Origin of the sequence: Streptomyces sp. NPDC002896, from assembly GCF_040295225.1 — a bacterium.
In the GTDB taxonomy this organism is placed as follows: Bacteria; Actinomycetota; Actinomycetes; order Streptomycetales; family Streptomycetaceae; genus Streptomyces.
Genome location: NZ_JBEOVA010000044.1, coordinates 1 through 56,047, shown reverse-complemented (window position 1 = coordinate 56,047; position 56,047 = coordinate 1). Strand labels below are relative to the sequence as shown.

Annotated in this window: 56 protein-coding genes and 2 pseudogenes; 42 read left to right on the top strand and 16 right to left on the bottom strand. The window is 69.2% G+C overall.

Annotation, left to right across the window (positions count from 1 at the left end; translation table 11 throughout):
* Window positions 1-773: 773 nt before the first annotated feature.
* The 3 genes from ABT009_RS42080 (at window position 774) to ABT009_RS42070 (ending at window position 3,067) form a co-directional block, all read left to right on the top strand.
* A complete protein-coding gene (locus tag ABT009_RS42080) occupies window positions 774-1,145 on the top strand; it encodes a hypothetical protein (protein ID WP_351307038.1) in 372 nt (123 codons plus the stop codon).
* A gap of 69 nt (window positions 1,146-1,214) precedes the next feature.
* Window positions 1,215-1,769, top strand: a complete 555-nt coding sequence (locus ABT009_RS42075; RefSeq protein WP_351307037.1) for a hypothetical protein — start codon at window positions 1,215-1,217, stop codon at window positions 1,767-1,769.
* A 233-nt stretch (window positions 1,770-2,002) separates the two neighbouring features.
* The gene (locus ABT009_RS42070) at window positions 2,003-3,067 is read left to right on the top strand and encodes a DUF932 domain-containing protein (protein WP_351307035.1); all 1,065 of its coding nucleotides are present in this window, start codon (window positions 2,003-2,005) and stop codon (window positions 3,065-3,067) included.
* A gap of 251 nt (window positions 3,068-3,318) precedes the next feature.
* Here ABT009_RS42070 and ABT009_RS42065 read toward each other — a convergent pair whose 3' ends face one another.
* Entirely contained in the window at window positions 3,319-3,372 is a 54-nt protein-coding gene (locus ABT009_RS42065; protein ID WP_351307042.1) for a cytochrome b6-f complex subunit PetN, read from the bottom strand.
* A gap of 2 nt (window positions 3,373-3,374) precedes the next feature.
* Between ABT009_RS42065 and ABT009_RS42060 the strand changes: the two genes are divergently transcribed.
* The 3 genes from ABT009_RS42060 (at window position 3,375) to ABT009_RS42050 (ending at window position 5,233) form a co-directional block, all read left to right on the top strand.
* A complete protein-coding gene (locus tag ABT009_RS42060; RefSeq protein ID WP_351307033.1) occupies window positions 3,375-3,584 on the top strand; it encodes a hypothetical protein in 210 nt (69 codons plus the stop codon).
* A 153-nt stretch (window positions 3,585-3,737) separates the two neighbouring features.
* On the top strand, window positions 3,738-4,529 hold the full coding sequence (locus tag ABT009_RS42055) for a hypothetical protein (RefSeq protein WP_351307031.1): 792 nt from the start codon (window positions 3,738-3,740) through the stop codon (window positions 4,527-4,529).
* 455 nt (window positions 4,530-4,984) lie between these two features.
* Window positions 4,985-5,233 carry a hypothetical protein gene (locus ABT009_RS42050; protein WP_351307030.1) on the top strand — a complete coding sequence of 83 codons (249 nt, stop codon included), beginning with the start codon at window positions 4,985-4,987 and terminating at the stop codon, window positions 5,231-5,233.
* A 246-nt stretch (window positions 5,234-5,479) separates the two neighbouring features.
* On the opposite strand, the gene ABT009_RS42045 is transcribed toward ABT009_RS42050, so the two are convergent.
* Together ABT009_RS42045 and ABT009_RS42040 are read right to left on the bottom strand one after the other, a co-directional pair.
* Window positions 5,480-5,791, bottom strand: a complete 312-nt coding sequence (locus ABT009_RS42045; protein ID WP_351307028.1) for a methyltransferase domain-containing protein — start codon at window positions 5,789-5,791, stop codon at window positions 5,480-5,482.
* Window positions 5,792-6,108: 317 nt separating this feature from the next.
* On the bottom strand, window positions 6,109-6,801 hold the full coding sequence (locus ABT009_RS42040; RefSeq protein WP_351307027.1) for a hypothetical protein: 693 nt from the start codon (window positions 6,799-6,801) through the stop codon (window positions 6,109-6,111).
* Between the two features lie 303 nt (window positions 6,802-7,104).
* On the opposite strand from ABT009_RS42040, the gene ABT009_RS42035 reads away from it, so the two are divergent.
* Window positions 7,105-7,446: a hypothetical protein gene (locus tag ABT009_RS42035; protein ID WP_351307025.1), complete on the top strand. Its 342-nt coding sequence runs from the start codon at window positions 7,105-7,107 to the stop codon at window positions 7,444-7,446.
* Window positions 7,447-7,565: 119 nt separating this feature from the next.
* A complete protein-coding gene (locus ABT009_RS42030; protein WP_351307023.1) occupies window positions 7,566-8,261 on the top strand; it encodes a hypothetical protein in 696 nt (231 codons plus the stop codon).
* A 613-nt stretch (window positions 8,262-8,874) separates the two neighbouring features.
* On the opposite strand, the gene ABT009_RS42025 is transcribed toward ABT009_RS42030, so the two are convergent.
* Together ABT009_RS42025 and ABT009_RS42020 are read right to left on the bottom strand one after the other, a co-directional pair.
* Window positions 8,875-9,606 (bottom strand): 5-formyltetrahydrofolate cyclo-ligase, encoded by a 732-nt coding sequence (locus ABT009_RS42025; protein WP_351307021.1) that lies wholly within the window; start codon window positions 9,604-9,606, stop codon window positions 8,875-8,877.
* A gap of 21 nt (window positions 9,607-9,627) precedes the next feature.
* Window positions 9,628-10,794 carry a helix-turn-helix transcriptional regulator gene (locus tag ABT009_RS42020; protein WP_351307019.1) on the bottom strand — a complete coding sequence of 389 codons (1,167 nt, stop codon included), beginning with the start codon at window positions 10,792-10,794 and terminating at the stop codon, window positions 9,628-9,630.
* A gap of 189 nt (window positions 10,795-10,983) precedes the next feature.
* On the opposite strand from ABT009_RS42020, the gene ABT009_RS42015 reads away from it, so the two are divergent.
* Together ABT009_RS42015 and ABT009_RS42010 are read left to right on the top strand one after the other, a co-directional pair.
* Window positions 10,984-11,412 carry an ATP-binding protein gene (locus ABT009_RS42015; RefSeq protein WP_351307018.1) on the top strand — a complete coding sequence of 143 codons (429 nt, stop codon included), beginning with the start codon at window positions 10,984-10,986 and terminating at the stop codon, window positions 11,410-11,412.
* Window positions 11,413-11,416: 4 nt separating this feature from the next.
* Entirely contained in the window at window positions 11,417-11,992 is a 576-nt protein-coding gene (locus tag ABT009_RS42010) for a hypothetical protein (RefSeq protein WP_351307016.1), read from the top strand.
* Window positions 11,993-12,139: 147 nt separating this feature from the next.
* Here the strand turns inward: ABT009_RS42010 and ABT009_RS42005 are convergent, their stop codons facing one another.
* The gene (locus ABT009_RS42005) at window positions 12,140-12,610 is read right to left on the bottom strand and encodes a DUF6247 family protein (RefSeq protein ID WP_351307015.1); all 471 of its coding nucleotides are present in this window, start codon (window positions 12,608-12,610) and stop codon (window positions 12,140-12,142) included.
* A gap of 114 nt (window positions 12,611-12,724) precedes the next feature.
* Between ABT009_RS42005 and ABT009_RS42000 the strand changes: the two genes are divergently transcribed.
* The gene (locus ABT009_RS42000; protein ID WP_351307013.1) at window positions 12,725-12,964 is read left to right on the top strand and encodes a DUF8825 domain-containing protein; all 240 of its coding nucleotides are present in this window, start codon (window positions 12,725-12,727) and stop codon (window positions 12,962-12,964) included.
* A complete protein-coding gene (locus ABT009_RS41995; protein ID WP_351307012.1) occupies window positions 12,961-13,176 on the top strand; it encodes a LexA family protein in 216 nt (71 codons plus the stop codon). The genes ABT009_RS42000 and ABT009_RS41995 overlap by 4 nt, the downstream gene beginning before the upstream one ends.
* Window positions 13,177-13,288: 112 nt before the next feature.
* Here the strand turns inward: ABT009_RS41995 and ABT009_RS41990 are convergent, their stop codons facing one another.
* Window positions 13,289-14,644, bottom strand: a complete 1,356-nt coding sequence (locus tag ABT009_RS41990; RefSeq protein WP_351307010.1) for a hypothetical protein — start codon at window positions 14,642-14,644, stop codon at window positions 13,289-13,291.
* A 787-nt stretch (window positions 14,645-15,431) separates the two neighbouring features.
* Between ABT009_RS41990 and ABT009_RS41985 the strand changes: the two genes are divergently transcribed.
* Entirely contained in the window at window positions 15,432-15,575 is a 144-nt protein-coding gene (locus ABT009_RS41985) for a hypothetical protein (protein WP_351307008.1), read from the top strand.
* A gap of 792 nt (window positions 15,576-16,367) precedes the next feature.
* On the opposite strand, the gene ABT009_RS41980 is transcribed toward ABT009_RS41985, so the two are convergent.
* Complete coding sequence (locus ABT009_RS41980; protein ID WP_351307007.1) at window positions 16,368-17,804, bottom strand: helix-turn-helix domain-containing protein; 1,437 nt, start codon at window positions 17,802-17,804, stop codon at window positions 16,368-16,370.
* Between the two features lie 130 nt (window positions 17,805-17,934).
* Between ABT009_RS41980 and ABT009_RS41975 the strand changes: the two genes are divergently transcribed.
* Window positions 17,935-18,129 carry a hypothetical protein gene (locus tag ABT009_RS41975; RefSeq protein ID WP_351307005.1) on the top strand — a complete coding sequence of 65 codons (195 nt, stop codon included), beginning with the start codon at window positions 17,935-17,937 and terminating at the stop codon, window positions 18,127-18,129.
* Window positions 18,130-18,204: 75 nt separating this feature from the next.
* Here the strand turns inward: ABT009_RS41975 and ABT009_RS41970 are convergent, their stop codons facing one another.
* Window positions 18,205-19,254, bottom strand: a complete 1,050-nt coding sequence (locus ABT009_RS41970) for a site-specific integrase (protein WP_351307003.1) — start codon at window positions 19,252-19,254, stop codon at window positions 18,205-18,207.
* A gap of 46 nt (window positions 19,255-19,300) precedes the next feature.
* On the opposite strand from ABT009_RS41970, the gene ABT009_RS41965 reads away from it, so the two are divergent.
* Window positions 19,301-19,492: a hypothetical protein gene (locus ABT009_RS41965; protein ID WP_351307001.1), complete on the top strand. Its 192-nt coding sequence runs from the start codon at window positions 19,301-19,303 to the stop codon at window positions 19,490-19,492.
* Window positions 19,493-19,690: 198 nt separating this feature from the next.
* Here ABT009_RS41965 and ABT009_RS41960 read toward each other — a convergent pair whose 3' ends face one another.
* Both ABT009_RS41960 and ABT009_RS41955 read right to left on the bottom strand, forming a co-directional pair.
* Entirely contained in the window at window positions 19,691-20,944 is a 1,254-nt protein-coding gene (locus tag ABT009_RS41960) for a beta-ketoacyl-[acyl-carrier-protein] synthase family protein (RefSeq protein ID WP_351307000.1), read from the bottom strand.
* A 42-nt stretch (window positions 20,945-20,986) separates the two neighbouring features.
* On the bottom strand, window positions 20,987-21,457 hold the full coding sequence (locus ABT009_RS41955; protein WP_351306998.1) for a hypothetical protein: 471 nt from the start codon (window positions 21,455-21,457) through the stop codon (window positions 20,987-20,989).
* Here ABT009_RS41955 and ABT009_RS41950 point away from each other — a divergent pair, their 5' ends adjacent.
* Window positions 21,458-21,808 (top strand): hypothetical protein, encoded by a 351-nt coding sequence (locus tag ABT009_RS41950; protein WP_351306996.1) that lies wholly within the window; start codon window positions 21,458-21,460, stop codon window positions 21,806-21,808.
* A gap of 111 nt (window positions 21,809-21,919) precedes the next feature.
* Here the strand turns inward: ABT009_RS41950 and ABT009_RS41945 are convergent.
* Window positions 21,920-22,150: pseudogene (locus ABT009_RS41945) on the bottom strand (hypothetical protein); the annotation flags it as partial.
* A 321-nt stretch (window positions 22,151-22,471) separates the two neighbouring features.
* On the opposite strand from ABT009_RS41945, the gene ABT009_RS41940 reads away from it, so the two are divergent.
* Together ABT009_RS41940 and ABT009_RS41935 are read left to right on the top strand one after the other, a co-directional pair.
* A complete protein-coding gene (locus ABT009_RS41940; protein WP_351306994.1) occupies window positions 22,472-23,332 on the top strand; it encodes an excalibur calcium-binding domain-containing protein in 861 nt (286 codons plus the stop codon).
* 85 nt (window positions 23,333-23,417) lie between these two features.
* Complete coding sequence (locus tag ABT009_RS41935; RefSeq protein ID WP_351306992.1) at window positions 23,418-24,380, top strand: PH domain-containing protein; 963 nt, start codon at window positions 23,418-23,420, stop codon at window positions 24,378-24,380.
* A 379-nt stretch (window positions 24,381-24,759) separates the two neighbouring features.
* Here the strand turns inward: ABT009_RS41935 and ABT009_RS41930 are convergent, their stop codons facing one another.
* Window positions 24,760-25,881: a hypothetical protein gene (locus ABT009_RS41930; RefSeq protein WP_351306991.1), complete on the bottom strand. Its 1,122-nt coding sequence runs from the start codon at window positions 25,879-25,881 to the stop codon at window positions 24,760-24,762.
* 716 nt (window positions 25,882-26,597) lie between these two features.
* Here ABT009_RS41930 and ABT009_RS41925 point away from each other — a divergent pair.
* The 23 genes from ABT009_RS41925 to ABT009_RS41815 all read left to right on the top strand — a co-directional run bounded on the left by ABT009_RS41925 (window position 26,598) and on the right by ABT009_RS41815 (window position 53,690).
* Window positions 26,598-27,533: a conjugal transfer protein gene (locus ABT009_RS41925; RefSeq protein ID WP_351306989.1), complete on the top strand. Its 936-nt coding sequence runs from the start codon at window positions 26,598-26,600 to the stop codon at window positions 27,531-27,533.
* Window positions 27,530-27,871 carry a hypothetical protein gene (locus ABT009_RS41920; RefSeq protein ID WP_351306987.1) on the top strand — a complete coding sequence of 114 codons (342 nt, stop codon included), beginning with the start codon at window positions 27,530-27,532 and terminating at the stop codon, window positions 27,869-27,871. The genes ABT009_RS41925 and ABT009_RS41920 overlap by 4 nt, the downstream gene beginning before the upstream one ends.
* Entirely contained in the window at window positions 27,868-28,434 is a 567-nt protein-coding gene (locus ABT009_RS41915) for a hypothetical protein (RefSeq protein ID WP_351306986.1), read from the top strand. The genes ABT009_RS41920 and ABT009_RS41915 overlap by 4 nt, the downstream gene beginning before the upstream one ends.
* The gene (locus tag ABT009_RS41910; protein WP_351306985.1) at window positions 28,431-31,115 is read left to right on the top strand and encodes an ATP-binding protein; all 2,685 of its coding nucleotides are present in this window, start codon (window positions 28,431-28,433) and stop codon (window positions 31,113-31,115) included. The genes ABT009_RS41915 and ABT009_RS41910 overlap by 4 nt, the downstream gene beginning before the upstream one ends.
* Window positions 31,112-31,465 (top strand): hypothetical protein, encoded by a 354-nt coding sequence (locus ABT009_RS41905; RefSeq protein ID WP_351306984.1) that lies wholly within the window; start codon window positions 31,112-31,114, stop codon window positions 31,463-31,465. Before ABT009_RS41910 ends, ABT009_RS41905 begins: the two co-directional genes overlap by 4 nt.
* Complete coding sequence (locus tag ABT009_RS41900; RefSeq protein WP_351306982.1) at window positions 31,466-34,234, top strand: hypothetical protein; 2,769 nt, start codon at window positions 31,466-31,468, stop codon at window positions 34,232-34,234.
* A 38-nt stretch (window positions 34,235-34,272) separates the two neighbouring features.
* The gene (locus ABT009_RS41895) at window positions 34,273-35,382 is read left to right on the top strand and encodes a C40 family peptidase (RefSeq protein ID WP_351306980.1); all 1,110 of its coding nucleotides are present in this window, start codon (window positions 34,273-34,275) and stop codon (window positions 35,380-35,382) included.
* Window positions 35,379-36,029 (top strand): hypothetical protein, encoded by a 651-nt coding sequence (locus ABT009_RS41890; RefSeq protein ID WP_351306978.1) that lies wholly within the window; start codon window positions 35,379-35,381, stop codon window positions 36,027-36,029. Before ABT009_RS41895 ends, ABT009_RS41890 begins: the two co-directional genes overlap by 4 nt.
* Entirely contained in the window at window positions 36,005-38,626 is a 2,622-nt protein-coding gene (locus ABT009_RS41885; RefSeq protein ID WP_351306977.1) for an ATP/GTP-binding protein, read from the top strand. The genes ABT009_RS41890 and ABT009_RS41885 overlap by 25 nt, the downstream gene beginning before the upstream one ends.
* Window positions 38,623-39,546 carry a replication-relaxation family protein gene (locus ABT009_RS41880; protein ID WP_351306975.1) on the top strand — a complete coding sequence of 308 codons (924 nt, stop codon included), beginning with the start codon at window positions 38,623-38,625 and terminating at the stop codon, window positions 39,544-39,546. Before ABT009_RS41885 ends, ABT009_RS41880 begins: the two co-directional genes overlap by 4 nt.
* Before the next feature lie 744 nt (window positions 39,547-40,290).
* A complete protein-coding gene (locus ABT009_RS41875; RefSeq protein WP_351306973.1) occupies window positions 40,291-40,794 on the top strand; it encodes a hypothetical protein in 504 nt (167 codons plus the stop codon).
* Window positions 40,795-40,907: 113 nt separating this feature from the next.
* Window positions 40,908-41,762 (top strand): ATP/GTP-binding protein, encoded by an 855-nt coding sequence (locus tag ABT009_RS41870; RefSeq protein ID WP_351306971.1) that lies wholly within the window; start codon window positions 40,908-40,910, stop codon window positions 41,760-41,762.
* A gap of 40 nt (window positions 41,763-41,802) precedes the next feature.
* Entirely contained in the window at window positions 41,803-42,489 is a 687-nt protein-coding gene (locus ABT009_RS41865) for an SAF domain-containing protein (protein WP_351306969.1), read from the top strand.
* A 2-nt stretch (window positions 42,490-42,491) separates the two neighbouring features.
* The gene (locus ABT009_RS41860; protein ID WP_351306967.1) at window positions 42,492-43,364 is read left to right on the top strand and encodes a MinD/ParA family ATP-binding protein; all 873 of its coding nucleotides are present in this window, start codon (window positions 42,492-42,494) and stop codon (window positions 43,362-43,364) included.
* Window positions 43,357-44,922: a TadA family conjugal transfer-associated ATPase gene (locus tag ABT009_RS41855; RefSeq protein ID WP_351306965.1), complete on the top strand. Its 1,566-nt coding sequence runs from the start codon at window positions 43,357-43,359 to the stop codon at window positions 44,920-44,922. Before ABT009_RS41860 ends, ABT009_RS41855 begins: the two co-directional genes overlap by 8 nt.
* A 49-nt stretch (window positions 44,923-44,971) precedes the next feature.
* Entirely contained in the window at window positions 44,972-45,889 is a 918-nt protein-coding gene (locus ABT009_RS41850; protein WP_351306963.1) for a type II secretion system F family protein, read from the top strand.
* The gene (locus ABT009_RS41845) at window positions 45,886-46,779 is read left to right on the top strand and encodes a type II secretion system F family protein (protein WP_351306962.1); all 894 of its coding nucleotides are present in this window, start codon (window positions 45,886-45,888) and stop codon (window positions 46,777-46,779) included. Before ABT009_RS41850 ends, ABT009_RS41845 begins: the two co-directional genes overlap by 4 nt.
* Window positions 46,780-46,804: 25 nt before the next feature.
* Entirely contained in the window at window positions 46,805-46,993 is a 189-nt protein-coding gene (locus ABT009_RS41840) for a hypothetical protein (RefSeq protein ID WP_351306960.1), read from the top strand.
* A 57-nt stretch (window positions 46,994-47,050) separates the two neighbouring features.
* Window positions 47,051-47,470 carry a TadE family protein gene (locus ABT009_RS41835; protein ID WP_351306958.1) on the top strand — a complete coding sequence of 140 codons (420 nt, stop codon included), beginning with the start codon at window positions 47,051-47,053 and terminating at the stop codon, window positions 47,468-47,470.
* The gene (locus ABT009_RS41830) at window positions 47,467-47,913 is read left to right on the top strand and encodes a TadE/TadG family type IV pilus assembly protein (RefSeq protein ID WP_351306956.1); all 447 of its coding nucleotides are present in this window, start codon (window positions 47,467-47,469) and stop codon (window positions 47,911-47,913) included. The genes ABT009_RS41835 and ABT009_RS41830 overlap by 4 nt, the downstream gene beginning before the upstream one ends.
* A gap of 11 nt (window positions 47,914-47,924) precedes the next feature.
* Complete coding sequence (locus tag ABT009_RS41825; RefSeq protein WP_351306954.1) at window positions 47,925-48,362, top strand: TadE/TadG family type IV pilus assembly protein; 438 nt, start codon at window positions 47,925-47,927, stop codon at window positions 48,360-48,362.
* Window positions 48,363-48,371: 9 nt separating this feature from the next.
* Window positions 48,372-51,914, top strand: a complete 3,543-nt coding sequence (locus ABT009_RS41820; RefSeq protein WP_351306952.1) for a hypothetical protein — start codon at window positions 48,372-48,374, stop codon at window positions 51,912-51,914.
* A 141-nt stretch (window positions 51,915-52,055) separates the two neighbouring features.
* Entirely contained in the window at window positions 52,056-53,690 is a 1,635-nt protein-coding gene (locus ABT009_RS41815; protein ID WP_351307040.1) for a DUF2637 domain-containing protein, read from the top strand.
* Window positions 53,691-53,692: 2 nt separating this feature from the next.
* Here ABT009_RS41815 and ABT009_RS41810 read toward each other — a convergent pair whose 3' ends face one another.
* Window positions 53,693-54,289, bottom strand: a complete 597-nt coding sequence (locus ABT009_RS41810; protein ID WP_351306950.1) for a hypothetical protein — start codon at window positions 54,287-54,289, stop codon at window positions 53,693-53,695.
* Window positions 54,290-54,312: 23 nt separating this feature from the next.
* On the opposite strand from ABT009_RS41810, the pseudogene ABT009_RS41805 reads away from it, so the two are divergent.
* A pseudogene (locus ABT009_RS41805) lies at window positions 54,313-54,693 on the top strand (tyrosine-type recombinase/integrase); the annotation flags it as partial.
* 119 nt (window positions 54,694-54,812) lie between these two features.
* Here the strand turns inward: ABT009_RS41805 and ABT009_RS41800 are convergent.
* Window positions 54,813-55,616, bottom strand: a complete 804-nt coding sequence (locus ABT009_RS41800; RefSeq protein WP_351306948.1) for a hypothetical protein — start codon at window positions 55,614-55,616, stop codon at window positions 54,813-54,815.
* Window positions 55,616-55,891 (bottom strand): GIY-YIG nuclease family protein, encoded by a 276-nt coding sequence (locus tag ABT009_RS41795; RefSeq protein WP_259294546.1) that lies wholly within the window; start codon window positions 55,889-55,891, stop codon window positions 55,616-55,618. Before ABT009_RS41795 ends, ABT009_RS41800 begins: the two co-directional genes overlap by 1 nt.
* Window positions 55,892-56,047 lie beyond the last annotated feature (156 nt).

Here is a 56,047-nt window from a genome sequence, read left to right as displayed (position 1 = left end):
CGCGGTTCGCTCCGCGAACACGACGCGCCGCCGCTACGCGGCGGGCAATTCCCTTGCTCCGCAATGGAATTGATTTGTCGTCACTCCGTGACGAGGGCTCGAATCGCTCCGCGATTCGAGCCGCAGGAATTCGCTCCGCGAATTCCTGAAAAGCGCAGCAAGGGGGCAGCCTCTCCCGCATCCTGACAATCACTCAAACCTTCCCTTTTTATTTGCTCCGTAATTTTCTCACCTCTAAGGGGATTTCACCAACTCGCCTGTTGCACATAATGCTTCTAATTTCTCGTTACTTTCGCTCTATTTTCTTGAAGGGTTCGTGCGAGTACGCCCGTCGCACTCTCAAGGACAGCCTGTGGCCAAGGCCGCGCCCAGCGTGGACGATCGCCGCTGAACGCGTTCGGGCGCGCCAGCGCCCCGAGCGCGGCGGCGCCGCCGACGCGCAACAGGAACACGGCCCGCCCGATCCCCGAGACCGCCGCGCCGCCCACGCTTCCCCACCCCTTCCCCTACTTCCTCCAACGGGACGGGGCAGAGCGGCAGCAGAGGGGATGTCAGCAAGCCGACCATGCCCAAACAGGCCTGTGAGCTGGGGTGACGAGAAAGCCGGCCGTCAGGGCGCGCAACACCTACCGCAACCCCCAGCACAACAGGTGGTGCAACATCCACCGCAACACGTGGTGCAACAGGTCTTCCGCCCAAGGCCAACACACACTATTATTTGAAGTCCGGGGTAGGCGACCCCGGGAAACGCAGTGATCAACGAAGGGGAAGACGTGGAAATCCAGATCTCTGGCGGAATCGTTCGCCGAGTACGCGGCGGCCAGGGCGCCCCCATGACCGGCCTAGCGATTCAGGCCCGCACGATCGCGAACTTCCTGCCGCTGATCTGCGAGCGGGCGGGAGCGAACATCGTCCACAACGCCGACGCCAACTACACCGGAATTCGATTTGATACCAAGGTCGGCCCGGTGGTTCTGGAAATTCCGTCGGGTGACCGTCCTTACCGGATCGTTCACGAACTGATCGAGCCGGACGAGAAGGGCCGCACCGAGGTGGAGATGCGGCGCATTTCGCAGATCTACAAGCCGCAGGGGATCGCGCACATCACGGCCGAATTCCTCAGGACGCGGGGATTCCTGAAGTAATCCGCCCGGGGGTGCCCCGCTGGGTGCGCCCCCGTTTCACCCGGCAGCAGCAATACGAGAAGGGGAGTCATGGAGAGCACGCGGATTGTCGAGCAGGCCGAGGAGACCGGGGCGCCGCTCACCAACGCAGAGCGGGAGCAGGCGAGTTACGCGCTGTGGGAGTTGGCGCGCAGCGAGGCGGACCCGGATGCGCTGAGGGTGCCGCGCGAGCAGTTGGAGTTGGTCCGTCCGTTCTTCGAACTGGGGTGGGCGCTGGGTGTGCGGACCGGTCACTCCGGCCCGGCCCTGGCAGATGTGCCGGTGGACCGCACCACGGTCGCGCGTGCATTCGTCCTGCTGATGTCCGAGCGGGTGGCCGATGCACTCGTGATCGCCGTCGCGCGGAGTCTGGACCCGCAGCACGCTGGACCGGTGCTGTGGCAGAAGGTCCAGTACCACGGAAGTGTGATGAGCCGTCATGGGTCGTATTGGGTGAGCGCGATTCACGCGTACGCCGACCCGTTCGGGGAGGCTCCGGAGCTGCGTTACGACCTGTGCGATCTGGCCGCGCCGGGGCACGTGGCCAAGGTGACCAACGTGCGGCGGCAGAGTCTGACGGCGTTTCCCGTACACCGCACGTTTTAAGTGTGCAGGTCAGGGGTGGGTTCACACATCCCTGACTCACACTATTATTGTAGTTGTCCGGGGGTGGTGGCCCCGCCCCCGGATCCGCAGAGATCAACAACGAAGGGGAACACACCGCATGACTCAGCAATTCGCCGAGCGCGCCAACCAACGTCGCCCCCACCGGCGCCCGCAACGCCGACCTCTCGGACCTGGTCCGCATTCTGGAGGACCAGCAGCGCCGGAAACTGGACGTGATCGCCCCCGCGTCCGCGCTGCGCTTCCGTGAGGGCAACGTGCACGTCGAGGGCGTGGAGTCCCTCATCACCGACGACGGCGTGACGGACGTCGACGGCATCTACCGCCCCACCGCCGTAGCCGACGAGGGGATCTCCGACAAGCTCCGCATCCCGCTCGCCTACCTGCGCCGCATGCGCGCCGAGAACGTCCCGCTGCTGGACGAGAACGTCAACGCGTGGCTGCGCGAGGAGCCGGAGCGCCGGTTCATGCTGCGCGCGTTCCGGGGCGAGAACGCTCCCGGCATGCCGCCCGCCGAGGGCGTTGCCCGCGCGCTGCTGAGCGACAGCTACAAGCTGATGGACAACTTCGACATGCTGTTGGCCGCCCTGGACGGGGTGCGGCAGTCCGGCCACCCCACACGCGTGACCGGCTGCGACCTGACCGACCGGCGCATGTACGTGCGGGTGGAGTCCGAGGCCGTCGCCGTCCAGGCCCGTGCGCTGCTGCGCGGTTACCGATCCCCGTTCGACGGGCGCAGCGGTGACGAACTGCCGATGATCTCGGCCGGTTTCGTCATCACCAACAGCGAGGTTGGCTCCGGGGCGTACACCATCACCCCGCGCGCGGTGATCCAGGTGTGCCGCAACGGCATGACCATGGCCAAGGACGTCATGCGCGCCGTGCACCTCGGCGGAAAGCAAGGCGAGGGCGTCATCTCGTGGTCCGGGCAGACGCAGCGCAAGACGCTGGAGCTCATCACCTCCAAGACGGCCGACGCCGTGCGCACCTTCCTGTCCCGCGAGTACATCGAGGCGAAAGTGTCGGGGATGGAGGCAGCCGCCGGTAAGGAGCTCGCCGAGCCGACGAAGACGATCGAGCACGTCACCAAGACGCTCAGCATCGCAGTCGAAGCCAAAGACATGATCCTTACCCACTTCGTGCGGGGCGGTCAGATGACGGCCGGAGGCATCATGCAGGCCATCACCTCGACCGCGCAGACCCTGACCGACGCCGACCAGGCCGCCGCCCTGGAAGCGCTCGCGGTACCCGCCCTCACGGCCGCCGCCGCGCACGGCTGACAGGCCCACGTGCGGGCCGGGGGTCTCCCCGGCCCGCACGGGGCGGGCCCCACGGCCCGCAGGCGCGGAGCGCTCCCCTACCCCGCCAGGGGCGCGGAGCGCGCCCGCCCGCCCCCTGCCGCTACGCGGGGGCGGGCGCGCCAGAAAGACCGTCTGCGAGACCCGATGCGGTGCGCACCACGGAACGCACGCCCACCGCCCCGCCGGCCTCGTTCCACCGCCGCCAAGGAGCGAAGCGCCATGCCCACTCCCTACCCCGCGCCGGTTCTGCCCCAGCTCACCAACGACAGCGACGAGGAGAACACCCGTGGGTGACAAGCCCGCCGTCACGCCCGACGGCTACTGCACGAACACTGAGCCGGTCCCCGGCAACACGCGCACCGTGAACGCCCACGCGGCGGGACCGAAGTTCTTCCGGATGCACGGCCGCCGCTACGCCCAATGCCCGTGCGGCCGCGAAACGTCCCTCACCGAGCGGGGCAACCTCCGCCGCCACAAGCCGCCCAAGGAGGCGTAGCTCACCGCCGCCGTTCCCGCCGCCCAGCAAGGGAACTTCCCGGGCCAGCGCGCCACTGGGCCGAAGCCCTGCCGCCCCGATGTTGCCCTCCCCTTCGGCGGGCGCGGGGCGGCGGGCCCGTCCATCCAGCCGAGCCCCGAGGAGCCGCAGCCCATGACCAGCCCGCACCTGATCGTTGACACGCCTTCCGGTATCGGGCGCGCCACAGCCGGCCCGCGCGGGGCCGACGCCGTGGTGTACACGCTTGCCGGGGCGATGCGCGGCGTCGCCGGCACCCACCACCCCCGCCACTGGGACCGGTTCACCGTCCTGCGCGCCAGTCTCGGCCCCGTCGACGCCGTCCAGGCCACCGCCCCCGACGAGATGCTTCCGCGGCTCGCGCGCAGCACCGCTGGCTACCGCCCCCTCTGGTGGGACGCTCACCGCCCTTCCGTGTCGCTCAGCCCGCTGGAGTCCACCGCCGGACACGCCCCCTCGGAGAAGACAGCAGCGACGCTCACCGCCGTGCTGCGCGCCTGCGCCGACCATGTCGCGCAGCGCACCGATCTGCCCTCGCTCCTGGACGCCGCACGCCAGCGTGAGATCCCTGCGCTGCTGCGCTTCCTGGAGTGGTCGGCTCATAACACCCGCGCCAAGGCCGCCCGCTACGGCCAGGGGGCCGCAGCCGCGCCCCGGGCGCAGCGGCTCGTTTTGGCTGCTTGGTGGACCGCTGCCCGCTGGTTCGCCGCCCATCCGCACGCTGTGCTGCTGGCCCTGCTGGTCGACTTCCCCAACTCGCTGGCACGCCGAGCCGACTCGATGACGTGGTGGGCCCAGTACTGCCTGACCGCCGCCGGGGAAGAACGCGGGCGCGCCGAGCGGGCCCAGGCTGAAGCCGCCTTCCTGCGCGCCCAGCAACGACCCCACCGGCACACCCGATGCCCAGCTCTTGTTAGCGCCGACTGACAACGAGCTCGCTGTCAACCGCACGTCAGGGGCGGGTTCCCCGCCAGCAAATACACACTATTATGGACGCTGTGAGAGGGGGCACGCATCCCCCGCTCGGCCCCCTCTCGCACCCTGCACTGACGGCCGAAGGAGCTGCCTTGCCCAAGGACGGCGCTTCGCCGGGCTCGCGAGACCGCTGCCCACCGCCCGCGAAGCGGAACGGACGTCAGCGTTAACGAGGCCGTCGCCTACAACCGCAGCGGCTGCGCACTGCCGATGCCCGACGACCACCTCGACGACGCCGTACGCGCGCTCGACTTCCCCTACTCGGCGCCGGCCCGGAGACCCGCGCCATCCGCGCCGCCGTCGCCCACCTGGAAGCCAGCTACGCAATCACGGTCACCAATTGACCGCTAGCCCGCCCAGACCCGCGGGCCGCCCGCCCGGGGCGGCCCGCCGCGGAAGGAGACCTGGTGTTCCTGGTCGTACCCGACCCCGCTCACGGCCTTGTGGCCGCCCCTGAATCAAGCCTCGCCCTCACACCCGACAGCGAGCGGCTGCTCAGCATCGAGGGGTTCGCCTGGAACGGCGAGATCGAAGCCTTCACCCGACAGTGCGACAACATCCCTGCGGCCGTGGACCGCACCTCCGCCCTACTGCGCGAACTGGGCCACTACGTGCTCGCCTCCTGGACGCCACTGCCGCACGCGAAGGCGACCTGACAGGCACCGCCCCCTCCAGCAGGCACCGCCCTGCCACGCCGAGCCACACACACCGCCCCCAGGAGAAGGAGCCCGTCATGCGGGAGCGCTACACATGCGCCGATTGTGCCGCCCGGTGCTGATAGCGCGACCTGACATCGAGGCCGGCACCATGATGCGTCCGGCGGCGAGCCCGAGAGGAAGCCCCGCCCGTCCGCCACGGGGAACAGCGGACGGACGGGCAGCTGAAGAGCTGTTGTCCCGCGGTCACGCCCAGGTGAGGCGTTGCCCGTCGGGGCCGATGTGCAGCCGCATGCGGTCGGTCGGTGGTCGACCGGCCGCATGCCACTGCATGAGACGTTCCGTGATCTGATCCCACAGCCGCGCCGATCCGCCCTGCCGGACCATCCACTGCCCGCCGTCTTGGAAGGCCACGGCCCAGGCCCCAGCGTCCACGTCGATCACGACGTGTTCCGCTCGGACGTCCCGTTCAAGCGTGAGCCGCTGGACATGCGGCACGGCGAACTGCACAACGAACCGGGCCGACCAATCGTCGAGCACGTCGCCGCCGAGTGCCATCGGCTGCGCGTCGCCCTCGCCGAGGTCAGACAGCCCATACCCGGCCCACCATCCGTCTCCGACGGCCAGTTCACCTTCTTCACCGGCGCCTGCCCGCCGGAGGAATCCGCAGAAGGGGCGGCACGGTGAAGGCCCCGGCCGAGGACGTGGCGGAGATTCCGACGGCGTCGGACCGGTGCCAGCGGTGACGGGAGCGCAAGCACTCCGGTCACCGACCTGTTCTCGCACCTGCTCCGGCACGCCTCCGCGACCCACAACTACGGTGTTTCTCCTCATCTGTTCCTTCTTATTTGCCTTTCGACGGATGTCGCGGATGCTCAGCGGAGGATATTGACGGCGCGGGCCACCACGAGCCCCGCGGTGACCAATGAGATGGCGGACTGCATGAGCATGAGCAGCTTCGCCCATCGCGACATGGGCATCGTGTCCGTGGGGCTGAAGGCCGTGGCGTTGGTGTAAGAGACGTACAGGTAGTCGAAGAACGCGGGCTCCCAGTCCCTGTCGGCCAGTTCCGGTGCCTGCATCTGCGGGAAGAGGAAGTCCGGCCGGGGCTGGTGGGCGTGCGCGCGGGCCACCGGGCCACCGCGGTCGAACTCCCAGTACCACAGGGCGAAGACCACGACGTTCGTGCCCCAAATCGTGGCCGCGAGGAACAGCAGCAGGCCCGCGGAGCCGCCCTCGGTGCCCGCGATCAGACCACGGATGAGCAGGACCAGCGACCACGCGTTGCCCAGGCTCGCCACCGCCGCCAAAGCCAGGGATGCGGCCCGGAGCGGTACCGACGCCCGATTGATCCTCGCCGGATTGCTCACGACGAGGACAGCGAGGAAGACCCCCTCCAAGGCCGGTAGAAGCCAGTGCGGGTGGACGGTCAGCCGCCCCGGCTCCACCAGTTGCATGCCGATGATCAGCGCGATCACCAAGGCCGCCGGCCACCGGTACTCCCCTTCGGTCGGCCGCCGCCATGCGGGAACTTCGGGCTCGTGCGGAACGCCGTCCGTACCGTCCATGCCGTCGGTGCCTCTCTCGGGTGACGTTGTGGTGACGGGCACGATACGGCGCGCGGCCCCCGCCGGGCTCCATGCCCCCGGCGGTACGGCGGCCCGGTCGGGCCGCTCTCGGCCGACAACGTCGGACCCGACACAAACCTCCTAGTCCAGCAGGTCCGCGCCGCGCTCAGCGACCTCCGCGTAAGGCCGTCAACTTGGCCGTCCAGACCGACCCTGCTGCGAGGCCTGCAGTCGCCCGTCCGCCGGTGACGGCGACTGCAGGCGACCGACCGCCCCTCTACCCTGAAAGGCATACTGGCTGTGATGACGACGACCACTCAGCGCCTCCTTGACCTGGCCGCTGCCTCACGGGCCGCGCACGGCGAGGCCCTGGTGCTGCTGCTACGCGAAGGCAATGACCTGTATCAGCAGGGGCTACAGGAGACCCGTCAGACCGTAGCGGCGCGCTTCAGTGCGCTCCCCACACGCGAACTGGTGGCTGCGGCGGAGATGGCCGGCATGCCGTGCGACGCGGCGCAGGACCGTAGCGAGGCTCTCCTGCTACTCGCCCTGGTCGAGTGGGAGATGACTGCGGCGGCCATGGCCTACTCAGAGATGGCCGAGGACGCCGCCCGTCGCGGCGTCAGCCTGATTCCGGAGGAGTGAGGGCCGACGCCCGGGAGAAACCTGGGCAGCGGACTGGACCCCCATACCCAACTCCTGCCATTATGAGCATTGCGAGCCGGGCAGGCCGGCTCCCCACCGACAGGATGGACGCTCTGGCCATGGCCGCCCGATCCGCGCCCCGCCTGACGGACGCTGCGGAAGTCGCCGCAGAGTACGGACTGTCGTCCGCGCGAATCAGCATGCTGTACAACCAGCGGGAGGAGAACGGCTTCCCCGAAGTCGCAGGCCAGCGCGGCCGCGCCCGCCTGTGGAACCACGCCGAGGTCACCGAGTGGTTCGCCCAGCGCCAGCCCGCCCGGCTCCGGCAGCACACCCCGCCCACCCGGGAGCCGGACGAGCTCCTCAACGCCGCCGAGGCATCCAGGTTTCTCGGTTACAAGAACCCCAACCAGGTCACCACCTACGTGCGCGACCACCCCGGCTACTTCCCCGAACCCGACGTCGTCGAGGAACTCGGCACCCCCGAGAACCCCTACCGCCGGCAACTGTGGCGGGTGCAGACGCTTCTGGACTGGATGGCCACCCGCCCAGGCCGCGGCAAGCGCAGCGGCGCGAAACGCGCAGCGCCATCCCTGCCCGAGGTGCCCGTCGACGGTGACCCCGAAGAGTTGCTGGGAGCATCGCAGGCCGCGGCCCTGCTCGGGTTCAAGAGCGTCAACTCCTTCAGCAGCAGTCTCGCCCAGGGCAATCTGCCGCTCCTGGAGACCCCGGACGCCCTCACGGAGAAAGGCGGGCGTCGGCGGTGGACTCGCCGGCGCATCCTCGGGCAGGCTGCGCAGAGAAGTTCCAGTTGAATACGAGGGCAGGCACGTACGCGCCCACCGCCCCACAGACGCGACATCCGGTTACGGGTTGTTGATCCCCTGCGGACCGGATGCCGCACGATGGCCGGCATGACGTGGCTCGCCACCACGTTCCGCAGCAGCATCCCGCCGCTGCGGACCGGCCATCTCAACTTCTTATCCCCCCTCGCCTTCCACCCGGCCACCCTGGCACGTTCGCCTTCCTGGGGTTCACGTTCCGGCAACGCGAGGCGCGGGGGCCGAACGGCCAGAGATTCTGGACATTTCGTTCCCGCGGCTAGCAAGGATGCACGGGTTCGGCGTGGGGGCGGTGGATGAGCGGGAAGGCGAGGACGTTGCCGCGGTCGGCGGCGACCATGGCGGTGTCGTCGAGGAGGACGTGGACGGAGCTGCTCACGCGGCGTCTGCCTGTATCAGGCGCTGGTCCAGTTCCCCTCTCGAGCGCGTCCCGCTCACTTTGGGTGGGTTGTAGCCGTTCCATTCCTGCAGGACGGCCTTCGCCTCCTCGGCCCGGTCGGCGTGGGTGAGCAGGGTGGTGGCGAGGCGGGCGAGGTAGGACCGCGGCTGGCCGTCCCGGTGGGGCGCCTTCTACGTCCCTGTCCGCTTATTCCCCGCTCGCCGGCGCCCGCGCCGCGAGTGCCGGAATGGATGCGATCTTCGCTGCGTCCAGGTGTGCCCACAACAGCCCGGCCGGGCGGTGTGGCGACGGGCAGGCGATGACTTCCTCAGGAGTGATGATCAGGTCCACTCCGAAGTCGTGCTCCGTTGTGGGGAGTTCCTCGTCCAAAACCTGGAGTGAGTGGACCGTGGAGACGACCACTGTCCGCTCGCTGATCAACCCGGCCTCCGTCAGGAAGGCGAACTCCAGATCCGAGTAGCCAGCGCCCTTGCCGATCCGCACCCCGGCCCGGTTCACCGCGACGCTGCCGACAACCACCATGTCCACCGGCTGGAGTTCGGCGACATCCACCCTCGGAGCGACGGTAGCCGCAATCTTGCTGGAGGCTGCCTCGTGCGGTCGTACCGGAAGAACCCCGGGGTCGAGCAGGTAGAAGGGGCGCGGGTCGGCGAGCTTCGGCACTGCCATGAATACCGTCTTGCCCTCGGACAAGGCGCGTGCGCGCACGGGCAACTGTGCCTTGTCCGGCACAGCCTTGATCACCCGCGCGTCCTGCCATGCCGAAAGCTTCGCGAGCCGGTCCGCGGCGGCATCAGAGCCTTTGAAGTTCGGGATACGTCCATGGGCAGTCGCGTCGAACACGGCGCCCTCTGCGTCGAGCAAGTCCCACACGCGCTCGCGTACTCGTTGTTTCTCGTCATCCACGTGTGTGCGCACGTCAGGCTCCTTCATGCCGTGTCACGTCGCTTCCATCAGCGCCATCAGCCGGTCCTGCGCCTCCTGCACCGCTGATTCGTTCCGCCAGAGGCGCAGTTCCCGGGCCGCTCGGAAGACGATATTCATCCCACCACCTCCGCGAGTGCCGTGCAGTTCGTTTACGGCGTCGTTGAACGCGGTGAGCGCCGCGTCCAGATCCCTTTGGCGAATCCGCGCCAGGGCGAGGTTCCCGAGGACGATGGCTCGCGACTTGCGGCGATCGTGCAGCTCGGCCGCCGTCTGTGTGAGCAGCTGCTCGGCTTTCCGGTAGTCGCCGAGAGTGAGGTAACAGGAGCCCGCGAGACGCCCCAGGTGGGTTGGCGAGAACAGGTCGTGAGCGGCATCCGCGCCGTGGGCATGTGCCAGGTGCTTCTCCGCACCGGCGAGGGCGCGTTCGCATGCATGGCCTTCACGCAGGTAGGCATGGGCCTCGGCGGCGTGCAGCATGGCGAGGCCGGTGAGGACGTGACTCGTGTACCGGGCGGTGCGGGCGGCTTGGAGTGCGAGGGCGAGTCCTTCTTGGTGGTCGCCTGCCCCGTAGAGGGCCACGTAGCAGGTCCGTAAGAGCGCATGGCCTTCTGCATTCGGGTCCCGCAGATGGCGAGCCACCTCGACGCTCTGCGCGTAGTAGGACCGCGCCGTCGTGTGGTCCCGTCGCTGGGACGCGTCCCAGACGAGCTGTCCCATGAAGGTCGCGGCGTCCGCCTGCAGGACGCGCATCTCCCGCTGAACGCGACCGGCCGGCGCTTCCGAGGCGAGGAAGGCGACGCGGCTCGCGTGTTCGCCCGCATGGGCCAGCAGAGTGGCGGAAGGCAACCGGTCGTAACGCTCGCCCAACGACTGTATTCCGTCGCGTAGTTCAGCGACAGTCGCCAGGTCCACGCGCGACGGGTAGCGCATGGCGTACTGCGTGCGCTCGGTGAGGGGTCTCTCGACGTCCGACGCCACCACGAGGAGCTCACTCAACTCTTCGGCCGTTACCTCCAATACCTCCGCCAGACGGGGCCTGATCCAAGGCTGCGGACCTGCTTTCCCTGACTCCCAGCGCGTGACGGTGGATCGCTCCACACGGAGCACTTCCGCCAGGCGCTCCTGGGTGAGGCCCACCGCCCGGCGGCGCCTAGCAAGGCCGTGCCGTTTCAGGGCCATCGGATGGTTCTCCTGGGTATTCCGTCGTGACGTCTGAAGGCGAAGCATCACAGGTCATGCCCGGTGATGCGTCATGAATGCCTCATCTGTGCACCAATTCTGCTCTGGTTCAGGGCCCTTGGGAGCGGTTCCGTAGAGGTCCACGGCACGGACATAACCTCACGCACCGCCACTGGGACGGAGAACAGCATGGGACCAACGCCAAGCAGCGCCGAGCGATCCACGCCGCGGCAACGGGTGTTCGTCCATGGCGAGGTATCCGTCGGCGCTGCGCGCACGTTTGTCGAACATACGCTCGCAGAGTGGCGGATCTCCGACCGAGTCGACGACATCCGGCTCTGTGTCTCGGAGTTGGCGACCAACGCCCTGGTCCACGGAACGCCCAAGGCGACCGGCTTTCTTGTACAGCTCAGCAAGGACGGCCAGCTGGTGCGTGTTGAAGTACACGACACCAGTTCGTCCCTGCCTGCGCCGCAAGTTCCGGACGTCGACAGCGATAGCGGGCGTGGATTGCTCCTCGTCGCCGCCTGTGCAGACGGATGGGGCGTCGAACCGTACGCCGATCACAAGGTCGTCTGGGCGGAGTTCAAAAACGACGTCACGAGCACGGTCGGGTGATCGCGTGCTGACCCCCGATCGTCTGCTTGCCGCCGAGGGCAGGCGTATCACGCCACGCATCAGCATCAACGTTCCCCTCACCGTCCGCACGTGGATCGGCGCGGATTCCGGCGGATACGCGATCGGCTTCGCCCTCCTGGCCCATCCGCCGGCGCACTGGCTCGATGCTGCACCGGCCGACGTCAACCACCGCATGCGCGCCCTGGCCTTCGCGGCCGGCCTCCGACCGCCCGACCAGCCCGTGGCTGATTTGGGCACTTGCCTGACCGTACGCGGCGGCTGCGTTCGGCTTCGCTTCGAGCGCCTGCACCAGGGCCTCACCCTGCCCGCACACGAGCACTGGAAGAGGCTGCTGCTTACCAGACCGGAGGTCGCTCTCGTCGTGGGCCTCGCGCCGCTCGCAGCGGATGCCACGGCTGAGGAAGCAAACCGCTACCTCGAACACGGCGTACGCAACGGCTACCTCATGCTCGGCCGCGTACACGCCGAACACCCCATGCGTCCGTCTCCTCGTCACCACTCAGTGGACCTCATGGAGACGGCTGCCCGAACCATCGACGAAGGGAAGTCCCATGACTGAGCACATCGACAACGAACAGGGCGCGGGTGTTGCCCGCGGCCTGGGCGCATAACTGCTCTCAGCCCTTGGCGGCCTCGGCGTTGGCGAAGCGGATGTCCCACTCGTCGTCGGCGGGCGGCGGGGCTGCGCGGTCGCCGCGCTTGGGGCTCACGCGGCGGTTCCTGGCTCGGGTACGGGCCCGTAGTCCTCTCCGGAGTCGGTGGTGAGTGCGGCGTACAGCTCGGGGTCGGCGTGCACTTCGGCGGTGTGCCGCCATTCGGTGATGAGCTGGGCGACGGCCGCGGTGTTGTCGAGCTCGGCGGCGGCGCCCAGGGCCTCGACCAGCTCGACGGAGAACTCGCGGACGTCGTGTGCGGGCAGGTAGCGCACCCACGGGAAGGCGCCCGGCAGTACCTCGAGGACCAGGGTGCGGCCCTCGGGGGTGCGCATCATCTCCACGAACATCCGGCTCGTGGCGCCCATGACCTCTTGGTCCTGCTCGGCGCGCGCGGCCGTGGTCAGTACCAGGTCCTCGTCGTCTCGACGGCGGAGCAGTATCCGCCGGGCACCGCGGAGCCCGGCCAGCGTCAGCTTGGGCTTGTTCAGCAGCTCCGACAGGTTCGTTTCCAGCACGCTCATAACTTGAAGCTTAGTTGACAAGTCTCGAGATGGCTCCCCGTTCCACCCGTTTCGCACCACAGGGCGAGCCTGTCGGCGTGCACCAGAAATCGAACACGTGCTTGAATTTCGGCCATGGCGTACTTCCCCACCTTTCCGCCCGACCTGGTACAGGCCCAGCGCGAGTGGATCCGCACCTACGCGGCGCTGGCCCAGCAGCCGCTCCGCACGGCACCCCTGCGCCGACGCCTGCAGCTGCTGTCTTGTCGCCTGGCCTCGCACCCTTTCTGGGCTACGGAGGCGGGCCGGTCGCCGGCGGCCCGGATGGAGCTGCGCCAGCAGGCGCGCAGGCAAGAGGAGACGGAGGCGTCATGAGCGATGACCTCACCGACCGGCAAGTGCGCATCCTGCGGTGCATCAGGGAATGGATCGCTGAGCACGGCGAGGGACCGTCGATTCGTGAGATCGGCAAGCGCGTGGGCCTGTCGAGCTCGTCGTCCGTGGCGTACCAGCTCGGCAAGCTGGAGCAGCAGGGAATGATCAGCCGCAGCGGGCAGCGCTGGCGCTCCTGCCGCATCGGGCACTGAGAGATGCCCTCTGGAAACGCGCCCGAGGCCGCAGCCTGCCAGCGCCCGGCGACAGCAGACGTACGACTCCACGCCGGACCCTGCTGGGAGCCTACGGACCCTCGGCGGTTGGTCAGGACGGCTTGGAGATTGCAACCCTAATAAGGGGCTTCGGCCGCTTAGTGTCGATCATGTCGATCCGGGCACTCACTTCCATGCCCACCGCTGGCTCAAGCCCGTTGAACTGTGTGGCGTGCACGAACGCCGACACTGGGGCGGCAGACCCAAGGTCAACCATGGCGTATCCGCGGTCGGAAACATAACGCACGATGCGACCCGGTAGCACCTGTCCCGGGACAAGGTGCTCGGTCCAGGCGTTCGGCTGGTGGATAAACCTGAGCATTCCTGTGGCGCGCTCGAAGCGGAAAGTCCCGAAGAGCCTCGTGCCCACTGGGAAGTGCTGCACCAAGTCCTGGATGGACTCCCCCTCAGGCAGGTCCGCCTTGGTCATCGCTGCGATACGCAGAGGTTCGGACATGTCCCTGACCACGAGCTGTTCGGAGTCGCCTGCTTCTACTTGAGCCCACCCGGTCGCCAGCTCGTGATCCACGTAACCAGGCTGAATCCTCATCTCGACTGCGGGAACCGGGAGAGCGTCGCTTACGGCGACTTCTAGTCGCCGCCCCGCGTCAGCGAGGCCGTAAGCATCGAATCTGTAGCTGAGAATGCGGAACTGCCCGTCCAAGGAGGACGGCACGGGGCTGCCGTCAGCTACCAGGACAATCATGCGCTTGTGCAGAGCCATGGCCCATGCACATGCCATGGCTACGGCCGAGGACTGGATCGTGAAATCGATGACCACCACAGAAGCGCGCTGGATGCCGTTCCACGCGGTGTCGAGAGGACTGCTGGAGCCGTCAGAGACTCCGCCCACCCTTTCCGCCTTCAGTCCAAGTCGCTCAATCGCCGGGGCATAGATGTCGGCGTAGAGCTCATCGAAGTTCTGCACCCCGAACCGCTCGGTCATGCGGGCGCCATACGACATCGCGAAATAAACCGTTTCGCCTACCTGCGAGATAGTTTGTGTAGAGTTCGGGTTATTTACCGAGGATGCGCTCCTGGTCGGCTTGGATGAGACGACAGCCTCGTCGACGGACCCCTCTTGCGTGTCGGCCGGACGGGGAAGTGACAGCCGGGCAGCACGCCACAGTTTCCTAAACCGCTCAACCTCAGGTTGCGGGTCCAGCTCCGGAATGCGGTCCGCGAGTTCCTCGACGACCAGTTCCAGCACTCCCCACCGGGGCAGTTCCGCCTTGACGAAGGTCTCATGAACGGTGGTATGGCTCAGCACCCCTGGACCCATCGCCCTGGATAGGTCCCGCATGGAGGGACAGTCCGCGAGCAAGTGCAGCTCGTGCAGCTCGTTGTTCAGATCGAGCAAGGGGCCGGGCGGCAGCTTCGGTCGAGCAACTCCGTCTCTTCTGCCCACGCCTCACTCCAAGTTGTAAGCGGTTGTCAGCTGCCGATCCTCTCGCATCTGGGATCGTCAGGTCACGTCAGTGCCTGTCAGCAGTTGTCGGGGCACGTCAGCGGCGACATCAACGAATCGAGCCTGGGTGAAACAGATTGGAACTCACCGAGGAGGACTCGTGACCGACGACCGCACTCGCACCATGGTGGCTCTGCTGGGCACCGGATTCGCCGGGCTGATCGCGGTGTTCGCACCCGGCCTACATTCCGGCCCTGACCCTGGCGGTGGCAGTGTGGGTGGCCCTGGCGGTGTACCTGAAGCTGTGACGACGGACGGCACACCCACCTGGGCCACTTTCACAAACCTGTTCAGTAGGACGGCCTAGGGCAGCGTCAAGTACGGGATGCCCCGCGGGTTCAGGGCCGCGTTATTCATGGCATGTACCGGGGCTCAGGTCAGCCCCGAGCGAGGTCCTGGGCAGTGATGGTGGCGAACTTCCGAGCCGGTCTATGGCCGACTCGCAGTTTCTCGCGGCTCCCTACGAGCTGGTCGTACGGCATGCACGGGTACGGGAACACCGCAGGCCAGCCACTGTGCGACACGCGATGGCGCCGAAAGTGCGACCAAACCCCAGATCTAGTGGTTGGGTTGTAGTAGCAGCCCAGAAGTTGTGGTCCCTCGGTCCTTCAACGCCGCTACCACCGCTTATGCTTGGGGCTGCTCCAACAGGTGCCACCTTGTTCTTCGCCTCGGCGTGAGGTGAAGGCCCAGTTCTGGGCCCCTTCGGTACCTGTTGGAGGTACGGATGGCGCACGACAGCGAGCACGCGAAAGCACGGCGAGTACGGAGACTGTCCCCAGGGCAGGTCGTGATCGACTGGCTGACCGTGACTGCAGCGATCGTGGAGATCATCGACAAGGTGGTCAACATCCTGAGCCACGGGATGTGACGATGGCCCCGGACGTACGGCACGAGCTCGTAACTGAGCCCGGCCGGATACTAGACGGCCGGGCTCACAGTTAGGCCACTCGCGGAGGGCCGGGCTGGCGGCAACCGGCTTCGGCCCTCTCTGAGGATCTCTATCTTCCACGGATGGAAGATGTTGTTCCACGAGTGAAACATAGACTCACCTTAACTCACCAGCCCATAGCCTCAGCGTGGGCAGACCGTAGCGAGGCCGGGCTGAGACGTGCTCGGCGTCGGCCTGGTCGCGGCGGGTTCGCCGGACGGGTCACCACGACGGCGACGCGCTGAGCGGAGCGCCCACGACGGGCCTGACCACATCGCGGCAGCTGCTGCTCCCCCGCAACCACGGCGAGCGGTGCGGCCTGCTCACGCCGTGTATGCGTGACGGCGGCAGTACGGCGAGTGGTCCAACTCCGTCCGGGTCGACGGCTCACTCCGAACCCCGGCCCGGCTCCCCTCCCCGCCCCGCCGGCCTTTGCGACGCGCACAACCGAGCCGCTGCGCAGTCGGGAGCGCGCCCGCCATGTAAACCGCCCACCGTGGCCGTGCTCTGGCAGCGTCCAAGAACTGATCGGTTCATGGACGAGTCAGGGCCGCCGGGCGGAATGCCTGGCGGCCCTGTTGAGTCGTGTTCAGGAAAGGTGTTCAGCTGGTGTCCGCTTGAGACGGGCGCACCGCGGCCCTTGAACCGTTGCCCACGTGCTCGCCGGATGGTCGGGAGGATGTGGCCAGGCCGCTGGCGGCGCAGAACCTGCTCCAGCTCGCCGCATGGCGTCTACCCATCGATGACCACGTCGTCCAGTCTGATCTTGGCGCGGAGTACCTGGTAGGGGTGGCACTGCGGGCAAACACGGACCCTGTACTTGATTTCCTGCTTCTTGGCTTCCGGCTTGGTCATCCCCATCGTGGTCGTCAGCCACTGTTCATCGTGGTTGGACATGACAGCTTCGCAGTCTCGGAGATGCAGCATGGGGCGTCGCCATGCCTGGCGTTCCATATGCCACTGGGCGACTGGTAGTCCGGCATCACGAAGAGCTTGCCGATCTTCTTTGGGGCGGGCTGCCGCGAAGAAAGCCAGACCCTCCAGTTGCCGGCCCTCAGAGCGCTGTGCGAAGGCCACCGCGAGTCGGAGGATCATGTCGACGGAGCTGAGACGGCCCACTATAGGCAGCAGTGAATCCCCGAGCGGCGCCGGAGGAACGCTTATCTGGAAGTCGCCTGTGCCGTAGCGGTCATCGGGCCCGACTGCCAATGCCAAGCGCCGCAAGTGCGGCCCGGGGCAATTTAGTGCGGCTGCTTCCAGCAGTTTCGCCGCATCGACCCGACGTCCAGCGTCTTTAAGTGCACCGTGCAGTCGGGCAACGACCGCCGGATCGTGGCCTTGAGCGACGTCGGCGAGCAGGCCGTCTGCCTCTTCGTCCCGATCGGCATCGCGCAGGTCGTCCAGCGTCTCGACGATCTGCTCGGCATCCAATCTTGTTGGGTCGACCTTCCGGCGCTGCTCCGGGAGCTTTGCACCGTGCTCCCACTGGTCCAGTGCGTGCTGGGTTTCGGCAGCCATCTCCTCCGCGTGCTGAGCGTCGCGCTGTTGGAGTTGAAGTAGGGCACCGGTCTGGGAAACCAGGTCTTCCAGCTCGGCGACCCGCTGCAGTGCGCTGTCTCGCTCCGCCTCCAACCGGCGTATCTGTTCATCGCGATCTGCCACACCGGCCTGTCGAAGCCGTGCAATCTCCTGCTCGGCACGGCGTCGGTGGTCACGTTCGTGTTGCATCTCGGCCTGCAGCGCGGCGAGGGAGCGGGCCGTTTCCGCCCGCTGCTCGTGCAGCTTCTCTTGAAGTTCCGCGATCTCGTACGCACGGGCGAACAGCGGCCCCTTCGACCGAGCGAAGGCATACAGCAGGGCCCGACTCTCCCGAGCCGCCTCGTCAACGGAGTACTCGGCATTCCGGCTGGCGAGTAGCTGATGGAGACTGGTGAGAAGCTGCGGTTGCGGCAGATCCTCACCCGACAGGTAGCGCGACAGCCGGGTGGCATCAACGCCGAGCGCCGCGGCCAGATCCGAGGAGGTCATCCCGCTGCGTTCGCGCAGGGCCCGCAGATGCTCAGCGAAAGCTCTCTGCTCTTCTCCGAGATCGTCCCTGAGCGGTGACAACCGCGGCAGATGCCCCCGCGGCATCGACACAACAGTTCGCTCCGCTTGCTCTTCGGTCACTGGTCCTTCCCGATTGCGCGGCCCGCAAGATGCGCGAGACACCGCAAGTTGGTCTTGCTCTCTGTCACAACACGCCTGCCGAGATGTGGAGTTGACCTTAGTCGGACCGTCCGGCGGAGAGGAGACCACCATGCCCACCGCACCCATCCCGCAGCACCATGAGCTCAGCGCGCGTCCGCGTCGATTGGGGGAGCTCGAGGAACGCCACCGGCGGTACCGACGCCGGGCCAAGGTGCTGCTGTGGCGTGCAGCGCTCGGTGCCGCTTACGCAATAGGCACGGGCGTGGTCACGATCGCTGTGCACTGGATCGTCACCTCGGTCTAATCGAGCGGCGAGGAGGGAGGATCGGTTGCCCGGCTGATCCCCCCCTCCTCGCCTCTCACGCACGAAGGATCCCAGCTACAGCACGCCGAGCAGGGCGTTGTCCTCCCACTGATCGACGACTTCGAGGTAACCGGCGAGGACCTTGGAGTGCGGGGCCCATCCGCCCTGCTTGGCGATGACGATCTGGTCGTGGCCCTTCAGGCGGGACGAAGTTGCGAGCCCGCGGCGGGGGCTGTGGCCGGTGAACCGGATCTCGATCCCGGCGCGCTCGCCAGCGCGGGTGATGACATCGCCGATGGACTCGGGCTGCAGCCCGCCCTCCATGACGGTGTGCCAGCGGGAGTGCAGGCGGCGCCAGGCGTACCCGTCGGGGTCGTCCAGACAGGCGGCCTCCTTCCAGGCCTGCCAGGCACGGACGGGACAGATCGAGAGGCGGGAGCCGTAGGGGACGGGGACGACGCGGGGGCGGACCTTGGAGACACGCAGGTCGGCCTGGATGCCGCCGGGGGCGTCGGCGTAGTCGCGGACCCTGGTGGAGGCAAGTTCGTGCTCGCGGCCGGCGACCGCGAAGTGCATGAGCACCAAGGCGCGGTCGCGGATGCCCATGAGGTTGTCCGGGCACGCGGCGCTGATGCTTACCAGGTGGTCGACCAGCAGCGGCGGGGCCTGACCCCGGCCGCGCGTCTCCCCCTTCTCCTCCATCTCCTTGACCAGCTGCTTGAGCCGGTTGCGGGCGAGACGGGCGATGCCGTCCTCCAACCTCATGCCGTGGTCGGCACGGGCGGAGACGACCGTGCCGGAGATGCGGCGGTCGATGGTGGACGGGGCTGTGAAGGTGCCCTTCTTCCATCCGGGCTGGGTCCACAGCCACTCCACGAACATCACCAGGGTGCCGGGGGTGACGGCGAGCAGGGGCACGCCGGACTCGGCGCAGAACTTGGTCCAGCTCGCCCAATCCTGGGCGTAGCCCTTGCGGGTCCGCTCCGGGCGGCCGTCGGCGACCGTGCGCACCGCTTGGTGGTCGATGTGGTCGAGCGCGGCCCGGGTCGCGGCGTCGTACTCCTCAGGCCGACCCGGCGCCGCCGGGATGACGACCGCTTCGACCGCGTTCTGACTGTCTGCCATGAGCCGCCCCGTTCATCCGGTTTGAGCCCTTCCATGGACTCCGGACATGGGGAGCTTATCCGGAGTTCAGGAGTCGGACCGCGGCTCTCCGCGATCTCCGGCGCCAAAGTTGCGCGACATCGGCAAGCGGCTCGTCATCACCACGGCCGCGAAGAAGGGCCAGCACCCGTCGCCCGCCACCGTCATGCGGATGCTGCGTGAGCACGACGAGCAGGCCGCCATGGCGGTGAGTACGTGATCATCCCGCTACTTCGGCCTGGGGGACCAATGGAACAGCGAGTATCGGTGAGATCGATCTTGGTCGGCTTTGGCGGCGGGGCGGGCCAGTCGACTTCCCGTGGGTGAGATTGCCGGGCGACCTGACCATCAGCGGCAGCGTGGGAGTGGAGTGAACCTGCTGGTCATGGGCAGATCTATCACCCGCGGGCGAGGCCGTTCAGGAAGCGAGGACCAAGGTGGCGTTATGGCCGCCGAAGCCGAAAGAGTTGCTCAGGGCCGCCAGTGGTCCTTGAGGAAGTTGGCGCGGTGATCCGGTCACTATGTCCAAGCCGATTGCGTCGTCGGTCTCTTCTGCGTTGAGGGTCGGGGGCACGACGCGGTGGTAGAGGGCCAGCAGGGTGGTGATCGCCTCGACGGGGCCGGAGCCGCTCTGCAGGTGTCCGATCATGGACTTGGGAGCCGAGACGGCGATCTGGTCGGTGTGGGCGCCGCACACACGATGTAGGGCTCGGGCTTCGGCGAGGTCTCCGGCCGGTGTGGAGGTGGCGTGGGCGTTGACATGGGCGATGTCGGTGACCGACAGGCCGGCGTCGGCGAGCGCCCGGGTGATGGCTTTGGCCGCACCGAGTCCCTCGGGCTGCGGCTGGGCGATGCGGTGCCCGTCGACAGACATTCCGATACCGAGGATCCGGCCGTAGACCCGGGCACCGCGGGCGCGGGCATGGGCCTGCGACTCAAGGATCACGATGCCCGCGCCCTCGCCGAGCAGGAAACCGTCCCGGCTCTTGGCGAAAGGGCGGGAGGCACCCTGCGGGTCGTCGTTACGTCGGGAAAGGGCACGCATGGCGGCGAACCCGCCCAGGCCGAACGGGTGGATCGGCGCCTCGGCGCCGCCGGCGATCACGACGTCGGCCCGGCCCAAGCGAATCATGTCCGCCGCCAGCCCGATGGCCTCGGCCCCCGAGGCACAGGCGCTCACCGGCGCATGGGCACTGCCCTGGGCGCCGTACTGGATGGCTATCTGCGCCGCCGAGCTGTTGGGCAGCAGGGAGGGCACCGCGTAGGGCGACATGTGCTTCCAGCCCTTGGTCTGGAGCGTCTGATGCGCAGCGAGCATGGTCTGTGCGCCGATGGTGGAGGAGACCGCGACCGAGAGCCGCTCGGTGTCCAGCTCCGTAGCGGTATCGAGGCCGGCGTCCGCCCAGGCTTCGTGTACGGCCATCAGCGCCAGCTGCGTGACGCGGTCCATCCGGCGCGCCTGCGCGGGCGGGAGGGCTGCCGCGGGGTCCACGGCCGCGGGTGCGGCGATCCGCACCGGCAACTCATGGGCCCACGGTTCGTTCAAAACCCGGGCTCCTGACCGGCCTTCCAGCATGCCCTGCCAGCTGGAGGTGACGTTGGCGCCCAGGGGCGTGACCGCTCCGAGTCCGGTGACCACGACATCCGACGCTCCGGCGGAATTCTCTACCACGATCTTCCTCATTCAGTTATCTGTTTGACCAAAAGGGTAAAGCTACCTGAACGTCGCAAAATGGGGGCTGTCAGGTGGAGTTGGGTCGCAGTCGTCTTCCGCGTCGTAGAGGTGCGGGCCCAGCAGGGTAGCCAGAGTGTGCAACGTGGCCTCCAGCTCCAGTTGTTCGATGCTGTCGGCGGTGCCCGTGGTGGTCTCGTTCTTCCAGGTGATCCATCCGGGGTGTCGATCTGCGGCCCCCGCTGGCGCAAGGCGGGCGGTGACGGTTTTACCGCCCGGGAGCCGTACCGTCAACTCCGCGGACTCGACGGACGCTTCCTCGTCGGCCATCTCCGCGCGCCGCTGGGCCGTACGGGCCACCACCACCTGCGTGTCTTCCACGGCCGCCCACAGGGCGTGGGCCTGCCGCCGCAGATGGTCGCCCTGGAAGGCGAGGTCTTCCACGCGGGCGGGCCGGAGCTCGGCGTCCTCCCCCATCGGCCCGGCCAGGGCGCTGATGTGGTCGAGGGCCATGTGCGTGGCAAACGCCGCCTGTGCCAGCGGGGGCTCGACACCGCGGCCCGCAAGGGCAAGCACGGCGGCCGGCCGCCCGTCATCACCGACGACATGCTCCACACCGTGCTGCGGCGCCGCGCGGGCGGCGAGTCCGTCGAGCAGATCCAGCCCGACCTGATCATCCCCACCGGCAAGCGCAAGGGGCAGAACCCTTCGGTAGCCAGCGTCTACCGAGCGCTCGCCGAGCACGCCAAGCGCGAGGCGTACCCCGAGGCCATCGAGCAGGCCCGCGCCGACTTCACCACACTCCAGAACGCGGACGTCCCCCGGCCACGCGCGGACGCCGTGATGCCCAGCACACGACCATGATCGTTCTCACCGATACTGGCTGTTCCACTGGTCCCCAAGGCCGTACTTTGCGGCTGGTGTCTGGGCTAGGACACCGGGGCCAACCCAAAGGGGACACGGCAGGCGAAGGGCTCAACCTCGCTGAATACCGAGGACGTTCATAAGGATGCCTCGTCGTCCGTCCTCGGTCTGTGCGATGAGTCCCGGCCCCGGCCCGTACCGTTCGACTGCCAGGTACCAGGTGCCGGGCACCAGCTCGGCGATGGGCTGGGTTCCGCGGCCGTGCTCGGGGAGCAGTGGACGGGCCGTGGCTACGGCGAACCAGAACGGGGGCGGCCCGTCGTCGCCGGGCGCAGCCTCTGGCGCCGATAGTCGAAGGTGAGCCTTGAGAGCTTTTGTTAGTGCCGTGGTGTCCCACTCCCACGCTTTCTTCCGCAGCTCGTCCGCCGTAGGCCGGGCCTCCGCGATGATGCGCTCGGCCTCGTCCTTGGCCGTTTCCGTGGTGTCCCACGCTTCATCGGACGCTGTCTTCCGCAGCTCGTCCGCCGTACGCCGGGCCTCCGCGACGATGCGCTCGGCCTCCTCATACGCTGCCGCACGGGTGGCCTCGGCGTCGCGGAGGGCCTCGTCGAGCGTTTCACGCACCGTGTTTCGGAGCCGACGCCAGGGCGCCTGGGCTCGCCGTTGGGCGAGCTTGATCTCCTGCCACCGGGCGCGCCAGTCGTTCAGGAGTTCGGGGCGGCCCGGTGGGACACGAACCCCGTCGCGGCCGCCTCCGCGAGCGCCGAGGAGAAGAAGCCCGAGTATGTCGAGGTCGCCGACTACACCGGGATGACCCTGGCCGCCGCCGAGCGCTCCGCCAAGAGGGACGGGTTCCACACCGACTCGCACGACGCCTCCGACAAGGACACGGGCCAGTGGGACACCAGCGCCTGGACGGTCTGCTTCCAGAGCCCCACCAAGGTGAAGTCGGACATCACGCCCAGCACCGTCACCGTCGACTTCGGCGTCGTACGCAACGGTGTGCCCTGCCCTGCTTCCGACGGCGAGGCCATCGACTACAACGAGATGCCCCGCGTCGTCGGCATGACCTACGCCGACGCCGAGAAGAAGATCAACGATAAGACCTCCGTCACCGACATCACCGCCGTCAGCGCGTACATCGACGTAGCCGACCCCGACAACCCCGACTCCTGGAAGGTCTGCGCCCAGGACCCGAAGGCCGGGAAGGAAATCACCAACCCGGACCTTGAGAACGTCACGCTCGACGTCGTGAAGTCGGGTACCTCGTGCCCCTCCGGCGACGACGACCTGTACCTGCACAAGGACGAGAACGAGGACGACGACAACAAGCGCTCGTCCGGCTCGAGTAACTCGTCTTCGTCTGGCTCGTCTTCGTCGGACTCCGACAGCGGCTCCGCCAGCGTGTACTACAAGAACTGCACCGCGGTCCGCGCCGCGGGTGCCGATCCCATCCGCAAGGGCCAGCCCGGCTACGCCTCTCATCTCGACCGCGACGGCGACGGCATCGGCTGCGATACCTGACCTGAGCCCAGTCCCGCGCCACAGCGACCCAAGCCCCCCGTCCAGCCGCCCCACCCCGCCCCCGCACGAAACCGAGGCATTAGTCATGTTCAAGGGCCATAACGGAGCCATCGAGATCCACGGCGATGGCCTGGTCCTCACGCGCACCGGGATGGGGGCCCGGCTCAGCGGCCAGACGATCAAGAGCCGGACGATCCCGCTGGCCGCGATCAGCAGCGTTGACCTGGTTCGGGCGAACATCGTGAAGAACGGGCGGCTCCGGCTGGGACTGGGTGGCCGGCCGTTGTCCACCTTGGATGCCAGCAGCGCGGTGTCCGATCCGAACACGGTGGTATTCACCCACGGCCAACGCCACGACTTCGACCGCCTCTACGAATACCTGCGCTCCGTCGTCGCCACCAACGAATCCACTGGCGTCGACTGCGCCGGGGCCTACGCGCAGTGCGGTGACGCCCTCCACGAGCACCACGACGAGAAGGCCGAGAAGCTGGCCTCGAAGATCGGCACCGCGTCCGAACGCGAGGACATCCTCCAGGCCGCCGCCCGACTCAACTGGACACTCGGCAGCAAGCGCGAGATCAAGAAGCTCCCGGAGCACCTCGCTCCTGGTGAGACGGTTCGTTTCCTCGCCGCCGGTACCTACGACGAGGCCGCAGGGCTGGTCGCCCTGACCGACCGCCGCGTGCTGATGCTGCGTCACGGCTTCACCGGAAGCCAGCTCACCGACTTCCCGCTCGAGCGCATCAGCTCCGTGCAGACCAGTTCTACCCTTGGCCTGGGCACCTTGAAGATCCACGTCTCGGGCAACGTCTCCACGATCAAGCAGATCGCCACGCGCGATCTCGGCCCCCTCGCCGACGCCATCCGCGCCGAGATGGGCAAGATCACCGAATCCGCCCTGGCGCGGACGTCCCTCGCCCCTGCGCCGGCACCGTTCCAGCCGGACGTGTTCGCCCAGATCGCCAAGCTGTCGGAACTCCATGCCGCCGGGATCCTCAACGACTCCGAATTCCAGACGAAGAAGGCCGAGCTTCTCGCCCGCCTCTGACCGATACGGGACAACGGCGGTGGAGAGCCTCACGGACCCGCGGATCGTCGGCCCGAGTCCGATGCGCCTCGCGGGACGTCGCGCCGCACAGCACAGTGCGAGGCGCTGCGTGCGCGTCGTGGCTGGAGTGAGTACGCCGATCTGGTGCGGGTTGGGTGCTCAGGCAGGCTGCCGTCGGCGGGGATAGTTCAGTCGGTCCAGCCCCATCCGGTGCGTTAACGGATCAGGACGGGCTTGCATCCGTCCGTGCAGGCCACGTCGATCGCGGCAGACATGGCCGCCCCGCACGGCGCGGGACCGTTCTGTCTCCCACCGGCACGGACGCCGGCCGAAGGGGCCCAGCAGCGCCGAGAGCCCGGTCGGCGGAGGTGTGCGGTGGTCATTGAGTGCTTCCTTCCAGAGGGTGCAGGGCGGTGGCGCAGGTGGCACAGCGGCCGTCGCCGCCAGGGTGGGCGCGCCGTGGTGTGGGGCTGGTGCAGCTGCGGCACCAGGGCCAGTCGAGGCAGGCGGGGCAGAGGTCTTCGCCGGGGGCGCATCCGGGCCTGCCGCAGCCGGCGCATTCGGCGAGCGCCCGGTAGGTGATCGCCTCGATCACCGTGCGGCTATCGCAGGCCGCCCGGGAGGGCTTCGGGGTGGGAGGCGGTTGGGCCGGGTCGGCGTCATCGGCGCAAGTGGCTGGGGGCGGGTAGCTCTGGGCGGCGCGCAGCCGGGCGGCGACGATCGCGTCGACGGAGGTCCTGATCCGGTTCGGCAGGGGGCGGCCGGCGATGACGTGATGCAGTTGCTCGGGGCTCCAGCCCGCATCGAGCATGGCCGTCACGATCCGGCCCTGATCCCGCAGTGCCGCTCCCGTCAGCAGCAGCTTGGGATGGCGTGCCCCGATCGACAGCAACAGCCGGACGCCCGCCGACGGTTGGTCGATCGGTGTGTCCTGGGGTGCACTCTGCCCGGCGCCGGGGTCCGTCCGTGCCGCATCGTCGGGTCCGCCCGTGCGCGCGCTTGGGACGGAGGGACGGACGGGGTTGGTGTTCTGGTCGGTGGTCTTCTTTGGCTTGGTGTTCTTTGTTGGCGGGTCGGCCTGCGCAGGTTCAGCCTGCGCAGGATTTTCCGACTCTGGCGCCCACCTGCGGTTCTTCCCGGCGGCTGGCACGGTGGGTGGTGCCGCCGGGCTGTTGTCCCCCTCGGGGGGCTGGGGCATGTCCGTGATGAAGTAGGCGGCGGCGCCGAGCGTGCCGTCCGAGCGTCGCTCGCGCTCGCGGATCAGGTAGCCGTGCTGCTCCAGCTCCTTGAGGGCGGTGGTGACGGCTTCCTTCCCGTCGGGCCCCAGCCGGGCCAGTTCGGTGACGCTCACCCGCCAGCCGTCGCGGTGGGTGGAGATGAGGCCGAAGATGCCCTTGGCGCGGAAAGAAATCTTCGGGTCGCGGAAGAGGTCGTTGCGGATCTGGGTGAACCGGTCCGCCGCCATCACCCCGCGGCGGATCCCCGCGCCATAGCCGCTCATCGCGGCGCCCCCGTCTGCACGAGGGGTGCGCGGCGGCGAGGGCAGCGAGCTGACCGCGCACGGGGAGGGCGGCCGGTGCCGGCGGACGAGAAAACACGCGTGACGTCCATGCCGTCAGCTCATCCGCTACCCCCGACCACACCGTCGGCCACAACCCACGACCAGCGGTCACGATCCGGCAACATGCCCGCCAGCCTGCTGTGGTCGGGGTCGTGGTCGGGCCCGACCATGCGTGCTCGGCCGCCTTCCGTAGGCGATGCGCAGTCCCGGCTACGCACCGACGGGACGGTCATGCGCACGCGGCTGCGCAACGGGCCCGGGGCCTGCGCAGTCGTCGCGTGCGAGCGGTTGCGCACGGGGACGGGCGCCGTCCGCTGTAGGGCTTGCGCATTCAGCAGCCTGTGCGCAATCAGGTCCACGGGGCCGACACAGAGGAGGCCGCGCACTACCCGTGCGGGGAGCCGCTCCCCCGGTGGGCCATACCGCGCTCGTTCCTGTCGGCTCCCGGTTCCCGTCGACCCCTTTCCTTCCTTGGGGCGGTGCGATCGGTCGCGTGGGGCCCGTGGTCGGGGCTGTGGTCGGCCCGACCACAGCCCCGACCATGGCGTTTGTATCCCCATCGTGACCGTGGTCGGTCCTTGTTGGTCGGTGGTCGGGTCGGGGCTGGCGGGTTGCCTGAAGGTCAGCAACAACCCGTTCTGACCTGGGAGTTTGGAATGTCTCCTGCCAAGCAGGCTCCGGTGGGCCAAGGCGCCCCGCCGGTGGCCGCGGGGGCCCGCCTCACGCAGATGCGGCGCCGTGTCCGCCTGGGCCGCATGGGGGTGTGGGCTGCCGTGGCAGCCGGGCCCATCGCCCTGGCCGTCGCCGTCACCGCGCCGGCGACCGTGGTCCATACGGCCGCCGAGGCGAAGCCGACCCGGGTGCGCACGCCCGTGCCGGCCAACCCGGCCGGCTACGCCGGGGTGTTCCTTACCGCGTGGCTGCGCAGCAGCCGGGGCGACGACAGCAGTGCGCAGGCTCGGCTTGCGCAGTCGCTGGCGCCGGAGGTGGACCTGCCTGAGCGGGGCGATGCGCAGCCGAAGCTGGAGTCGGTGGTGGCGGTGCGCAGTGCGCAGCGCTCCGGCCAGAGGTGGTCGGTGACCTTGGCTGCGCAGTACGCCGAGGCCGGGGTGCGCTATTACGTGGTGCCGGTGGCCGCCGATAGCAGCGGCACGACGTTCACCGTGACGGGAGCTCCCGGTGTGGTGGCCGGTCCGGCCCGCGCCCAGGCGGCGCGGTCGCCGTACAGGGTGACGGTCCCTACGACTGGTGATCTGTCGTTGGCGGCTGGGGAGTTCCTCGCCGCGTATGTGACCGGGTCCGGTGAGGTGGATCGCTACCTCGCCCCCGGGGTGAAGCTGTCGGCGGTTTCGCCTGCCCCGTACGAGGCGGTCACCGTTACGCAGCTCGACGCGATCGAGGAGGCGGCGGCCGCCGAGCAGGTTCCGGCCGACGGTACCCGGGTGCGGGTGGCCGCCCAGGTGGAGGCCCGTGACAAGGCCGGGCGGTGGCCGCTCAGTTATGAGCTCACCTTCACGGCCCGCTCGGGCCGGTGGGAAGTCGCGGCGCTTGCCTCTGGCGTCACCGTCCAGGAGGGGGGTGTCCGGTCGTGACCACCGTGCACAGCGTGATGCTCGCCGGGGAGTTGAACGACCTCGGCGACTCGTGGATCAGCATGTTCAAGGACTGGGCGACGAAGGGTTTGCAGGCTGGCCTGTCCGTCCTCGTCGTCGTGATCATGGTCCAGAGGTTCAGTCTGAAAGCGGGCATCGGCGCCCTGCTGCTGATGGTGATCGCACTCGGGCTGTACAACTCCCGCAACGACCTTGCCAGGATGTTCGAGGACGAGGTCAAAAACCCGTCCAAGTCGGCTCCCGCCCTCCCCGGCATCGTCGAGGGCTTTGATCCAGCCGGCCGTGACCACGTGGCAGGTCCGGGAGGCTGGTGGTGAGCGCGTCCGCCGCCCGGGTGGGGCGCTACTACACCGCCGGGCGCCGCCACCCGTGGGTCCTGGGCAAGGTGGCCGACTGGCGCATCCCCCTCGGCCCCTACACCCCCGCTCAGATCGTCCTCGCGGTCGTCGGCGGCTTCCTCCTGGTCAAGACCATCAGCTGGTGGTCGTGGATGGGGCCCATCCCGGTCGCGGCCTGGGTGCTGGCGATCTGGGCGGTGCGCCGTCCGAAGATCAAGGGCCGCGCCCCGATGCAGGCGGCGGCGGGTTGGCTGCTGCTGGCCTGGCAGCCGCACGGGGGGCGGATCGGCGGGCGGGCCGCCCGGGACCGCGCAGCCCGCCCTCTGGTCGGTGGCTTTGTCATCGAGGGTGCCGCCTGGGCCCCTGCGATCACGTCCCGTGCGCCGCGCGGGTCCTCGGATCGGGCGCCCGGCCGCGGATCTGCGCGGCGCCCGTCTGCCGGTGGGCGTTCGGTGGCCGTTGCCCGTACGCAGCCGGCCCGGCCGGTCTCGGGCGTGCAGCATCTGCTCGCGCTCGCCGAGCAGGGTGGTGGTGTGCGGTGAGGGTTGCGATCCGTCACATCGCCGGACATCTGGTGTGGTCGACGCACGGCGGCGTGTGGGCCGTCTACCGGCTGCACCCGGGCCCGGACGCCCGCGGCCGCCATGAGGAGACGGTGCAGGGCACCTACGTGCCGGCGGCCGTCCGGGACGAGCAGCTCGCCACGATCACGCACATGGTGCGGTCCCTGTCCGGGGCGCCCCGCCTGATCGGGCTGTGCGCGCGGGTCGATCCGGGTGAGATCGCGCTGCGCATGATCGAAGGCATCGAGCCGGCCGAAGCGATGCCCGACGACCAGCCGCATCCGTGGGTGGAGAACGTCGAAGCCACCTTGGATCTGCTGGACGGTCAGGAGATGCACCGCCGCACGCTGTGGCTGGCGGTGCCGCTGCAGACCGACACCGCCAGCGGGCAGGTGACCGCGTTGCTCGGCTCGGTATGGGCGCAGATCGCCCCCGCCCTGGGGATGCGGCCAGTACCGGTGGCCCGGCGCGAGGTGAACGCCTACCGCGAGCAGGCCGTGCGGGTGGAGGCCGCGCTCGCCGGCGGGGTGGCGTTCCGTCCGGCCCGCCCGGCGGAGATCGTGTGGATGATCCAGCACTCTCTGCACCGCGGACTTGCGGAGCCGCTGCTCGCCGAAGCCGAAGCCAGCGACCTGTACGGCGGGCAGGTCCGCGGCGGGGTGCTGCACTCCCCCAGCTACGCCGACCTCGGGCAGGCCCGGCTGCAGGAAGGCGGCATCGACCCGGAACTCGACGACATCGAGGACCTGGGGAGCACCGACCAGCTCACGCGGTCGGGCCGCAAAGCCTGGTGGCGGATCACCACCGCTGCCTCGCCGCTGCGGCGGCGCTGGCTACAGGTCGAAACGGACGCCGGAACCGGCTACCAGGCCCACCTGGCCTTGGCCGAGTGCCCGCCCGCCGTCAGCCAGGACGCCGCCGACCTGTTCGCCCAGCTGGAAACCTTGGAGTTCCCCGTCGACTACACCGTCGACCTGACGCTGGTGCCCGCGGAGAAGGCGCGCGATCAGGTGCGGCGCAAGAAAAACGAGCTCATCGACCAGGCCGACCAGTACGACGCCCGCCCCACCGGCATGCCGGCCTCGCTGACCGAGGCCGCCCGCGATCTGGGCGAGCTGGACGCCCGCCTGTCACGCACGTCCGTCGAGGTCGAGGTCCAGTCCATCACCGTGCTGACGGTGTGGGGGCCGACCGCCGCGATCTGCGACGCCCGCGCGCGGGCTCTGGCCGCGCTGCTCGGCGGCGCCGACTACCGCGCCGTTCGCCCGGCCGGCCTGCAGGAGGCCCTGTTCACCCTGGGCCTGCCCGGCACCGTACGGCCTGGTGTGGTCAGGGAGTTCACGCAGCATCAGGTTTCGGAGGACTGGGCGCTGTCGGGTGCCTTCACCGCCTGTGAGGTCGGCGACCCGAACGGGATGTTCCTCGGCATCGATCTGGACTGCGGCACCACCCGCCCCGTCATGATCAACATGGCGGATGCGCCGAAGCAGGACGCGTCCGCCTCCATGGGCATCGTCGGCGATCTCGGCGCTGGCAAGAGCGTCCTTCAGAAGCTGATCGCGGAGGCGGTGTGGGCGCGCGGCGGCTGCGCGATCTGCATCGACCGCACCCCGGTACGGGAATGGGCAACCTTCGCGCGGACGGCCGCGAAGGGCCGCTGCCAGATCATCGATGCCGCCCAGGCCGAGGTGTCGATCGACCCCTTGAGGATGTTCACCGGGCCCGAGGGCCGCCACTACGCGCTCAGCTACCTCACGCTGCAGCTGGGCATCGGCCCGATGAGCACAGGCGGCGAGGTCCTGCACCACGCGGTCGAGCAGGCCGCCGCCAGCGACGCCCCCTCCATGCACCGCGTCCTTCAGGTGCTCGAGGAGATGGCCACAAGCGAGGTGGGCAAGCGGCAGGACGCGGCCGCCACCCTCGCCGGCCTCATCCGGGTCGTGGCCAGCAGCCCGCTGGCGGCGATGGTGTTCGACCCGACGCTGCCGCCGGTCCGGCTGGACGCCTCCAGCGCCTGCGACATGATCGTGATCACGACGACGGGGCTGACGCTGCCGCCGAAGGCCGCGTTCGACAAGCCCGAAGTGCTGCATCAGCAGCCCTTGGAGGCGCTGATCGGCCGTGCGGTGCTCTACCTGATCGCGGCGATCGCCCGGCAGACCGCGTTCGAGGATCCGGAGCGGTTCACTGCGGTTGTCCTCGACGAGCTGTACTGGCTGACCAGTTCTGCGGAGGGCACCGCCCTGGTCCACGAGATCCTCCACGACGGCCGCAAGCACGGTGCCGGCCTGCTCGCCGGATCGCACGACGCCGAGGAGCTCGGCCCCGACCGTGGCCTGATGGCCTACCGCGTGCTCGCCCGCACCGCGGATCGTGAACGCGCCCGTCGAGGCCTGGAGTTCGTCGGACTCGACCCAGGCGACCCGGAGCTTCTGCGGCTGGTGACCACCGGACTGTCCCCCGTCGGGCAGAAGGGCCGCGAGGGCGAGTTCCTGCTGACCTGCCCGCGGCAGAACACCGGCCGTATCAAGGCCGTCATCCCCCACATCGAGCGCATTGCCTCGTCCATCACCACTACCCCGGGCCGCCGCCACGACCACAGCCGTCCGCACGCAGCGGACACACCTGAAGCCGCCCGGCTGAAGGAACACCTCTCATGACTTCTTCCTCCTGGGACCGCTCCCGGCGCTTCGTCGCCGCGGGCAGCGTCCTCATGGTGATCGCCGTCGCCGCCGGCGCGCTCGTCCTGGTCCTCGGGGTGAGCATGCCGGAGGCGTGGTGGCCGCGCACCGGGCAGGCCTTTGCCGCGGACGTCCACTCGACGCACAAGACTCCGTGCGCCCTGATCGCAGGGCCGGGCAAGGCCTGGTGCGAGCGCGGCAGCACGACCGCCGCCTTGGCCGAGGACCCTCGCGGCGCCGGTGCGGCGTGGCAGCTGGTGGCGCCCGCCGCGGGCGTGGCCGCCCTCGTCATGTGGCGGCGTCACGACGCCGTGCAAAGGCGGCGCTGAATGTTCCGCCCGGACCGCGGCACGCTCCGCTCGGCCGGCTTCGTGGCTCTGGCCACGGTCGTGTTCGTCATGGTGAACAGCCGGGTGGTGTATGCGGCGAGTAGCAACAGTGAGACCGGTGACCTGCTCGCCCCGCTGAACATCACCTCCTCCGAGGGGGTGGCGACAGGCGGGTACGAGCTGAACGCCGAAGGCGGCTCCATCGTCAGCTTCAAGACCCAAGCCCTGGCCTTCGCCTTGTCGGGGCTGTTCACGCTGATCCGGCTGCTGGTGGGACTTGCGGGGTGGGCGATCGAGGTGGCCTTCCGGTTCCCGCTGCTGAAGGTCCTCGCAGCTCCGGCGCAGAAGGTCGCCGACGCCTACAACAGCGTGGTCGTCGACACTCTGGGGCTGAAGGGTGTGCTGCTGGCCTGGGCGTTCGTGTTCGCGGGGTTCATGCTCGTGCGCGGTCGTGTCGGCCGTGGTCTGGGCGAAATCTTCCTCACCTTGCTCGTCGGGGCGTTGGCAGCGTCCGCGTTCGTCCGCCCCGACTACCTGCTGGCCCAGGACGGCCCGCTGGGGCAGGCCCAGGAGGCGGCCGCCGAGGTCGCCCAGCGATCCGTCAACTCCTACGACTGGGGCGGCAAACTCGCCAGCCGGGGCCCGTGCGACGGCATGGCCGGCAACCAGGAGATCAAGTGCCTGGAGCGCGAAGCCGTACGGCCGGTCTCCTCCACGGACGTGGCCCGCCCCCTCCAGGACTCGATCACCAACGCGCTGGTGGTGAAGCCGTACATGCTGCTGCAGTACGGGCGCATCCTCGACCCGGCCAAGGAGTCTGATCGCAAGGCCTACGCCGTCCACCTGAAGTGGATCACGGGCGGCTACAAGCCGGGCACCGAGGACGACGGCGACGACAAGGAGAGCGATCCCTGCGACAAGATCTGGGGGCCGGGCAAGAAGTACTGCGAGCGCGACACCAACGACGCCTCCCGCGGTAGTGACGAGCTGCCGACCCTCACTCCGGGCGGGGAGCTGCTGGAGGCGGCCAGCCCGGTCGTCAGCGAGGAGGACCAGGAGTTCGCCGCGTTCCTCGCCGATCTGAAGAAGGCCGGCGACGTCGGCACGTCGTGTGCCGCCTACGCCCAGAAGCCCACCTGGTGGCGGGTCGCGGGGGCCGCGCTGCTGCTGATCGGCGCGCTGTTCATCTGCGGCATGCTGCTGTCGTCCGCGATCGTCCTGCTGGGCACCCAGGGCATCTGCGCCGCGGCCGCGGCCGCGGGCGGGGTCACCTTCATCGCGAGCATGCTCCCCGGTCCGCCACGCCAGACGGTGTGGAAGTGGCTGTCCCTGTGGGGCATTTCGGTTCTCGCGGTAGTCGGCATCTGCGCGTTCGTGCCGTTCTTCGGCATCGCCGTCGACGCGGTCCTCACCAACGGCCCGGATCTGATGGTGGAACGGATCCTGCTGATCGACGTGTTGGCGATCGCCGGCGCGGCCGGGCACCGCAGGCTGCTCATGGCCATCACGTCCTTCGGACGGCGCATGGCCATGCGGATGCGCTACGCCAAGGTCGGCGGCACCCACATGCCCGGCGACACCTCCGAGCTCGGCGCCGCCCTCGCCATGAACTCCCCCGCTGCTCTGGGCGGCGGCTTGGGCAGTGGGCTGCGCGCCTTCACCGGCGGCGGCCGCTACGGGCTCCTCGGCACCCGCCAGCGGCTGATGGGCGCCCTCACGTCCCTGGTCGACGGCGCGGGCATGCCCATCGACACCGGGCAGATGCTCGCCGACGCAGGCGCCGAAGCCCAGCGGGGTCTCGCCCCGCTCACTGCCGCGGCAGCCGGGGCAGGGCTCGGCGCGCGACTCGGCGCGAAGGGCGCACACTGGCTGCTGATCGGCAAGCGGCCGGACAAGGAACAGCTCGCCAAGTGGCAAAAGCCCACCGGCGTCGACGGCGACGCCGGCACGCAACCGGGCGGCGAAGGGCCAGGCCCAGGTCCGGGTCCGGGTCCGGGCGGTCCCCTCAGGCCCCGCGGTCCAGCGGACCGGTACCGCGACGAAGAGGGACGCATCATCGACCGGGATTCCGGTCGGACCCTCCACGACCACAACAGCGACCGCACCCTGCTCTCGACTCGCGCGCACAACCGGCTTGCCCGGTTGCGCGGTTACCGCATCGTGCACCGGGGCGGTCGGGCCGCCTACGGGGCGACGGTCGGTCTGCCGGCAGGCGCCCGCCGGGCTCGCTCGGGTGGATCGCGCTACTCCCAGGACGCCCGCCAGCAGGTGCGGGTATGGGGCAACACGCTGCGCGAGGACGGCAGGGCCTGGTCAGACACGGGACGGCATGTGTCCCGCGTCATGCGGGAGCGCACCGATGACCGCGGCGGGCCCGGCCCGTTCGGCGGCCGTCGCCTGCCGAACGGGGCGCCACCGGTCCAGGCCGCCCGCCCGGCCAGTCCTCCGCGGCCGCCCAGGCCCAGCGGCGGCGCCGCAGGCCGTACGGGAGCGGCGTCCGCGCGGCCCAGCGCGCCGACGTCTGCGAGGGGTGCCGCCTCAGCGGCGCCTACTGCGGCGTCGCGGCTGGGGGGCGGTGCACCCCGGCATCCGGCGGGGGCGCCAGGCCAGGCCGGGCCGGTTCTGCCCGGCGGTGGGGGCGCCAGCGATGACGCGCGCAGCCAGGCGCGGGCCCGGTTCCAGGAGCTGATGCGGCGGACCGCGCCCGAGGCCGAGCGGCTGCGCCAGGAGCGGGCCCGGCGGCGACGCGAGGACGGTGAGGACGAGTGAGGCCGGCCCGGCGCCGCATGGGGCGGTGGGGGTGTGGGGTGGTGCTATTGCTGTTCGCCGCCGTGTGCTGCGCCGCTCCCGTATCGAACGCGATCAGCGCGTACGTCGCGCTGCAGACCGGTGCGCAAGGCGACGGAGGGATCGCCGGGGGTGGCACGGCCGCGGACATCCCGCCGCGCATGCTCACCGCCTACAAGCAGGCTGTAGAGCTGGTCGGTCGGCATGTGCCGACGTGCCGGGGCATGCGGTGGCCGCTCCTGGCCGGGATCGCCAAGGTGGAGTCCAACCACGCGATCGGCCGCACCGTCGCCGCAGGCGGTGACATCCGCCCGAAAATCTACGGGGTGCTCCTCAACGGCTCCGGCGCGGGTGGCAACACCACGGTCTTCCCCGACACCGACAACGGCCGCTGGGACGGCACCGCCCAAGGGGAGCGCGCCGTCGGTCCGTTCCAGTTCCTGCCCTCCACGTGGGAGGAGATCGGCAAGGACGCGAGCGGCGACAAGACCGCCGACCCGCACAACGCCGACGACGCCGCGCTCGGCGCCGCCCTCTACCTGTGTGGGAAAGGCCGCGACCTGGGCCAGCGCGCCCCGCTCAAGGCGGCGATCTGGCAGTACAACCACTCAGGCGAGTACGTCGCCAATGTGCTGGGCTGGATCGACCAGTACACGGCGGCCGCCAAAGACCCGGACCTGAAGAACGTGTCCAAGAAGGTCCGCACCGTGATCGAGGCGGCACTCTCCCAACGGGGTGTGCCCTACTCCTGGGGCGGCGGCACCACGAAGGGCCCGAGCAGCGGGATCTGCTGCTCGCCGAGCGGGAAGAGCGGCGCATCGATCAAGGGCTACGACTGCTCGGGGCTGACGCTGTACGCATACGCGAAGGTCGGCATCCGCCTGCCGCGCACCGCGGCCGCCCAAGCCGGAGCCGGCAAGCGGATCCCCACCAGCCTCGGCGCTGCCGCCCTCAAGCCCGGCGACCTCGTCTTCTACGCCTACGCCCCCGGCCGCGACTCGACGATCTACCACGTCGGGATCTACGTCGGCGGCGGCCAGATGGTCAACGCCGCCCGCCCCGGCACCCTCGTGCGTCTGGACGCGGCCGACGCGATGTCCGGCTACGCGGGAGGAGCCCGCCTGCTATGACCACATCCCTGCCGCGCTCGCCGCGACTGCTGATCATCACCACCGTTGTCCTGTCCGTGACCGGGATGATCCTGCTGGCCCTGCCACACGCAGGAGGCGCACCCGTCTCCGCGTCGGCAGCGCCCGCGACCACGCCGGCCTCCCGTCCCTCAACGGTCGCCCCCGCAGGGCGTAGCACGCAGGGCAGCGCGCCCGCGCCCGCGGCTGATACGACAGCCGCCTCGTCAACGGAGCCGGCCGTCGCGTCGGCGCTGCCGCCGCACGGGGAGGGCGTGGCCGGTGACCGGGCCATCCACAAGGCGCTGGAAGTCGCCTGGCCCGCAGACCTTGCCGCCCGCAACGAGCGGCAACTCCTCGCGGTCGGCCGTGAACTGCTGCGGGCCGACGCCACAGGGATCGGCCGCTCGCAGTGGCCCACCGCCTTCGGCGACCAAGGCCAGGCGACCGCGCCGGCGTACAGCCGGTTCCGCATTCAGGCGGCTATCGCTCGAAGAGACGGCCGGGACGACCGGGCGGTGGTGCACCTGGTGTGGGCGGGCGCCGACCGCGGCGGCACCTACACCGACGGCCGCATCACCGACCTGCATTTCACGCGCACGACCTCGAAGAAGGGAGCGTCAACGTGGACACCGCAGCCCCGTACCTGAACCGGGATGCCGGCCAGGCGGCGTCCGGCCAGGTGTTCGGCCTGCTCGCCACTGTGCTCGACATCGCCAACTGGCTCGCTGAGCACTGGTACCTGCCGGTGGGGGCCGCACTCGTGGCGTGGGGGCTGGGTGAAGCGGTCGTTGGGCGGCTGGCGTTGAAGGCCTCCGCCGAGCGGATGGCTCTGGAGCTCACCCCCTCCCGGCACTTCGACCCGGGCTTGGAGGAGATCTTCCGCCGTGGCGTGCAGCTCGCCCGTGCCTCCACCAGCATGCCGTGGTGGGCGCCGCGCCGGACGAAGACGGTGCAGATCCGGCTGCGGGCTGATGGCTCCAGCCCGCTGCGCTACCGGATCGAAGGCCCGGCCGGCGGGGAACGCCTGCTGTCCATCACCCCCTTCGGCCCGAACGTGACCTTGCGCAAGGCCGCGCCGATCGTCGACAAGCCACGCACGCATGTCGTCCGTGCCGAGTTCATCCTGCGTGGCAAGACGATCGCGCCGCTGCGGGAGGTGCCGTTGGACCCTGATCCGCTGCAGCCCCTCGTCGACGCGGTCTGCGATTTGCGGGCCGATCTCGGGGACCTCGCCGAAGTACGCGTGGACATTCAGCGGGCCCCCAAGTGGGCCCTGCGCTCCCGCCGCATGCAGCTCATGCAAGCCGCGCGCCGCAGTGAGCGACGCGAGACGCAGCGCGCGTCCCGTGCGGCACGCAGGGACGCCGCCGCGATCGAGGACTCCCTCAGCTGGCAGTTCCAACAGCTGCTGAGCGGCAGGCACGCCGCGGGCGGACGCCGACTGGTGATGCCGCCCCTCCCGCGCCGGGTGGATCTGGCCGAGGCGCTGGGCAAGCTCGCCGATGACGACCAGCTGGTGCGCGTCCAGCTGCTGGTCACCTGTGCCTCGAACGTCGAGGGCCGGGCCGAGGCGAGGCTGGGCCAGATGCAGGCCGCCCTCGATGTGTTCGGCGGCCGGGCCCGGTGGGCGATGCGCGGTCTGCGCATCGGCCCATGGCGGCTGGGCGCCGACCACTGGCCCAGCCGCCAGGCCTTCGAACGACGCTGGACACACGGGTACTGCCAGCCGCCGCGGGCCAACTGGATGCGGCTGGAGGAGCTCACCGGTCTGCTGAAACCGCCGACCAAGCACTGCCGCCTGCCGCTGCTGGCCGGTGACCTGCCCACCTTCACCGTCGGCGACCCCGAGCTGCTGCTGCAGGGCCTCTACCGGGGCCCCGACGGCCGCGAGCGTCTGGTCGCCACCTACGCCGCAGAGACACTGTTCGAGTGCGCGGTGGGCAAGGCGGGCGGCGGCAAGACCGAACGTGCCCTCGCCCAGGCGATCGGCTGGGCGCACGCCGGCGGCGGACTGATGGTCATCGACCCCCACCGCGACTCCTGGCCGCGCGCCGTACCGTTCCTGGCCCACGACCACCTTATGGAGCGGATCGCGCTGGTCGACCTCAACGCACCCGGCCCTGCAGCACAGTTGAGTGCGTGGAATCCGCTGGCGATGCACCAGGGGCAGGCGCCGCACGAGGTCGTAGAGGCAGTCGTGGACGCCTTCGCCGCCGCGCTCGGCTGGGACGACACGGCCGCGCCCCGGGCGATCACCATCTTCACCGCCGCTCTGGCCGTGCTGGTCGCCGTCAACGAGGCCGCCTGCCAAGCCAGCCGCCCCGAGGATCAGACCACGCTCTTCCATGTCCGGGCGCTACTCACCGACCCCGGTTTCCGCGCTGCGGCGCTGGCCGCCGTGACCGGCAGGCTCGATGAGGAGACCCGCGCCTGGTGGCACACGGTGTTTCCCACGCTCCCCGCCGACGCGTTCGCCATCGTGCTCAATCCGCTCGCCCGGCTGGCCGCCAACCCCGCCACCCGGGCCTTCCTCGGCCAGCCGGTCGGCGTCTACAACAGCCGCGCAGCCATGGACCACCGGATGATCGTGTGGGTGTGCCCGGCCGGGAACGGGCCCACCGACCGGCTGCTGACCGCCCTGCTCGCCCGCGACCTGCTGCGCGCGGTGCGCTCCCGCCGCGACACCCCCGAAGACCAACGGGTGCCCTTCCGGCTCTACTTCGACGAGCTGATCACCCTGACCGGCGCCGCCCCGGAGACGATCGCATCAATGTTCGAGGACTTCCGCAAGTACCGGGTCACCGTCCACGGCATGACCCAACTACTGGCCCGCCTACCGGCCCCGGTGCGGCTGTCACTGACACAGAACGCCTCCACGCTGGCGTCCACCGCCGGCTCCAAGACGGCCATCGCTGCGATTACCGCCGAGTGGGGCGACAGCCCCAGCCCCCACGAAGTGGCCGTCCTGGACCGGTTCGAGCACTACGTGTCGCTGACTGTCCGCGGCCGCCGTATCGGACCGGTGCGTATCACCGGACCCCACCTCGACGAGGTGTTCGCCGACCAGGCCCGCCCCGGCCAGGTCACCGCCCTCGAGCGCGCTGCCCGCACCACCGCCGGCGCGCTCCCACTCGATCAGCTCACCGCCCGCGCGGCCGGCCAACTCCATCGCGTCAACAGCTTCCTCGCCCAGCACACGCCCGCCGGCACAACTGCCGTGCGGCTGCAGAAGGGATACCAGTGACCGTCAACCCCGCCCTCACCAAAGCCAAGCCGCCCCAGCTCACGCCCAGTCCCCTCGAGCCGCTACCGCACCAGCTCCTGGCCGCGCTCGCCCAGCACCGCATGGCCACCACCAGCCAACTCCACGCCCTGCTACGTCCCCACGCGACCCGGCAGACCGTCTCCACCCCGCTCAACAAGCTGCGCCGCCAAGGCCTGCTCGACTACACGGTGCTACCCCGCTCCAACCGCTCCCGCGCCTGGCATCTCACCTCCGAGGGCGCCCGCCTGACCCGGGACTGGCCAGCGTTGCGCGGCCGACCCCCGTATCCGATCACCTCGGCAACCGCCGCCTCCCTGAAGACCCCGCACACCCTCACCGTGGTCCGCTCCCACCTGACCTTCGTCGCCGACGCCCGCCGACGCGGCGATGAGCACGGCCACCTGGACTGGACACCCGAGGTCTCCCACCCGCTCAGTGACGGCGAGAAGATCATCGCGGATGCGGTCATGCACTACACGCTCACCGGCCATGAACAGCGCACGAAGCTACGGGCCTTCGTCGAAGTGGACCGGGCGACCATGGGCAGCGAACGTCTGGCGGCGAAACTGATCGAGTACGCGCGGCTGTGGTCCTACGAGCCGCAACCCGTCGGCCGCCAGCGCTCACGGCAACAGGCAAGCACCGGCGCAGTCTGGCTGCGCTGGTACCCGGTGTTCCCCCGGATCCTGTTCGTGCTGACCGGAGCCTCCCGCTACACCCTGGACAACCGGATCAGCGACCTACAGGCCATGGTCGCCCAACACCCACTCGTCGCCGCACTCGCCCGCGAAGTACCACTCGGCGCCGCAGTCCTTGAAGACCTCGAAGAACACAGCCCCACCAAAAACGTATGGGTGCCGCTCGGCGGCGGCGAGCCTCGCCCCTGGACCGAGCTGTAACTCCCCGCGGACCGTACGGGCTTCGGCGTCGAAGCGCCGCAACCTTCCGGGTCTTCCCGCAACCACTTGATATTTGCTCACGCGAACCACTAATTTACTGCTGCACGCAAGGACCAGAGGTTCAATCCGCCCTGCATGCCCTGAACTTGAGGAATGCGAAGATGACGCACGCTCCTGGCGAAATTCGCAGCAACGAAGATTGTGCATGGCCCGGCAGGACACAGGCCGTCTCGTACGTCGGGGACGCCTGCGTGGTCGAAGGAGCCGGCGACTTCGACCTCGACGACCTGCACCTCGTACGCCGCCGCTTCCCCAACCAGCATGTGACCCTCGACGGCGACGTGATCACCATCTGGCCGCGCCCCTGCAAGCCCGGCGAGGATCCCAGCCCGCACGCATCACGTACCAGACCGCACTGCAGCGCGAATACACGAATGCACAGAACTACAAATCGATAACCAGCCCCGAATGTGACCGGATACGTCCGGAGTTGTACAAGTGAACTCAAGTACCACACTGGGAAGTTGACTGGCAGATGCGTAATCTTGCGGCTACGCAAACGGATCACCGCAGCTCCACCAGGCCGCGGATCTGGGCTGCCGCGTGCAGGCGGCCGGGACAGCGGCCATGTCACACCGCGTCGTACGGGGAGAAAACGTGACACTTACACAACGACACCCGTCAGGGCTCGCTGCTGTTCGCTTCCGGAACCGAAGCCATGCGGCAACCATTGGACTCTGCGCCGTGCTGGCCTTGTCGGCGTGCAGCTCCGAGGGCGACGAGCCGACGGGAGACCAGTCGTCGACACCCTCTGCGTCTCTGACCGCAGACCCCAAACAGGTCGAGGCGCGCGACGCCGCTCTGGCGGCCTTCCACGGTATGCGCGAAGAGCAGGTCAAGGCTTACGCCAAGGGGAAGGCCTCAGGAACCAGGCTCTCGACGTACGCCGCGGACAAGGCGCTGTCGAAGATTGAGAGCGAGCTGTTCAAGTACCGGCAGGCCGGCGTGGTCTTCACCGGGAAACCGACCAGCGAAGCAAAGGTCACCGCCGTCGACCTCAAGCGGAACCCGCACAAGGCCACCATCACCGAGTGCTTCGACACCACGGCCTGGAAGGCCATGAAGGACGGCAAGGACGTCACCAGTCCCAACCAGGTTCACCGCTACACCGTGACTGGCGCGGTCCGCACCGTCGGCGAGCGCTGGATGGTCGTTGACTACAACGTCGACAAGGAGCGGACATGCTGACACGCCGCGCGCCAGCTGTTGCAAGCCTCGCGCTTGCGCTCGCCCTTGCCCCGGCCGGATTAGCCACTGCTGGCAGCGAGCCGACGGTGGCCCCGCCCACGGATTGCGGCGACATGGCCGTGTGCATCGGCGTCGGCGTCGACGACAGCAACTCCAAGCCCTCTGGCGGGGGAGAGGGCAAGCCGGCCTCGCGTCGCGGCTCGCCGGGCGAGCGTAAGTGTCAGACATACTCCGAGGGCGGCCTCAGCAACGGCGACAAGAACAGTGGCCCCGGCAACGTCACAGTGCCGTGCGAGGATCCGGAGCTGGGCAGCTTCTCCGGCGGCTGCTATTACAAGCGCGCCGACCCCCAGCCCCCTGCTGGGGACCCGGCGTGGGAAGGACACGAGCCCGGCGACGGCGCTATCTACCAGCGCAGCTGCCCGTTCGGCCCGCCCGGGAACGTCGTCGAAGGCTACGTATGGATGGCGCAACCGCCGGGAGCAGCTGCTGCTGACCCCGCGCAGCTCGCCCAGGAAGCCGTCGACAAGATGACCCTGCGCGGCCCCGACATCGGCATCACGCCGAAACCGGGCGGCAAGGGCGTGGTCGGCATGCCCGTGTGGATGTGGACTGAGAAGTCCGCCGAGACGTACGGGCCGCAGAGCGCATCGGCATCGGCCGGCGGTATCACCGTGACGGCGACCGCGAAGGTCTCCAAGATCGTATGGAAGCTCGGTGACGGCGCAACGGTCACCTGCACCACGGCTGGAACCCCCTACAAGGCGGCCTACGGCAAGAAGGACTCGCCGGACTGCGGTCACCGCTACAGCCAGCCGTCGTCCACGACGTCGTCCGGCACGTACCACGTCACCGCCACCGCCACGTGGACCATCGACTGGCAGGGCGGCGGCCAGACCGGACAGCTCACCGAGGTCCGCGACAACGCCGTGGACATCACCGTCACCGAGGTCCAGGTCCTCAACTGACCCTGCACCAGCACAGACCCCCGAGAGGCTTCGCCCCGTCATGGAAACCCCTGCCGCGCCGGCGCCCCCGCGCCCGACGAACCCTGCCCGCCCCGATCTGCCCATCACCACCGCGCTGCCCGTCAAGCGGGAACGCCGCTGGTCGGTTGTTGCGTTGTGTGTGGTCTTGGCGGTGCTGTGCGCTCTGGGCGCGGCTGCGGCGGTGACGTCGGCCAGCGACCGCTCCCCCGTGCTGGCTGTCGCCCGCGATGTGCCCGCCGGGCAGGCCCTGACCGCTGAGGACCTTACGATCGCCGAGGTGTCCGCCGACGCGGCCCTCACCCCCGTGCCGGCGAGTGACAAGGCCAGCATGGTCGGTAAGCGGCCTGTTGTTGATCTGCGCAAGGGCAGCCTGCTGGTCGCCTCTCAACTTGCCGCAGGCACAGGCCTGGGCGATGACCAGCAGCAGGTTGGCGTCCAGGTCAAGCGGGGCCAGGCCCCCTCCGGCACCCTCGCACCGGGCGACAGGGTCCTCGCAGTGACCACGCCAGCCGAGGGAGAAGAGGAGACCAAGGTCGGTGACGCACCGCCCTCCTCCATCGAGGCCACCGTAGTGTCCGTGTCCCGGCCGGACGCCACCGGCACCGTTGTCGTCAATCTTGCCGTGGCCACCACCGATGGCCCGCTGCTGGCCACCCGGTCCGCGCAGGGCCGGATCGCGTTGGTCCGTGAACCGCGGAGCAACTGACCATGCCCGTCACCTGCCTCGCCTCCGCGAAGTCCTGCGGCGTCACCACCGCCGCGCTCGCCCTCACCCTCGCCTCCACCCGCCCCTCGCTGCTGGCCGAGTGTGACCCGGCGGGCGGCACCATCCGAGCCGGCCTACTCCAGGGCCAGGCCAGTGCCGGATACGGCCTCTACCACCTCGCGGCCGCCGAGCGCGTCGGCCCGGTCGAGCTGGCCAACGCCTTCGCCTCGCACCTGTGGCCGCTGGACGGCACCACCGGCCACCGCAAGGTGCTGCCTGGGCTGACCGACCCCGCGCAGGCCGCGGCCCTGGGCCGGACCTGGCCCGCGCTCGCCGACGTCCTGCACGTCATGGCCGAATCCGCCGACCACGACGTGTTCATCGACGCCGGCCGGCTGGCTCTGGAAGCCGGCCACCTGCACCCCACGCTCACCCCGGCGCCGCTGCTGCACAAGGCCGACCTGGTCCTGATCGCCGTCCGCGGCACCGAGCAGTCCCTGACTCTGGCGCGCCATCTGATCCGCCCGCTGCGCGCCGAACTCGCCGAGCACGGCACCGGCGGCGACGCCCTGGGCCTGCTGCTGATCGAGGACGGTCCGTTCCGCTCCCACCAGGTCGCCGAGGCCCTCGAGGCGCCCGTGCTGGCCGCGCTGCCCTGGGACCCGGACGCCGCCGCCTACCTCACCGCCGGCAGGAAGCAGCCGCGCGGATTCGCCCGCAGCCCGCTGCTGCGCTACGCACGCACCGCCACCGAGCGGTTCGAGGCGATCGCCGCTCGCCGTAAGGTTCAGCAGCAGTACCCGGCCCCTCCGTCCCACCCGCAGCTTGCCGGTGTCCTGGACCGCCTGGCCCAGGGGGGAGGTGCCCGTGGCTGACACCCAGCCGCGTGCCGGCGTCAACGGGCACACCCCGGCACCCATGGGTCGCGACGACATCGCCCACCTGCTCACCGGCAAGCTCGGCGAGCGGCGGCCGGCGCCCCCGCCACGGCCCGCGACGCCGGCCCCGCTGACAGCGTCCGGTGGCACCACCAGTCCCTCGGCCGTGCCGAAACTGGCCGGTGTTCCCACCGAACTCCTCCCGGTCGGCTGGGAGGTCATCGAAGCCCTGCAGGCAGACGTGTCCGCGGAGCTGAGCAAGCGCGACCCCGAGCGCACCATGGGCGAGCCCGACCGGCGCGCCCTGGCCCGCTCGCTTACCAGCACAGCCGTCGCCGACTGGGCCACCAAGTACGCCCAGGGCAGCACCCCCCTGACCCAGGAGCAGGAAGCCCGCATCGCCACCGCGGTGTACGACGCGATGTTCCGCGGCGGCCGCCTGCAGTCCCTCCTCGACGAGGACGGCGTCGAGGACGTGATGGTCGACGGGCTGACCGCGCACGTGGAGTACTACGACCGGCCGCGCCGCACCATCGACAAGGTCGCCGACTCCCACGATGAGCTGATCGCCTGGGTCAACCGGATGGCCCGCCAGTCCGGTCAGGGTGAACGCGCCCTGACCCAGGCGACCCCGATGGTCGGCTTCCGCCTGCCCGACGGCTCCCGCGTCACCGCGAGCCTGCTCACCAGCCGCCCCTCGGTCGTCATCCGAAAGCACCGCATCCGCCAGCACGGCATCGGCGAACTCCTCCAGTGGCAATCGATCAACTCGCTGCTGGAGCGGTTCCTGGTCGCCTGCGTCCAGGCGCGGCTGAACATCCTCGTGGTCGGCGACATGGGCGCCGGCAAGACCAGTCTGCTGCGCGCCCTGGGCCGGGAAATCCCCCCGGCCGAGCGTGTGGTGACCCTCGAATCCGACCGCGAGCTCTACCTCGATGAGCCCGGCCCCAAACCGGGCCCCGTCACCTTCGCGTTCGAAGCGCGCCAGTCCAACGGCGAGCGCACCGCGGGGAACCAGCTGGCGGGCGAGGTCACCATCGCCGACATATTCGCCACCGCACTGCGCTACAACGCCACCAGGGTCATCGTCGGCGAGGTCCGCTCCACCGAGATCGTGCCGATGCTGCAGGCGATGTCCGCCGGTGGATCCGGGTCGATGTGCACCATGCACGTGCGCCGCCCGCACGCCATCGTCTCCCGCTTGGTGCAACTGTGCACGGAGGCCGGCATGGCCACCGAGGCCGCCCACCACCTCATCGCCTCCGCGATCGACGTGGTCGTGTACCTCACCTACCTCGACGAGACCGGGATCGGCGGCCGCAAGCACCGGTTCGTCTCCCACATCCACGAGATCCACGACCTGGTCGGCGAGGGCGGACGGCCCACCACCACCGAGCTATTCGCCCCCACCCCGGGCGAGCCGCGCGCGGTCTTTAAAAACCTGCCGTCCTTCATCGACGAGCTGGAGCGCACCGGCCTGGTCGACCGCTCCTGGCTCGCCGACAACCCGCACGGCTGGTGGGGGCCGCCGCTGCAACTGGTGGGCCGCCGATGACCGCCCGCCGCCCCGCCCCGTACCCGAACGCCACGCCTGGGAGGACACGGTGAGCACGTCTCAGCTCGCGCTGGTCGCGGCCTGCTGCGCCGTACTGGCCGTCCTCGCCGCAATCGCCGCCGCCCGCGAACTGCGCGGCCGCATCCCCGACCCCGTCAAACCACCCTCCCGACTCGCCGCCCGGTTGCGCCGCGCCAAGACAGAGCTGCCGGAGAACTGGCAGCGCCGCTGGCGCCACCTTCTCACTGCGGCCGCCGGCGTCGCCCTGTTGGTGTGGGCGTACACGGGCTGGCCCGTGCACGGCCTGCTCGCCGGCGCCGCCGTCCTGGGCCTGCCCTTCGTCCTGCACCCGGGCGGCGCCGCGCAGGCCCGCATCGAACGCCTCGAGGCGCTCGCCCAGTGGCTCAACCACCTGGCCGGTGTGCACACCGCGGGCATCTCGCTGACCCAGACCATCCGCGCCTCGGCGAAGAACGCGCCCGCCCCCATCGCAACCAACGTGCAGCGCCTGGCCGACCGGCTGCGCACCGGCATGGACGCCCAGCTCGCCTTCGCCATGTTCGCCGACGAACTCGCCGACGGCGTCTTTGACCACGTCGTGCTGCTGTTGCAGTCGCACGCCGTCTACAAGGGGCCCGGCCTCGCCGATGCCCTCGAAGCCCTCGCGGTAACCATCCATCAGCAGGCCGCCGACGCCCGCGACGTCGAAGCCGACCGGGCCTCCGTCCGCAAGTCCTCCCGCCAGGTCTCCCTGGTCATCTGCGTCGTGGTCATCGGCTGCATGCTCAATAACGCCTGGTCGGGCTGGTACGAGAGCCCGATCGGCCAGATCGTGCTCGCCCTGCTGGGTGGCCTGTTCGCGTGGACCCTGGCGTGGCTGCGCCGGATCGCCCGCACCAAGCCCGACCCGCGCCTGCTGGACCCGCTGCCCGCCCATCTCGCCGTCGTCGAAGGGCAGAAGCGATGATCCCCATGAACGCGGTGCTGCCCGCGGCCGCCGCCGGCCTCATGATCGGCCTCGCCGTCCGGGCCGCCCTCGGATCCAAACCGGACCTGGCCAGCGCCCTGGACCGTCTCGACGCCCGCCACTTCACCAGCCCACTGCCCGTCGCGGCCCCACCCGGCGCCCGCGGCCTGCCCGAGCGGTTCGGCGCCCGGCTGCTCGACGCATACGGCATGCACCTCCGCCTGCCGCTCAGCGATCTCACCCTGCTGCGGATCTCGCCCGCCGAACACCTCGGCAAGCGCCTCCTGTTCGCCCTGTACGGCCTGGTTGCCCCGCAACTTCTGCAAGCCCTGCTCGCGCTGGCCGGCACCCCGTTCCCGTTCGTCATCCCGGCCGGCGTCTCACTGATGCTCGGCGCCCTGTTCTGGCTCAGCCCCGGCCGCGACGTCACACGCGAAGCGGCCGCCGCCCGCCTGGTCGTCCGGCACGCCGCCGCTAGCTACCTCGAACGCGTCGCGCTGGCCCGCGTGGCCAACTCCGGCGCCGCACAGGCGCTGACCAAGACCGCCGAAGTCGGCGACGGCTGGATCTTTAAGCGCATGCGCACGGTCTTCGACCACGCCGAGCTCGCCGGCATCACCCCCTGGGATGCCCTCAAGCAGCTCGGCGAGGAACTCGACATCCCCGAGCTGACCCGGCCCGCCGACACCCTCGCCCTGGCCGGAGACGGCGCCGCCGTCTACACCACCCTGCAAGCCCAGGCCCGCCAGCTGCGCGTCGCGCTGCTGGCCGACGCCAAAGCACAGGCCAACGAAGCCTCCGCGGCGATGGTCCTGCCCGTCACGTTCGGCGTGATCCTCATGCTCGCCTTCGTGATGATCCCCATCGTCAACACCATCCTCGCCAGCTGACCGGAAGAAGGAGAACCAAGCACCTATGGACATCCAGATGCTGACGGCATGGATCGGCAGCCGCGCCGAGCAGCTGCGCGGCGCCCGCGACCGCGGCGCCACCAGCACCGAACTCGCCGTCATCGCCGGCTCTCTGCTCCTCGGCGCAGGTCTGCTCGTCGTCGCGATCCGGACCAAGCTGGCGGAGAAGATCGGCATCATCAACGGCGGCTGACCAGGACCCGTAAGGAGCGACCACAGCAGACCGGCCACGAACGAAAGGGGAGAGACGGTGGGAAGCCGATCACGGCGGCTGCGGGCCGTAAAGGCCCGCAGCCGCCGGCACGGGGACGACGGCGTGGGCAGCGTCGAACTGGCCACCCTGGCCCTAGTGGTCCTGATGCTCGCCTTCACCACCATCCAGGTCGGTCTCTACTACCACGCCCGCAAGGTCGCCCAGTCCGCCGCCCGGCAAGGCGTGGACGCCGGACGCCAGTTCGGCGCCGGCGAAGCCGACGGCGTCGCCCAGGCCCAGGAGTACCTCGCCCGCTACGGCGGCTCCGTCAAGGGCGCCCAGGTCTCCTCAAACGGCAGCACCGCCGAGCAGATCCGCATCACCGTCACCGGCGACGTCGCCACCCTGGTGCCCGGCCTGACCCTGCACGTCACCCAGCACGCCGACGGCCCCATCGAACGCTGGACCAACCCATGACCCGCCCCCGCCCAAAGAGATGGCTGCGCCAGGACGAGGGCAGCTACGCGCTGGAGACCGCGGTCCTCGCCCCCGCCCTGATCGCCATCCTCGGCCTGATGATTGCCTTCGGCCGGGTCACCGACGCCGCCGGCGCGGTCGACTCTGCCGCCCACGCAGCCGCCCGCGCCGCCTCCCTCGAGCGCGACGCCACCGCCGCGCAATCGGCCGCAAGGGACGCCGTCACCCGCAGCCTGGACGGCGACGGCATCACCTGCCAGACCTCGAACGTCGACATCGACACCTCCGGCTACGCCACCGACGTCGGCGAAGCCGCCACCGTCACCGCAACGATCTCGTGCACCGCGAACCTGTCCGACATCGGCCTGCCCGGTCTGCCCGGCGCCAAGACGATCAGCGCGTCATGGACCAGTCCGATCGACACCTACAGGGCCCGCCAATGATCGTAATCGCTGTGCTGAGGAACCGTCTGGCCGCGCTGCCACAGCGCCGCGAGGACGGCTCCATGTCGCTGTTCTTCGCGGTGACCACCATCGGCCTGCTCATGGTCATGGGCCTGCTCGTCGACGGCGGCGGCTCCCTGAACGCCTCCCACCGCGCCGCCTTGCTCGCCCAGGAAGCCGCCCGCACGGCCGGGCAGCAACTCGATCCCGCCCAGGCCATCGAGGGCACCGCGATCACCATCGACCCGGACGCGGCGGCAGCCGCCGCCCAGGACTACCTCGCCGCCGCCGGCGTCCACGGCGACGTCCAGATCAGCGGCGACGGACAAACCATGACCGTCACCGTCCACGACACCTACAACACCCTTTTCGCGCAGCTGCTCGGCAAGGCAACGATCAACGTGACCGGCTCCGCGACCGCACATCTGCAGACCCAGGCTGGAGGCTAAAGCCACCCCATGGCCAACCGAACCCCCAAGCCGCTGCGCACCATCGGCGCCCTGGTGCGCGCGCTGCTCGGCCTCGTCCTCCTCGCCGCCCTACTCGCCGGCACCCCGTATGCGCTGCTGCTCGTGGGCACGCAGCCGACCGAACTGCCCGGCGGCATCGACGTCCTGCTGCGCCCGGACGACGGCACCCTCTTCTTCACCGTCATCACCTGCATCGGCTGGGCCGCCTGGGCCGCGTTCACATGGACGGTGATCCTGGAGATCGTCGCCGTAGCCCGGCGCCGCTCCGCCCCGCGCCTGCGCGGCCTGGGCGGCATGCAGTCCCTGGCCTCGTTCCTCGTCGGCGGGATCGTGCTGTTCGCCCCGAGCGCCGCCTTGGCGGCGACCTCGTCACCCGCCGTCGCGGTGACCGCCGCCCCTACCGACGGCGACAGCAACCCCAGCGCCTCGCCGATTAAGTCCGCGATGGCCGACAACCACTGGCCAACGCACACCGTGATCTCGTCCACCGAACTGCCCTGGGATCTGGCTGAGATGTACTTCGGCAGCGGGCAGCGCTGGCAGGACATCGCCGCCCTCAACCCCGACATCCCGCACCTCGCCTCCGGCGACCAATACCTGCCTAAGGGCGCGGTCATCAAGCTGCCGACCGATGCCCGCCCCACTGCCCCGGCCGCCAGAGCGAGCAGCCCCTCGACCACCCCCGGGGCCGCCGACGCCACGCAGGTCGCGCCTGCCGAACACCACGCGAGCACCGAAGTGCCCACGACGGCCACCGTGGTGCCGCAGGGCACCACCCTGCGCGTACCCGAGCAAGCCGCCGTACCCACGAGCACGACCGAAGCACCGGATACCGGCGTCCATACCCAACTCGGCTCCAGCCCCCGGGCCGAGGACCAGATGGACGGCAAGCAGGTGGTCACCGTTGCCCCCGGCGACTCCCTCTCGAAGATCGCCGCCGAGGAACTCCACGACGGCAACCAATGGCCCAAACTGTTCCAAGCCAGCCACGGCACAGCGCAGCCCGACGACCTGCCGAAGATCACCGACCCGGATGTGATCTACCCCGGACAGCACGTCACCGTGCCCCGAGCACGGTCCGAGCAGCAATATCCTGACCAAAAGGACAACCACGACGACGAGTCCAACCGAGAACGCCCCACTCCCCCGGCCACGGACGACGGCGATCAGGACCCGGGCGCCGACACGGGGAACACGCACAAGCCGACCCCGAGCCAGCCCCCTGCGTCCGGGCCGCAGGCACCCGGCACGAGCGAGCCGAGTAACCGTCCAACCCAGCAGCCTGGCGAGGGCCACGGTGCTGAGTCTGCCAGGCCGTCCCGCAGCCCCAGCGCGTCGCCGGTACCCCCGTCCGCCAAGCCGTCGCCATCCGGCACGCAAACCGCCCCGGCGACCGAGAAGCCCGCTACATCGCCCGCCGGTCAGCCGCTGCAGCTGCGGATCGTGCTGGGCGCCGGTGCGCTCCTGGCTGCCGCCATCACCGGCGCGCTCGCCCTGCGCAGACTGCTGCAACGCCGCCGCCGCAGGCCCGGCCAGCGGATCGCGATCGCCCCCGAAACCTCCGCAGCCGAGGCCCAGCTGGCCGCGGCCGCCGAACCGGCAGGCGCGTCCCGCCTGGACGCAGCCCTGCGGACCCTGGCTCACCACGCGGCCAAGGACGACGACCGGCAGCTTCCCGGGCTGCGGGCCGCGCGGATCGGAGCGCGCTTGCTCGAGGTCCTGCCCGAGGATCTCGCGCAGGAGCCGCAGGCACCGTTCGTCGCCGGGAGAGGCGGCTGGTGGACGCTGCCCGCCGACGCCGTACTCCTGGACGACGACGCCGCACGCGAGGTACCGGCCCCGTATCCGGGACTGGTGACCATCGGCAGCACCGAAGCCGGCGACCTACTGCTCATCAACCTCTCCCAGCTGCCCGCCCTGCTCCTCGACGGCGATCCGGAGCACATCACCGAGGTGTGCACCTCGCTCGCGCTGGAGATGGGGATGAGTCCGTGGGCAAGCGCGGTAGAGGTCGTCGCCGTGGGGTTCGGCGAGGACCTTCCGCAGCTGCTGCCGACCTCGCGGATCGCGCACATGCGGCAGGCCGCGCACGCGCTGCGGGATCTCACCGAACGGCTGCTGGAGGCTCACCAGATGCCGCAGACCAGCCACCAGCCCTACCTGCTGCTGTGCGCGGCAGCTCTGGATGCCGACCTGGCCTGGCAGTTCGCCGACATCATCGACAAGGCCAGCATTCCCATCACGCTCGTCGCCCCGGCGAGCGCCGCGGCCGCGCACTTCCCCCAGGCGGAGATCCTCAACGCCTCTCTCGAGGAGCCGCAGCAGCTTGACTACGCCGGCGTCGAGATCACTGTGCAGCGTCTCGAGCACGCCGCCTACCAGCAGATCGCCACAGCGCTGGCGGTCTCCGGGCTGCCCGCCACCCCGGCCGAAAGACCGTGGAAAGACGTGCCGGACGAGCCGGGTAGCGCGCAGCGGCCCACACCGCTCACCGAAGAGGAGCCCGCACCGCGAGGCGCCGTCTTGGATTCAGCTGGCGTCGCAGCGTCAAACACACCGGATGCCGGTGTCACCGAGGCGTTCGGGGCCCTGGTGGCCGCCGCCACCGATCCGGCCGGGCTACGTCTGCTGCCGGCGCATGAGCCCACGGGCAAGGCACACGATCAGACCGACGCCACCGTGAGCGCGGACGCAAAGCAGATGCAGGCGCCCAGCCCCAAGGAGGCCGTGCAACCGGCGGGTGATGAGGATGCCGCGGACGAGGCCGACGCGCACGATCTGCACGCGCCGGAGATCCGGGTGCTGGGGCCCATCGAGGTGACCGGCGTCGCCAGCACCGGGCACGGACCACGCCAGGCACAGCTCGCCGCACTGATGTACTTCCGCCCCCGTCGCAGCGCTGACGTGCTGTGCGCCGACATGGACCCGCTGGCCCCGTGGTCGGCGAGCACCCTCAACGCCCGTATGCAAGGCCTGCGCCGCGCCCTGGGCAACGACCCGGCCGGCAACGCGTACGTGCCGCGCCGCCGTACCGGCGACGACCCCTACCAGCTCTCCCCCACCGTCCGGTGTGACTGGACGCGGTTCCTGCAGCTCGCCGAACGCGCCCTTCCCCAAGGCCCGGCCGGCCTACCGGACCTGGAGCACGCGCTCGGTCTCGTGCGGGGCCGACCCTTCGGGCCCCGGCCGCTGCCGTGGGCCGAGCCCCACCAGCAAGAGATGATCACCAGGATCATCGACGTCGCCCACACCGTGGCCACCTCCCGCACCCCACCCGGCCCGCACCACGACCTCACGGCCGCCCGGCAGGCCATCGCGACCGGACTCGACGTCGACGACAGCGCCGAGCTGCTGTACCGGGACTGGATGCGCATCGAACACGCCGCCGGCAACCGCTCCGGACTGCACACCGCCATCACCCGCATCCAACAAATCAACCACACCCTCGACTGCTCCCTCGAAATCGAAACCGAGCAGCTCATCAACGACCTGCTGGACGGCTCGGCCTCGGCAGCCCGCACGGCGTGGTAGCGGGCCGTAGTGCGCAGCCCCGCGCACTACTGGCTGGGGCGACGTCGAGGAAGGCGTAAACAAGGGAATGTGATGCCCGATCACAAGAAAGGCCCAGCACAAGGGCAGCAGCACGTGGCCGCGGGGACCAAGAAGACTCCGATGACACTGAGCCGGGCCCACCGCGTCCTCATCGCGGTGGTTGTCAGTGGCGCAATCGTCATCGCGGCAATCGGATTTGCAGGTTCCTACGCCGCCGTCCGCGAACTCGCGCTCCACAAGGGCTTCGGAACGTTCTCCTACCTCTTCCCGATCGGCATCGACGCGGGCATCTGCGTCCTGCTGGCCCTGGACCTGCTACTCACCTGGATCCGCATCCCCTTCCCGATGCTGCGTCAGACGGCATGGCTGCTGACCGCCGCGACGATCGCATTCAACGCAGCCGCCGCCTGGCCCGACCCCCTCGGCGTCGGCATGCACGCCGTCATCCCCATCCTCTTCGTTGTCACGGTGGAGGCGGCCCGGCATGCGATCGGCCGGATAGCGGACATCACCGCCGACAAACACATGGAAGGCGTCCGCATCACCCGATGGCTGCTCTCCCCCCTCCCCACGCTCCTGCTGTGGCGCCGCACGAAACTATGGGAACTGCGCTCCTACGAACAAGCGATCAAACTGGAACAGGAACGGCTCGTGTACCAGACCCACCTACGCTCCCGCTACGGCCGCGCCTGGCGCCACAAGGCCCCCATCGACTCCCTGATGCCGCTGCGCCTGGCCCGCTACGGCATCCCCCTCACCGACACCGCCCCTGCGGGTCTGACCGCCGCCGGAATCAATCACCCCCTGCCGCTGCCCGCAGCTGAACGTGACGCCACCACACCCCCCACCCCAGCAGCACACGAACCGCAGCCTGCCAAGACCGAGAAGCAACCCCCACCCACCCACCCGCAGGCACCAAAACCCACCGACCAGCCCACCGCGCCCACTCCACAACACAACAGCGCTGGCGCCCCCGCGTCTTCGCAGGAGACACACGAAGACAGAAACGACTCACGGGAGCAGTTCCTCCACCGCACCTGGCCCCAAAAAGCCAGCACATACCGTGAGTTACCCGCCCAAGGCCCTTTTGCCCACTACGTGACCGAACGACACGGCATCACCCACACCAACGACCACCCCCTTACCCCCGAAGCGCTCGAACCCGAAGTCAACGCCCTGCGGCAGCAGGAATCCCGCAACCCCCCACCCCATGACAGAAGGACAGCTCCCGGCCGCGACGACCCAACCCCCATTCCCCCAAGTCCTGCCGTCACCAGCCCGCACCCGGCCGGCGCACTCCCCACGCACACTCCACGCAGCCCGCAGATCGACGCCACCATCGACACCCCCAACCCCCGGGATACACAGGACGGGAGCGGCCTGACCAAGGTCGACGGCTACTTCCTCGCCTGGCGCGAATACCAGCAGCAGCACGGCCAAGAACCCACCGACAAACAACTGTCCGCCCACCTCGCCGACAAAGGCATCCTCGGCCGCGGCGAACGCCCGATCAGCCCCAGCACCCTGAGGAGATATTTCCTGCCTTTCCGCCTCTACACCGTATGGGCCCAACACCGCCAACACACCAACCAACCCTCAGCCGCAACCGTGGCCCAGGACTGCGCATCCCGCCAGATCACCGCCCAATACAACCAACCCATCACCACCACCGACATCACCACGCAAACCGACAACTTCCAGCGCCGATGGCACACCCTCACCCGCCGCCACACCCACCCCAACCACCGACCGTGAAATCACAGAGGCCCATAGTTGACGGTCAGGGTTGCGGCGTACTCGTCCGGGACGGTCCGACCCGCGAAGGTCAGCGGAAGATACGATTCCAACGCGCCTGACACCTCCAGGAAGGGCCCGAACTGCGCGCGCCATTCATTCCGTGCGGCTGCATTCGGGAAACCCCGGAAAACTGCAACTTCGGGATCCCTTTCACCCCAGCACCCCCATCTTCCGGAAGGTCCGGCCACAGCGATGACGTTCGCCGAGATCGCGATCGACCCCATGATGTCGCCGTCCGGCTCGTGACCGATCGCCGCCCAGTAGTCGTCCGCGTCAGCCTCGACGGACAACGAAATCGCCGGGTACATCCGATACTCCGGAAGGTAAAACGCATCGCAATTCGGCTCAAGAACCAGCAGTTCAACGTGTCCGTCGCCATGCCACCGGGCCATCGCACAGAGCGCCGGCCAGAATTCCGGGGTGAGGACCGCATCGAACTCACAGAACAGCGAGTCCCCCGCATGCTCCTTGAAGACCTGGTCAGGCAACCTGGCATCAAGATCGAAGGTAGCTGCGCTACGGGAGCGAACATCCAGGTAGCCGTTGCGATCAATCACGATCGAACCCGCCTCTGCCATTCCGCGAAGAGCAGCAGCGCGACCGTGACACGGCAGGCGCCGAGTGGCAGCACAACGGGTACGTATTCACCACGCCGCAGGGAAGAGCGATCGACCCGACCAACCTCACCCGCGCCTTCACCACGCTCCTCCGCCGCGCCGGCCTCCGCCGCATCCGCTTCCACGACCTCCGCCACTCCACCGCCACCCTGCTCCTGGAACAGGGCGTCGGGCTCGTCGTCATCAAGGAACTCCTCGGCCACGCCCACATCGGCGTCACCGCCGGCGTCTACGCCCACGTCCGACTCCGCCTCCAGCGCCAGGCCATCGACACCCTGGGAGACGTCCTCGGCGACCACGACGACGGCCCCGATGCCTCACCCACCACAATCGTCGTCCGCTGACGTTGCCGTCAGCGTTGCCGTCAAGCACCACAGAAGCCCCACCAGAAACAAACTCTGGGTGGGGCTTCTGCATTCAAGGCCATTGCGTCAAGTGACCGACCTTCTGCTGGCGTGCATCGCTACTCCTCCGGGCCAACGATTCTTACCGAATCCGGAAATTCACTAAGCAAGTCTGAATCACCTGCCACGATCCGAGTTCCCCTGAGTCGAAGGTCACGCAGGGAGCCCATATTGAGAAGCGGAGCCACCGATCGAGCCTCCCCCCCGTACGTAACTCTGAGCTCTTCCAGATTGTTTAGATCTGACACAGCACTGAAGTCCAGCGGCTCGGGCTGAATTGACTCCCCTCCGCCAATCAGCCAGCAACGGCGCAGGTCCTGGAGGCCTTGCAGGGGGGCAAGGCTTTCAATGCGCGCCTCAAGAATCTCCAGGTCGTCGAGTTTCGCGCAGTTCTCCAACCCGCGAAGATCCAAAATCTGACCTACACCTTCCAGCTTGAATGACGAGATCCAGGGCGCACTGCCCAGGAATCCCAAATCATTCCTGCCGGACGACCAAAGCGTCAGTCCAGTTAGGGCGGGAAACCCTGCAAGGTCAATCGCACCCGCCCGATCGTCCACCGCCAACACCGTCAGGGACGGGTTCTGGACTGCAGGGATCGCCACTTGCCCCCTCGTGAGGAGCACCAGTTCACGGAGTCCTGAGATTTTGAAGGCCTGCGAGTCATCGGCGACGCGGCCTTCAATCTCTAGATACTTGAGTTCCGGCAAGCTGGACAAAAAATCAAGGCTACCCAGCCGGGCATTTCCGCTTACACGGAGGAACAATCCGTTGAATTCTCCGGATTGATACTGGCGGACGAGTTCACGATCATCGATCGACCCTTCAGCCCGCCAATTCAGGACACTATAGTCCGCCCGCATTAAGGAACCTCATTTCGGCGATTCAAAAGCGTACCGCCACCCACGCCGCCGTATTGATCCATCACCGACTGCTCTTGCTCTCTGATCGCTTTCCAGGAATGACCAGACATATCGTTCACCGATATGTTGGAAATGTCGCTCGTCGTGTAACCCGCCGACTTCACGGCCGCCTTATCTGAATTGAAAGCGGCATGCAGGCGACTATGTATGTTGGTTGAGCTGGACCCAACATACACCTTGCCATCCTTCATCGTGATGGTGTAAACCCCGGGCACAGTCGGAGCATCCTTGAATCCGAACGTGCTGCACGACGAGTTATGCACCAGCACCGGAGTAGGGTGTGTCCAGCCAGTGGTGTAACTCGGTTGTCGGGTTCTAGCGGCGGGCGGCCGAGAGCCGTCCGTCGAAGGTGATGTCGAACGCCTGCAGCG

Excerpts from the sequence above, each read along its gene's own strand:
- ABT009_RS41935 (WP_351306992.1), top strand. The coding sequence starts at position 23,418 with ATGTTCAAGGGCCATAACGGAGCCATCGAGATCCACGGCGATGGCCTG.
- ABT009_RS41995 (WP_351307012.1), top strand. The coding sequence starts at position 12,961 with ATGAGCGATGACCTCACCGACCGGCAAGTGCGCATCCTGCGGTGCATC.
- ABT009_RS42045 (WP_351307028.1), bottom strand. The coding sequence starts at position 5,791 with ATGGCACTCGGCGGCGACGTGCTCGACGATTGGTCGGCCCGGTTCGTT.
- ABT009_RS41800 (WP_351306948.1), bottom strand. The coding sequence starts at position 55,616 with ATGCGGGCGGACTATAGTGTCCTGAATTGGCGGGCTGAAGGGTCGATC.
- ABT009_RS41965 (WP_351307001.1), top strand. The coding sequence starts at position 19,301 with ATGGGGAGCTTATCCGGAGTTCAGGAGTCGGACCGCGGCTCTCCGCGA.
- ABT009_RS42015 (WP_351307018.1), top strand. The coding sequence starts at position 10,984 with ATGGGACCAACGCCAAGCAGCGCCGAGCGATCCACGCCGCGGCAACGG.
- ABT009_RS42035 (WP_351307025.1), top strand. The coding sequence starts at position 7,105 with ATGACGACGACCACTCAGCGCCTCCTTGACCTGGCCGCTGCCTCACGG.
- ABT009_RS41845 (WP_351306962.1), top strand. The coding sequence starts at position 45,886 with ATGATCCCCATGAACGCGGTGCTGCCCGCGGCCGCCGCCGGCCTCATG.
- ABT009_RS42030 (WP_351307023.1), top strand. The coding sequence starts at position 7,566 with ATGGCCGCCCGATCCGCGCCCCGCCTGACGGACGCTGCGGAAGTCGCC.
- ABT009_RS42075 (WP_351307037.1), top strand. The coding sequence starts at position 1,215 with ATGGAGAGCACGCGGATTGTCGAGCAGGCCGAGGAGACCGGGGCGCCG.
- ABT009_RS41870 (WP_351306971.1), top strand. The coding sequence starts at position 40,908 with ATGGCCGTGTGCATCGGCGTCGGCGTCGACGACAGCAACTCCAAGCCC.
- ABT009_RS42040 (WP_351307027.1), bottom strand. The coding sequence starts at position 6,801 with ATGGACGGTACGGACGGCGTTCCGCACGAGCCCGAAGTTCCCGCATGG.
- ABT009_RS42000 (WP_351307013.1), top strand. The coding sequence starts at position 12,725 with ATGGCGTACTTCCCCACCTTTCCGCCCGACCTGGTACAGGCCCAGCGC.
- ABT009_RS42055 (WP_351307031.1), top strand. The coding sequence starts at position 3,738 with ATGACCAGCCCGCACCTGATCGTTGACACGCCTTCCGGTATCGGGCGC.
- ABT009_RS41890 (WP_351306978.1), top strand. The coding sequence starts at position 35,379 with ATGACCACATCCCTGCCGCGCTCGCCGCGACTGCTGATCATCACCACC.
- ABT009_RS41840 (WP_351306960.1), top strand. The coding sequence starts at position 46,805 with ATGGACATCCAGATGCTGACGGCATGGATCGGCAGCCGCGCCGAGCAG.
- ABT009_RS41905 (WP_351306984.1), top strand. The coding sequence starts at position 31,112 with ATGACTTCTTCCTCCTGGGACCGCTCCCGGCGCTTCGTCGCCGCGGGC.
- ABT009_RS41865 (WP_351306969.1), top strand. The coding sequence starts at position 41,803 with ATGGAAACCCCTGCCGCGCCGGCGCCCCCGCGCCCGACGAACCCTGCC.
- ABT009_RS41820 (WP_351306952.1), top strand. The coding sequence starts at position 48,372 with ATGGCCAACCGAACCCCCAAGCCGCTGCGCACCATCGGCGCCCTGGTG.
- ABT009_RS41930 (WP_351306991.1), bottom strand. The coding sequence starts at position 25,881 with ATGAGCGGCTATGGCGCGGGGATCCGCCGCGGGGTGATGGCGGCGGAC.
- ABT009_RS42020 (WP_351307019.1), bottom strand. The coding sequence starts at position 10,794 with ATGGCCCTGAAACGGCACGGCCTTGCTAGGCGCCGCCGGGCGGTGGGC.
- ABT009_RS41925 (WP_351306989.1), top strand. The coding sequence starts at position 26,598 with ATGTCTCCTGCCAAGCAGGCTCCGGTGGGCCAAGGCGCCCCGCCGGTG.
- ABT009_RS41975 (WP_351307005.1), top strand. The coding sequence starts at position 17,935 with ATGCCCACCGCACCCATCCCGCAGCACCATGAGCTCAGCGCGCGTCCG.
- ABT009_RS42005 (WP_351307015.1), bottom strand. The coding sequence starts at position 12,610 with ATGAGCGTGCTGGAAACGAACCTGTCGGAGCTGCTGAACAAGCCCAAG.
- ABT009_RS41955 (WP_351306998.1), bottom strand. The coding sequence starts at position 21,457 with ATGGCCCTCGACCACATCAGCGCCCTGGCCGGGCCGATGGGGGAGGAC.
- ABT009_RS41830 (WP_351306956.1), top strand. The coding sequence starts at position 47,467 with ATGACCCGCCCCCGCCCAAAGAGATGGCTGCGCCAGGACGAGGGCAGC.
- ABT009_RS41985 (WP_351307008.1), top strand. The coding sequence starts at position 15,432 with ATGGCGCACGACAGCGAGCACGCGAAAGCACGGCGAGTACGGAGACTG.
- ABT009_RS41900 (WP_351306982.1), top strand. The coding sequence starts at position 31,466 with ATGTTCCGCCCGGACCGCGGCACGCTCCGCTCGGCCGGCTTCGTGGCT.
- ABT009_RS41815 (WP_351307040.1), top strand. The coding sequence starts at position 52,056 with ATGACACTGAGCCGGGCCCACCGCGTCCTCATCGCGGTGGTTGTCAGT.
- ABT009_RS41970 (WP_351307003.1), bottom strand. The coding sequence starts at position 19,254 with ATGGCAGACAGTCAGAACGCGGTCGAAGCGGTCGTCATCCCGGCGGCG.
- ABT009_RS41860 (WP_351306967.1), top strand. The coding sequence starts at position 42,492 with ATGCCCGTCACCTGCCTCGCCTCCGCGAAGTCCTGCGGCGTCACCACC.